Raw genomic sequence first — 57,671 nt, 5'->3', positions numbered from 1 at the left:
TTTTCGCAATTTATAGAGAGTAAATTCTATTTATTGTATTTCGCTCTTTAAAACCGTTAATTTATAACAATACAAATCAAAATTACGTATATTTGCATAAGTATTTATACTTAGTTTTAAAAATCAGTTTTTATGATTCAAGTAGCCGAAGCTTTAAATATTATAGCTGAGAATAGTTGTAAAATGCCAATTACAAAAATAAAAGTGAGTAAATCACTGGGATATGTTTTGGCAGAAGCTATTTATTCTCCAATAAATATGCCTCCTTTCCGTCAGTCGGCGATGGATGGATACGCTTTTACTCACGGCGAATTGACGCAGTTTGAAGTGGTTAAAATTGCTCAGGCGGGAGATTTTTTAGATGAAAAAGTTGCAGGAAATCAGGCGGTTCGAATTTTTACCGGTGCTTTTGTTCCTGATGATACTGATACTGTTGTGATGCAAGAGCATACAACAAGAACCGATAATTTGCTTCAAATTGAAAAAATGCCAGAGGCTTGTGCCAATGTAAGAGCAAAAGGAGAGCAGATTAAAAAAGGTGAATTGGTTTTTGATGTAAATGCAGTAATTACTCCGGCGGCTATTGGTTTTTTAGCTTGTTTGGGAATTACAAAAATCAAGGTGTATGAAAAACCAAAAGTAGCCATTTTGGTTACCGGAAACGAATTGGTTTCAGCAGGAAATAAATTGCCAAAAGGAAAGATTTATGAGAGTAATTCGCTGATGATAGAAGCCGCTTTAAAAACAATTGGGATTAAGAAAGCAACTGTCTTTAAGGTAAAAGATAGTTTAAAAAAGACAACAAAAGCTGTAGAAAGCTGTCTTGCTAATTTTGATGTGGTGTTGATTTCAGGCGGAATTTCGGTAGGTGATTATGATTATGTCAAAGAAGCTTTATTGAAAAATGGAGTGACTGAGTTGTTTTATAAGATTAATCAAAAACCGGGTAAGCCTTTGTTTTTTGGACGAAAAGAAAATAAAATTGTCTTTGCTTTACCGGGAAATCCTGCTTCGTCACTGACTTGCTTTTATGTATATGCTTTGCCTGCTTTGAAAAAAATGATGGGATTTGAAGCGATACATTTACCGGAAATGAAGCGAAAAATAAGTGCTGCTTTTAATAATACATCTGGAAAGACCTTGTTTTTAAAAGCCTTGTATGAAGATGAAAAGGTGACTGTTTTAGATAGTCAAAGCTCGGCGATGCTAAATACTTTTTCGATTGCAAATAGTTTTATTGTTGTACCACATGATATTACTCATGTTAAGGCGAATCAGGAAGTTGTAGTTTTGCCTTTTAATTGAAAGAAAAATGAAAAAAGTAAGCATATCAATTCTTTGTGGAGGCAAAAGTAGCCGAATGCAGTCGGAGAAAGGATTGGTGCTTTTTCAGGGAACGCCATTTATTGAGCATATTATTGAAGCGGCTTTGCCTATTAGTAATGAAATACAATTAGTGACAAATACATCCGATTACGATTATTTGCCTTATAAAAAAATAAAAGATATTGAATTAGACAAAGGACCTATTGGCGGAATTTATTCGGCATTGGTTCATTCAGAGTCTGAAATCAATTTAATATTAAGTTGTGATATTCCTTTAATTTCGACCGAATTATTATCGGAATTGATAACAAAACATACAACGGATTTTGAGGTTTCTGTTTTTTCAGATGCCAATAAAATCCATCCTTTGATAGGAATTTATTCGAAGAAAATAATTCCGATTTTGAAAAAGGCGATAGAAGAAAATGATTTAAAAATGATGCGCTTGTTAGAAAAAGTGAATCACCAAATAATTGAAGTTGCGGGAGAGAAAAGCAAGGAATTTAGAAATATCAATTCGCTTGCTGAATTAAATGAACTGAATACCAATTTATACTGAAGAATATGAGAAATGCTAACACACCAAAGTTGACAATTGTAGGGGCTGGTCCTGGCGATGTGGAATTAATTACCATAAAAGCCATAAAAGCCTTAGGAGATGCTGATGTAGTGCTTTATGATGCACTTGTGAATGAAGACTTATTGCAATATGCTGCTGCAGGAACAGAGATTGTTTTTGTAGGGAAGCGTTTTGGTTGTCACGCATATACTCAGGATCAAATAAACGAATTGATTGTGGTTATGGCTCAAAAATACGGTCATGTGGTGCGATTAAAAGGTGGAGATCCATTTGTTTTTGGTAGAGGAAGCGAAGAAATTGAATTTGCTCAACAACATGGTTTGCAAACGGCTATCGTTCCGGGAATATCTTCGGCTTTAGGAGTTCCGGCATCTAATGGAATCAGTTTAACACAACGCGGAATTTCAGAAAGTTTTTGGGTGATTACAGGAACCACTTCGGCTCATAAATTATCTACAGACGTTAGTTTGGCAGCACAATCATCTGCTACCGTAGTGATTTTGATGGGAATGAATAAGCTGGACGAAATTGTATCTATTTATCAAAACAATAGAACCGATGATTTACCCGTTGCCATCATTCAAAATGGAACTAAGGATACGCAGAAAAAAGTAATAGGAACGGTAAGTTCTATCAGTAAATTAGTAGCTGAACACAAACTGGCTTCGCCGGCAATTATCGTGATAGGCGAGGTGGTGAATCATACTTCTGAACTTGCTGTTTTTACTAAAGCGGCTTATACTGAAGACGAATTTATTTTTCAAAATCTAAATGTAATCGAATAATGCTAAGTGTAAAATATTTTGGTGCTGTAGCCGAGAAAACAAAGGTACAAGGAGAAAATCTTCCTATTTCTAATCTATCTTTACAGGAATTAGTAGATGAATTAGAACAAAAATATGATTTGGCTTCGCTTTCTTATAGTATTGCGGTCAATCAAAAACTGGTACAAGACAAAAACAGTTACATGTTAATGACTAATGATGTTGTTGCTTTGTTGCCTCCATTTGCCGGAGGTTAAAAAAAAACAATTTCTTAATTGGTAGCAATTATGCGATACAATCGACAAATTATACTTCCTGAAGTTGGTGAAAAAGGCCAGGAAAAACTAGGCAAAGCTAAGGTATTGATTATTGGTGCCGGTGGTTTGGGTGCGGCAATTTTGCCGTATTTGGCAGCTGCCGGAATTGGAGAAATAGGAATTATTGATGATGATTCCATTGAAATCAGTAACCTACAACGCCAGGTAATCTATAAAAACGATGCGATAGGGAAATCCAAAGCATTAGAAGCTAAAGAAATGGCTTTGTCTTTGAATCCTTCGATACAAGTTAATGCTATTACGGATACTTTGAATGCTAAAAATGCCATTCCATTATTCGAATATTATGACATTATGGTTGATGCAACCGATAATTTACATACCAAATATTTGATTAACGATGCCTGTGTTGTAACCAATAAACCTTTTGTTTACGGTTCTATTTATAAATTCCAGGGTCAGGTTTCAGTGTTTAATTATCAAAACGGACCTACATACCGCTGTCTTTTTCCGGATGAATCTTCAAACAGTAAAAATTGTGTTGATGCTGGAGTAATGGGAATTTCGGTTGGAATTATTGGAATGTTTCAAGCCAATGAAGTTTTGAAAATGGTTTTAGGGATAGGCAATGTACTTTCGGGAGAATTGTTGATTTACAACATGCTCAATAACGACCAACAAAAATTTGATTTGGTTAAAACCAATACAATTGTATTAAGCCGATTGGATTTCGAAAAAAAATACAATGTTGTTGAAAATACAGTTTTAGAAATAACAGCTAATGAAGCTTTGGAACAAATGGAAAATCCAGATGTCCTTTTTCTGGATGTTAGAAATGAAGAAGAGTTACCAAAAATGAGTTTACCAAATGCAATCCAAATTCCGCTTTCTGAGTTAGAAGAGAATTTAGATCAATTGGATTCGAATAAAACGATATTGGTGTATTGCCAATCGGGAATGAGAAGTAAAAAAGCAGTTGAAATACTTAAAAAACATCAATTTTTAAAAGTACAAAGTATTGCAGGTGGTGCTTTAAAACTACAAGGAATTATAGCTACTGATGCTGTTTCTGTTTCTTAAAAATAAAAATCATGAGTAAAAAAGTTTTTATAGAAGGAGCAATTTCTCCTGAATTCATAGCCGAATCGATAGCTAAACATCAAGGGAAGCACACGATTGGGGCACACAATATTTTTTTAGGTCAGGTTCGTGCCGATGTTCATGAAGAAAATGTTGTAAAAGCGATAGAATATACCGCTTATGAAGAAATGGCAAACGAAGCTTTAACGGCAGTTAGAGAAAAGGCTTTCGCTGAATTTGATTTGGTTTGTATGCATATTTACCACAGTTTAGGCGAGGTTAAAGCAGGTGAAATTTGTTTGTTTGTCTTTGTTTCGGCAGGACATAGAACTCAGGTTTATGAAGCTACCGAGGCTATTGTGAATTGGATTAAGACGGATGTGCCTATCTTTGGTAAAGAAATATTTGAGAATGAAGATTTCATTTGGAAGCAAAATAAATAAAAATGGTTGATATTACCCATAAAATAAGTACGTTACGTTCGGCAACTGCCATGGCAACTGTAAAAGTTAGTTTGCCGGAAACGATTGAAGCTATTGAGAAAAATTTGGTTCCCAAAGGCAATGTGCTTGAAATGGCTAAAACTGCGGGTTTATTTGCTGTAAAAAATACACATTTATCTATTCCAGATTGTCATCCATTGCCGATTGAATATACAGCAGTTGCTTATGAAATTAAGGATTTAACGATTGATATTCTTTTTACGGTGAAAACCGTTTATAAAACAGGAGTAGAGGTGGAAGCCATGCACGGCGCGTCTATTGTGGCGTTGACGATGTATGATATGTTGAAACCAATTGACAAAAACATCGAAATTTCGACTATTAAATTAGTGGAGAAAAAAGGAGGGAAATCGTCTTATAAAAACAGATTCCGTGATGTTTTAAAAGCGGCTGTTTTTGTTTGTTCGGACTCTATTTATGCGGGAGATAAAGAAGATAGTTCAGGAAAAGTTATTGTTGAAAAACTGGAATCTTACGGTGTTGAAACAACACATTACGAAATCATTCCTGATGAAGTTGATTTTATTCAGGACAGAACTAAAAAATACGTTCAGGATAACCAATTGGTGATTTTTACCGGGGGAACAGGGCTTTCGCCAAGAGATGTTACTCCTGAAGCATTAGAACCATTATTGGAAAACAGAATTCCAGGAATCGAAGAAGCTATTCGCAATTATGGACAGGACAGAATGCCGTATGCGATGCTTTCGCGTTCTGTTGTTGGAACTATAGGTGATAGCTTAGTTTTGGCTTTGCCAGGTTCTGTTAATGGAGCAAGAGAATCTATGGATGCTGTTTTTCCACATGTTTTACATGTTTTTCACATCCTAAAAGGGAGTAATCATGATACCAAATAACACCATATTGACGGATGATTTTGGTCGTAAACACAACTATTTACGCATTTCTTTAATTGAGAAATGCAATTTACGTTGTACTTATTGCATGCCGGCAGAGGGAATTGCATTGACTCCTAAAAAAGAGTTGATGACTGCCGATGAGGTTTTTGCTATCGCCCAAACATTCGTAAATAATGGAGTTAACAAAATAAGATTAACAGGAGGAGAACCGCTTTTGCGAAAAGATTTTCCTGACATCATTGAAAAACTATCTCAATTAGAAACAGAAATTTCGATTACTACAAACGGAATTTTAATTGACCGACATATTGAAGTTTTAAAGCAATTTAAAGTCAAAAAAATCAATTTGAGTTTGGATACTTTAGTTGCTGCCAAATTCAATACTATTACACTTCGCAATCAGTTTGAAAAAGTAATTGATAATTTGCATTTGCTATTGAATAATGATTTTAAGGTCAAAGTAAATGTGGTTTTGATTAAAGGTTTTAATGATAACGAAATTATTGATTTTATTAATCTAACAGAGTCTTTACCTATTTCGATTCGTTTTATCGAATTTATGCCTTTTGCCGGAAATCAGTGGGACAGAAGTAAAATGGTTTCTCAAAAGGAAATTTTAGACCAACTTTCAGCTCATTTTTCTGAATCCAATTTGGAGAAACTACAAGATGAAAAAAACTTCACTGCCCGAGAATTTAAGATAAAAGACTATTTGGGAAGCTTCGGAATCATTAGTTCCATTACGAATCCGTTTTGTGATGGCTGTAATAGAATTCGCCTTACGGCAAATGGAAAAATCAAGAATTGCTTGTTTTCCAATTCAGAAACTGATTTATTGACTCCTTATAGAAATGGTGAAGACATTGAAAGTATTATTGCCTCAGCGATTAAAAATAAAAAGAAGGTAAGAGCAGGAATGACAACTCTTGAAGATGTTGATAATCCTCTTTTAAATCAAGACAATCGTTCTATGATTGCGATTGGTGGATAGGTTTATTGTTGTTTAAAATCAAATCATGTTCACTAAAATGATTTCCTTCTCCAAGCCATAGAGGAACTCCGTAGAGCAGCGTGAAAACCCCTAATGCAAATTGTACAAAGACAAGAAACACCAATGCTTGGATTCCTGTTCTCTGGTTGTGATTCAAATTGAATTTTTTACTTTTAAAGTATAAAAACAACATTATGGCTACAATTACATAAGTTAAGGTTCGGTGAATAAATTGTATGTCACTTTTGTATGTTGTATTTCTTTGATTGGAGGGTAAATATTCTAAAAATAGTCATGAGTTTATGAGTCATTATTATCATAACTAGGGAAGTTTCGGTTACATAAAAGGTTTAAAAGCAATAAAAATACTTGTTAATTTTGTGTTAATTTAGTATTGATTTACTTCTGATTTAATATTTTTATTTAAAATATTAAGTAACTATGAGGAAACAAAATAACCTAAAGAAACTTTCCTTAGACCAACTAAAAGTTATGAACTCGGTTATAAGTCCAGAACAACAAATAATGTATATGGGAGGAATTGACAATCCTATTGCATAGCAACTTATTTTTTTTTTTTCACTATATTCCTATTTTGTAAAATGCGTTTTAATTATATATTGGTTTTTCTTTTTAGTATTTCCTTTGGTTTTTGTAAAGAAGCAGATAGTGTTCCCATTATCGAAAAAATAGCATTCGAAAAAGATACATTGCATTCTTTAAAAGGAACAATGTATTTGCCTGCTAATCGTAAGCCTGGCAAAATAATCATATGTTTAACTTCCATATGGGAAGAAGATTCTCACCCCGACTTTACTGCTACCAGAGATACGCTTTTATTGATGCGGAAATATATTCAACACTTTACTGATAATCATATTGGAGTGTTGCTTTTGACCCGAGGCGTTAAGTGGAATGAGCATTCTAATCGGCCATTAACATCAATAAAGACTTTGGTTTCTGATACAGAAAAAGTTTTTATTTATTTGAAATCTGATGAAAAATATCAAAAAATCCCGATTGGGATTATGGGGTCAAGTGAGGCTGGTTGTGCTGCTGCTATAGTGGTTTCACAGCATAAAGATATTGCTTTTTCAATTTTACTATCCACCCCTGGAGTAACTGGCTATGATGAATTTGATTATGATGTTGAAAAAAGAAATCAACCTTTCCTAATTCCAGGCGGCTTTCTAACTACCCTCAATGATTCAGTTTATATATTTAATAAAAAAAGATATGTATATAATGCTGAAAAACAGGTCTCAGTAGAGGTTTTTTATGATAACTTTTACAAAGGAATTTCTGCAATTAGGAGACAAATTATTCCCCAATATTCAAATTACGATACCATTAGAACACAGGCAGTTAAACTGTTTATTAAAAAATGGCAAGGGACTAAATTTAAGCTGTATTACAATGATCGAAAAGAAGGAAAAATACCTGCTGAAAAATTTATCAATGACTTGATATCGTTAGGAATGTTTACTCCAAGAAACATAGAATTATTAAAATGGGATCCCAAATTGTATTTTCCTGAAATTAAACAGCCGGTATTAATGCTTTATGGCGAGAAAGATATAAATATTAGTTTGAAACCCGGGGTTGACTCTGTTAGACGAATTATTAAGGACTATAAATTAACTAATTTTAGTTTGAAATATTACGACGGATTAGATCATAGTTTACGTCCTTATCGTGAAAAAAAAGAGAAACGCCCCGCAGGAGAAACTACCCCGGATTTTGTGTTTAATGATATTGTGAATTGGTTAGTTGAAATAAACATCAAATAATGGAAGTAGTACTTGAGTTGATTAACGAAAGGATAGCCAAACATGATAGCGTAAATTATAAAATAATCATGTAATGAAAAAGCGTTTTACACTTTTTAACAAAGTTTGTAATCTGAATTTGTAAAAAAAAACTCAATTTCAATTTGTTGTAAATACAAAAAGCACAGTATTACACTGTGCTTTTCGCGTTTTTAGATGTTGTTTATAGATTCGGCCGTTTTAGCAAACGGTCGAGTTTATAGCAACATTTATTTTTCAAAATCTACTTTTACTTTATAATTATTCGATTTTAGAATGTTTTCGATAGATCCAAAAGAAGCAATTGTTTTTTGGTATTCTTTTTCTTTTTTCAATGCAATTTGGCGTAAGCAGTTTTGAAAACGACTTACTTCCTTAAGTGTAGTTAAAATTAGACCTGGAACAGCAACATTTTGTCCTGATTTGTCTTTGGCAACCATTGTGAAATAGGATGAGTTACAATGTTTGATAACTCCTGTTTGAATGTTTTCGGCTTCTACTCGGATACCTACAATCATCGAACTGTTTCCTACATAATTTACGCTGGCTTTCATAGTTACCAGCTCGCCTACTTCAATAGGTTTTAGGAAGTTTACTGTGTCAACAGAAGCTGTAACGCAATAGTTTCCTGAAAATTTAGAACCACAGGCAAAGGCAATTTGGTCCATTAACGATAAAATATAACCACCATGAATTTTTCCACTGAAATTAGTGTGCGAAGGCAGCATTAATTCAGAGATTGTTATTTTTGAAGAATCGACAGTTTTATATTCAGTACTCATAAGTGTTGTTTTTAGGGTAATTTAGGTTTTAATGGTCTTGTTTTTCGGCCGTTAAAAGTACAAAATTAGATTTTGGTGCTTCGCATAATGGACAGCAATAATCAACAGGTAAATCATTAAACAAAACTCCTTTTTCGATACCTTGCACAGTATCACCATATTCAGAATTATAAATGGTAAGACATTCTGAACATTGGTAAACGTCTTGTTCCTGTTTTTCTTTCTTAGTTGTGGCAGCATCATTATTTTCACTTGTAGTAATGCTTCCTAGTTCATTAAAATATTTTTTACTCAATTCAATCAAAATACTAGGTAATTCCAGTTTGTCGATGTCTTGGGTGTGAACGATGTATTCACGCGTATTTGGATCAAAATGTTTGGCGTACAGTACATTGTAAGTATCCCTGATTTTTATGGATTCCAAATCTTTTGGTAATTTGTTTTTTTCTATTACAATCGAGGTAAAATAATGTCCTTCACGGTTGTAATCGGAAATACCAAAAGTGAGTCCGTAGGTACTGATATCAAATTGATCTAAGGTTCTAACTAAAAATGTTTTCAGGTTTAAAGACCAATCGGTTGCTACAGGGAGATGCCAGTTTAATTCTAAAAGAGAATGACGTACATTAATTCCTTTTTTTCCAAGGAATTTTTCCCAATCCAATTTTCGGTCTTTTGGAATTCCTTTTACAATAAAGGATTTCCAAGGCGTGATACATATTTTTCCAATTTTGCAGTCAAAACACAAATCACACATTTCTTTTAGAAACTCTAAATCGTAAAGGTTATTTCTCCAGTACAATCCAAGCCAGTACTGATCGATTCCTAAACGGTTCATTCCTTCGTAATAAGGAAATGGATAAAAAGGAACATTCAGGGCTTTGTCTATTGTTCGGTTATTGGTATCTAAATTTTCGCTTACGAGATTGAAAATCATGTCGATGCCAATTGACTCTTCGCTAACAACGCGTTCGATTTCGTAATAAATTTTAGAAATATCCCAGCTGTAAATTAGTACAGGATATACTTCCATGCGTTGCCAGTTTGGTAAACGAATGTATAAATACCAATAATCTTCGTGCTCAGAAGCTATAAAATTAAGGTGCCCTGTAAATAAAGGAACCAATTGCTGTTTTGGGTCGGTAATGTTGACTTTCAAAACAGGCTGTTCTTTAAATTGCTCTAAAATATACAGGAATTTATTCCCTGTAAGCCAAGGTGTATTTCTGAAAATATCGGTTGAAACATAAGAAGAAACAATATTGTTTCCACTTTGTTCATTGGGATAAACGATGTGTAGTTTGCCATTATTTTCCGTTTCTGAATATTGAAATCCATTAGGGAAAATAATATCCTGTCTGGAACCAAAGGAAATGTCTTTTAGTCCTTGCGCTAAACTCATGTTAACAATGTTGCGTAGTTCACCTGGCGAAATAACGCCTCCTTTGACTATTAATCGAGTTAATTCCATGTTTTTAAAGTTTAAGGTTTGTAGTTTGGTGTTTATAGTTTTTGAACAATAAACTATAAGCGATTGACAACAAACTTATTTGCATTTAGCTAAAATCTCTTTTACTTCGGTTTTACAACTTCCGCAGCCTAAACCGGCTCCGGTAGATTTACACAATTCAGTGAAATTAGTTGTTCCTGCTTTGACTGCTTCTTCGATGTTACCGCTTCCTACCTGACTGCATGAGCAAACTAATTTACCCACAACAGGTTTGGCGGCAGCACCGTTTCCTCTTAAGAGTTGGTTACGTTTGTCTGATAATTCGATTTTGCTTTCAATCATGGTTTTGAATTCGGCAAATTCATTTTTATCTCCCATCAAAATAGCTCCTACTAACAAATCGTCTTTAACGATACATTTTTTGTAATAGCGTTTTTTCAAATCGGCAAAGACAATTTCTTCATAACTATCGTCATTTTCCGGAATACTAAGTTCACCAATACTGCAAAGATTAATGTCTTCCAGTTTTAGGATGTTCATTAGTACTGAACCTTTGTAAAAACTGCTGATGTCCCCGGCAAAATAGTTGGCTAAAATATCGGCTTGTTCTTCAGCGGCAGAAGTAATTCCGAATAATTTACCATCAAATTCAGCAATTTCACCAATGGCAAAAACATCAGGATTTGAAGATTGTAAATATTGATTCACTTTAACTCCACGTCCGCAGGCAATTCCTGATTCTTTGGCTATTTCTATGTTTGGTACAGTTCCAATGGCGTAAACAACGGCATTGGCAGTAAGGATTCTACCACTCTTAAGTGCAATTTCCAATTCATTATCATTATCAGATTCGAAAACAGTACTTACTTCATTATCAAAATAAATTTGAATATCACGAAGCTGAACTTCTTCGGCTAATAATTTACAGGAAATACGATCTAATTGACGTTCCATTAATCGGGAAGCCCTTTGGATAATGGTAATTTTTACTTTTTTATGCTTTAGGGCTGCTGCTAATTCGAGACCTAATAGACCACCACCAACAATAACCACATGTTGATCTTCGGGGGCTAAATTAGTATTGTCTAAATAGTTTTTTAATTTATCAGCATCTTCTTTTCTACGCATAGTAAAACGTCCCGGAAGATGTAATTGTGCATTTTCTGGAATAAAAGGGCGACTTCCGGTAGCAAGAATCAAGCGGTCAAAAGTGTGTGTTTCACCACGGCTGTCTTTGATTGTTTTATTGGTAGTATCGATGTTTTCAATACCCACCGATGATCTCAAAGTAATATTCAATTTGCTTAAACCTTCTTCGTCTCTTATTTTTAATAGGTTTTCCCAAGACAATTCTTCGGTAACATATTCTGGTAATAAAACGCGATTATAAAATGGATTGGCTTCATTAGAGAAAACAATAATTTCATCGGTAGTATTAAGTTCTCTGTAATTTTGTATGAATCTGAAAGAAGCTGCTCCAGCACCAACAATAGCAATTTTTTGAAAAGGTTTTTCATATTTTGCTATGGCAACAGCGGTATATTTAAAATCAGGTTCTTTAGAAATTGGATCAATAACCGTATTAGTTAGATTATTGGTTCTGTTCAGGTCGTTATCTAATTGTTTTCCCCAATGCATTGGCAGGAAAACAACTCCTTCTTTGATGGAATCAGTCACAGTGGCTTTGACACGGACTTCACCATTTTTGGATGTTACCACTACGATATCTCCGTTTTCTATTCCTGATTTAAAAGCATCGATAGGATTGATTTCTAAAAACGGATTAGGGATGTGCGAGAGTAATCGGGATACTTTTCCTGTTTTGGTCATCGTATGCCATTGGTCTCTAATACGTCCTGTGGTAAGTATAAGTGGATATTTATCACTAGGTTGTTCAGATGTATTTTCGATTGCTACCGGCAGATTGAAAATGGCTTTTTGCGAAGGCGTATAAAATTTTCTATCTGTAAAAAGACGAGGCGTACCCGGATGTCCGTAATCAGGTACAGGCCATTGGAAAGTTCCTTCGTGTTTTAAACGGTTGTAATTGAGGTAAGAAATATCAATATTGGTATTTTTTGTCATCTGGCAATATTCCTTATAAACTTCTTCAGAAGTATTGAAATTAAAGCCAGTGAATCCCATTTTTTTTGCAAATCGGGTTAGGATTTCAACGTCGGGCAGGGCTTCTCCGGGAGCGTTAATTCCTTTAGGCAAATAGGAAATTCGTCGTTCAGAATTGGTCATCGTCCCTTCTTTTTCTAACCAACCGGCTGCAGGTAACAATAAGTCGGCAAATTTTGCGGTATCAGATTTATGTGATATTTCCTGAACTACAACAAATTTAGCATTTTGCAGGGCTTTTTCCACTTTTCTGGAATCGGGTAAGCTCACCATTGGATTGGTACAGATAATCCAAACGGCTTTCATTTTTCCTGATTCTAAGGCTTCAAACATTTCTGTAGCGGTAAGACCCGGTTTTTCAGAAACACTGTCTACTCCCCAAAAATCGGCTACTTCCTGACGGTGTTCCGGGTTGTTCAGTTCTCTGTGAACGGCTAATAAACTGGCCATTCCACCTACTTCTCGTCCGCCCATAGCGTTAGGTTGCCCTGTTAGAGAAAAAGGTCCTGAACCTGGTTTTCCAACATGTCCGGTTAACAATGAAAGATTAAGTAAAGCGGTATTTTTATCAACACCCACAGCACTTTGATTCAATCCCATAGCCCAAAGGGAAATAAATCCTTGAGCCTTACCAATTAAATCAGCTGCCAAATCAATTTCTTTGATGGAAATCCCACAAAGTTGTGAGGCTCTTTCTAATGAGGTAGATAGTACTAACTCCTTGTAAGCTTCGTAATTTTCAGTATGTTTTTTAACAAAATTGGTATCGGCATAGCCTTTTTCGATAATTCTTTTGGCTAAAGCATGGTATAATATGATATCACTTCCAGGCAGAATTTGTAAATGCAAATCGGCGGTTAAAGCTGTATCTGTTTTTCGTGGATCGATTACAATTACTTTTACTTTTGGATTTTTCTCGCGGTGTTGTTCTAAACGTCTGAATAGAATAGGGTGGCACCATGCCGGATTAGCTCCTGTTATTAGGAAAGTATCTGCTAATTCGATGTCATCATAAGCAATAGGAACAGAGTCTTCTCCGAAGGTTTTTTTATAACCTACCACGGCAGAACTCATGCAAAGACGCGAATTAGTGTCTATATTATTTGTTTTTAGAAAACCTTTTACGAGTTTGTTAACCAAATAATATTCCTCAGTAAGACATTGTCCTGAGATATAAAAGCCCACACTATCGGGGCCATATTTTTTTATTATCGAAGAAAATACTGCTGCAGCACGATCTAAACCATCGTCCCAGCTTACACGCTCCATAGGGTGCGATTTACTCCAACGCATTTCAGGATAAAGAATTCTATCAGAAGTGTCGTTAGCTACATAATGCAGATTCATTCCTTTAGAACAAAGCATTCCTCTGTTTACTGGATGATCTATATCTCCTTTTACTGTAACTCCATTACTGGAATCTTTGCTTACAATGATTCCGCATCCTACTCCACAATACGAACACGTAGTTTTGATTTCTGAATTTTGCATTATCATTTGTATTTTTTAATTGCGAAATCTTTTTTCAAACGGTATAACTATACTTTTAAAATGTAAAAATACGTATTAATTAAGTATAAGTACGTATTTATTTTGATTTATTTTTCAAGTTTGTTAAAAAGATAAAAGAAGCCTAAAATAATGCTTTTTATCTTTTTTTTGCCTCCAAAAACAATTATTAATTCAAAAAAATAACATTTGAGTTGACATTAATTTTTGACTTTATAAGAGGAAATGTTGGATACGCAGAAGTTAAAAACAGTTATAGATTAAAAGAATACTACTTAATATAATGCAGTTTGTGTAAATCCTTATTGTTACTGTTTTTCAACTGTTTGGATTAGAGTAATATATAACATATTGGTATACATTATATTGTTGGATAGGATTGAACGAGATATTGTTGTTTTTTAGAATTGAGATATTTAGTTTCCCAACAGCGGTTTTTATTTTCTTATTTAATAAATATGAAAGACTGTGAAAATTTTGCTTAAGTAAAAAATGAGTTTTTAGATTTCCACTGTTTTTACTCATACATTATTATAGTATAGTGTCTGATTTTTTTCAAAGTTATTTATTGAAATGATATGCTATTGTATCTCTTTTTTTAAGGATAAGTATGTTTTTTATGTGTTGAAATTGACAACTTAGTTTTTTAAACTACGTATTGAGTTTTAAGTAATCCTTGTATTTACAAGGGTTTTGTGTTATTTTATGCGTTTTGGCAAGATTTAATAAGGCTTTTATTCTTTGATTTACTGTGATAAAAAGCTGTTTTAGACTGGTTTTTAGATGGTTTTTACGTATTAGTACTTACGTACATTTGCTATGTACAAAATCAATAAATAATTAAAATAATTAATATGAAAAAAGCAACTCAAAAAATGGCAAAACTCTTTTCAAAATTGATGCTAGCAGGTTTGGTGACAATAGTTTCACTAACATCAATTAAAGTTAGTGCACAAGGTGAACCAATTAAATTAGGATTTATTCCTCTAACGGATTGTTCTCCAATTGTAATGGCTAAGGAATTAGGATTATTCAAAAAATACGGAGTGGATGTAGTTGTAACTAAAGAATCTTCCTGGGCTAATGTTAGAGATAAAATCTTAACAGGAGAATTAGACGGAGCACACTGTTTGTACACAATGCCATTTTCAGTTTATACCGGAGTAGGTGGTAAGGCCGGTTCAGAAATGAAAATTGCTATGATGCTTAACTCAAACGGACAGGCAATTACATTATCAAATGATTTTTGTGGAAAAGTAGGTTTCAAAGATATGGCTAAAGTTGCTCCGGTAGTAGCAGCCAAGTTGAAAGCCGAAAAAGAAGTGACTTTTGCAATGACTTTCCCTGGAGGAACCCATGATTTATGGTTAAGAAACTGGATGGCTGCTGCAGGTTTAAATCAAAAAGCGGTTAAGATTATTACTATTCCACCTCCACAAATGGTTGCGAATATGAAAGTAGGTAACATGGATGGATACTGTGTTGGTGAGCCTTGGGGAGGAGTTGCAGCTATGCAGGGAATTGGATTTACACAAATCGCTACTCAGGATATCTGGAAAGATCACCCAGAAAAAGCATTGGTAGTAAACAAAGACTTTAGTGTAAAAAGAAGAGAAGATCTTAAAAAAGTAATGAAAGCGATTTTGGAGGCTTGTAAGTGGTTAGATGTACCTGCAAACCGTAAAAAAACGTCTGAAGTTATTGGTAGAGCTCCTTATGTAAATGCTAACGATGATGTTATTCAGGATAGATTGAATGGAGAATACAACTTGGGTTGTAAACTGGGACAAAAAATCTACAAAGGAGACCAAATGATTTTTCATAAAGGTGGTGCTGTAAACTTTCCTCGTAAATCTTACGCTATCTGGGCAATGGCACAATATGTAAGATTCGGATATTTGAAAGAAGCTCCAAATTATAAAGCAATTGCAGATAAATTAATTCTACAGGATTTATATAAAGAAGTAGCTGCAAGTATGAAAATAAAAGTACCTGCTGATGATATGAAACCATTTTCACTTACAATAGATAAAACGGTTTTTAACCCTGCAAATCCAGCAGCTTACCTTAAAGTAGTAAGAAAATAATAAAATAAAAATAAAGCAGTAAAAAGTCCCTCTCGAAAGGGAGGGATATTAAAATAAGTTTACCCGGAATAAACAAAAACAATTGAAACAAACAAAAAAGTTAAACTAAAACAGATTGAATCATGTCAGAGAGAGATACATTAACAATAGATACTCTTGAGGAGGTAAAAATAGCTTCAGTAGCAACTTCTCAAAGTGAAGAAAGTAAAAACGAAAAATTAAGCGTATTTACTGAAAAGCTGGTAACAAAATCAAAATCATTGCTTTTGGCAGCGTTAGGATTAGTGATATTTGGAGGAGTGTGGGAATTATTGAGTGCTGTTACTAAAGGTGCCTTACCTGGTCCCATAGCAACATTAACGGTTTTATTTGAAATGATTAGCGATCCTTTTTACGATTATGGTCCTAACGACAAAGGAATCGGATTGCAATTATTCAACTCTATAAAAACCGTATTATTAGGTTTCTTTTTAGGCTCATTAGTAGCCATTCCTGTAGGGATATTGATGGGAGCAAGTACTATTTGCAAACAAATTTTTTACCCTATCGTACAACTTTTAAAACCGGTTTCGCCATTAGCTTGGTTCCCAATTGGTTTAGTGGTATTCAAGGATACAGGTTTAGCAACAATTTTTATTGTGTTTATTACATCATTATGGTCTACATTGATTAATACCTCTTTTGGTATTGCATCTTTGCCTCAAGATCATAAAAATGTAGCCAAAGCATTTGGATTTTCTAAAACGAGATATTTAACTAAAATTTTAATTCCATTTAGTTTACCTCACATCATTACAGGTTTACGTTTAAGTATCAGTGTGGCTTGGTTGGTAATCGTAGCAGGCGAAATGTTGTCTGGAGGAGCAGGAATTGGATTCTTTGTTTGGGACAGCTGGAATGCATTAAGTCTTGAAAAAGTAATATCGGCAATTATTATCATTGGAGTAGTAGGATTACTTTTTGATAAATTATTTACTTACATAGAAAACAAAGTGGCTTACAAAGCATAATAAAGATGCTAAGGTTCTGAGTTGCTAAGAGACTAAGTCTAAAAACCAGAGCCAAGATCTAAAATCTAATATCAAAAGTCTACAATCTAAAATCAAAGTATCATGAGTTATTTAGAAATCAAAGATTTGGAAATTTCATTTCCAACACCAAAAGGAAAATATACAGCCGTAAGAGATATTAATTTATCAATCCAAAAAGGCGAAATCATATCTATAATCGGACATTCAGGTTGTGGAAAATCAACTATATTAAATGCTATTGCGGGAATGTTAACACCTTCAGCAGGTTCAGTAGTATTAAACAATCAAAGTATCAAAGGACCGGGTCCTGACAGAGGAATTGTTTTTCAAAACTATTCTCTTTTACCTTGGTTAACAGTATATCAAAACATATTTCAGGTAGTAGATTCAGTAATGGAAGGTACTGCTACAGAAAAGCATGATATTGTAGAGAAGAATCTTAAAATGGTAAATTTATTCGAACATAAAGATAAATTACCGGGACAACTTTCAGGAGGGATGAAACAAAGAGTTGCTATTGCTCGTGCTTTTGCAATCAATCCGGGAGTTTTATTGATGGATGAGCCTTTTGGAGCATTGGATGCTTTGACTAAAGGAACTATGCAATTAGAAGTGTTGAAATTATGGAATCTTGACAATCGTGAAAAAACTATTGTGATGATTACACACGATATCGAAGAAGCTTTATTCCTGTCGGATAGAATTATCGTTTTGAATAATGGTCCGTCTTCAACAATAAAAGAAATTGTTGAGGTGCATTTGCCAAGACCAAGAAACAAAATCGAAATTGTAAAAATGCCGGAATACATTGATTTGAGAGATAAATTACTACACTTGTTAACGGATCATTTCTCTATCGAGGATATGGGAATGGTTTATAAAGGATAATACACATCAAGGGCTGAAAAATTAAGTTTTAAAAACAGTAAGTTTTGGCATCAGAGACTTAATTTTTCACCCTTGGTTACTATAAATCAGTTTTTAGAAACACAAAAAAGTGTTTCTGTTAGAAGGAAATTATAAAAAATGGGAATCAATTTTAAAATAAACAAGGCTCAACTTTATGGAGCTGCTGGGGCGGCAATTGTTTTTTGTATTGATCTTTCCCTTCCGCTGGGTGTTGTTATTGGCGTTTTGTACATGTTTAATTTTTTATTAATCAGTAGAGAAACTAAAAAGACCATTATCACTTTTGCCATTGTTGTTTCTTTTTTGATTTTTTTAAAATTGGCTATTTTTTATACAAGTCAAACTAGTTGGATGGTAATTGCTAATCGCTGCATATCAATAGTTGCAGTAATTGTAAATGCCTGGTTGGTTATACAACGAAGAAATCTTTACGAAAAAAATAAACTAAGAAAGAGAAAGGCTGGGGAGAAAATCCTTTATGAAAAAAATCAGCTTAAAACTTTTATCGAATATACACCCGTAGCCATTGCTATGCTGGACATGAATATGAGGTATATTTCAGTAAGCAAGGTTTGGAAAACCACTTATAAGTTAGAAGAAGAGGATGTTATTGGAAAAAGCCATGATGAATTATTTCCTGAAATTACACAGGATTATTGGAAAGCGCATTATCAGCGATGTTTTGCTGGAGAAATAGTCCGGAATGATGAAGATTCTTTTATACGTGCAGACGGAAGTGTCGAATGGCTGAAATGGGAAATCAGACCCTGGTACCAAGATAAAGAAACCATTGGTGGTCTGGTTATGTTTACGGAGATCATCACTGAACAAAAATTAGTTAAGGAGGAATTGATTCGCGCGGAACAAGCCGCTATTGCAAAAGCCAATTTCCTTTCGACCATGAGTCATGAAATCAGGACTCCTATGAATGCAGTACTTGGTTTTACTACGATTTTGCTTCAAAATGCAAGGGAAGACCAGATTGAACATTTAAAATTGATTAAATATTCAGGGGATAATCTGCTGGTATTAATAAACGATATTTTAGATTTCAGTAAAATTGAAGCAGGCAAAATTGACTTTGAAAAAGTAGATTTTAATATAAAAGAATTGATATATAATATTCAGGGAGCATTACTTGAAAAAGCCCGAAAAAAAGGGATTTTGTTAAAGGTACGTTTAGATGATAAACTTCCGGAAAAGCTTATGGGAGATCCTGTACGTTTGGGGCAAATTTTAACGAACCTTGCCAGCAATGCCGTTAAATTTACTGAGACCGGTAAAGTTATTATCAGTGCTTCAGTTGTTTCTCAAAGCAAAGAATCAAAGAGTGTGGATATTGTTTTTGAAGTGAAAGATACCGGTATTGGTATTGCCAAAGACAAACAGGAATTAATTTTTGAATCTTTCACACAGGCAAGTTCAGAGACCAGCCGAAAATATGGTGGCACAGGATTAGGACTGGCAATATCGAAACGCTTAATAGAATTTCAGGGAAGTAGTATTCAGCTGGATAGTAAACCGGGAAAAGGAAGCCGCTTTTCTTTCCATTTAAATATGGATATCAGCGCCCCTTATTTAGTTACTCCTCCTTATGTTGATGCTAATGAACCTAAGGAACTAAATGTTCAGGAAAATACACTCAAAGGATTACGTATTCTGATAGTTGATGATAATAAGATTAATATATTATTGGTCAAACAGTTTTTCAAATTATGGGATATTGAAAGCGATAAGGCCGAAAATGGATTAATTGCTGTAGAAAAAGTCAAAAAAACGGATTACGATTTAGTTTTGATGGATTTGCAAATGCCTGTAATGGATGGTTATGATGCTACAAGAGCAATCAGAAAACTAAAAGGGAAATACAAGGAACTTCCCATTATTGCCCTTACAGCTTCGGCGGTAGGCGATGTGAAGGCAGAAGTATTAAAATCAGGTATGAATGATTATATCAGTAAACCATTTAGTCCTGAGATTCTTTTTAATAAAATTGATTTTTATACAAAGGCGTCTTATCTGTACAATGCCAATAAAGGTTTGAAAAAAACGGGATAAAAAAATGTTTTCCAAATTCCCAATCGGGAATATGGAACGGAAATACAAAAGTTAGTTTAATTTGTTTTGTTTGTTTTTAAATCCCTATCGTAGTCTTGCGATAGGGATTTTTCAGTACTGTTTAAATATTTAATTTCCAATTTATAACTTAAAATAAATACCTAATGAGCAATACAATTTTTGACTTCGTTGGCGGGACAACAGGAGAATGGAAAGTAATAAAAATGAATACCTTAAAAGGAGATGCTCTGGCTGAGATAACTCATATTGATAGAACATCTAGTTCACTTATTAAGGGCAATGAAGGCATTTGGACTTTAAAAGGTATTGTCAGTAACCTTAGATATACGGAGAAAGCCGAAAAAGAAAAACTAATCGCTATTCAGGAAGATTTAGGCCGACCATCGGCAACCCAGGCCGCATTTATTCCTTTGCGAAAATCGGCTGATTGGTGGAATCTCGCTCAGGATGAAAGAAGGAAAATTATGGAAGAGAGTTCTAAACATACCCAAACAGGACTGAAATATTTACCGGCCATAGCCCGAAAACTATTTCATAGCAGGGATATTGGTGAAGCTTTTGATTTTTTAACATGGTTTGAATACGCCCCAGCAGACGAAGAAGCTTTCGAGGAATTATTGTATTCTTTGCGAAAAACAGAAGAATGGAATTATGTGGATAGGGAAGTAGATATTCGATTGTTGAGGGGTTAAAAGCTGTTTAATTTATCCTTTTGCTAGTGTGAGCTAAAGGACTTTTACCGCAAGCTTGTCATCCTGACGAGGAAGACACGAGCGATAGCGAATTGGCGAAGCAATCTCGACAAAGTTGCTCATCTTTGTAGGCACGGATTATAAATCCGCGCTATCGGGTATTCTATACTCGAAAAATAACCAACATATAACCCTCTCAAAAGTTGTGAATAACTTTACGATGCTTTACATAGGAGTAGCTGTTGGCGGTAGTGTTTTTAGTTAGACTTTATTTCTATCGTGTCAACAACTATTGAAGTTTTATTTTCAATATTATAGTTTTCAACTTCGTGTTTAAATAGAATTTTTCCATTGTTTAACTTTAATTCGGTTTTATTAGGGTTGATTTCGGTTTCAATTTCTATAAATCCTAAGTGTTTTTCAAAAAAATATTGTTTAGGTTCTGTGACTTCATAAGAGCAACAATGCGATAAAAATCCTTGGAATCTATGATAAACTCTGATTGATTGATTTTCATATTCAACTTGTTTTGGATAAATTGGATATAAAAGGATGGAAGAAAAAACGGCTAACATAATTCCTCCAAACAAAAAAAACATTGCGACTACTATTCCAGAGATTGTATAAAAAGAAAAGTAAATTGATATTAGCTTAAATGGTTTTATGTTCATAAAAAACAGTACAATACCAGATGTGTATAATATTAATTTTACCACAAATACTGCACTTGGATTTAGACCATAACCTGTTAAGAATTGAAAACCAAAATGAAGCAAAATGAAGCTTAATAAATAAAGATGGATATTTAATATTTTAGATTTCGTCATTTCTAGATTTTACATCAGTTCGATTTATGTTTTGGTTGATCGCATTACCGCCAACGTTTTGCAGATTTGCGATGGGCGGGATTTTTACCACTAATGTTTATGCGGAGCACAAAACTTTCGGCTACCTCTAAACTGGCTGCGGAGCACGAAACCCCGCCTATTGCAAATGTGCTGTTATAGGTAGTGCTTTCTGTCCGTTTCATTTGTTGAGTCTAAATTTTTTGTCCTGATAAAATGTCAAGAGAAGTAATACAAAACCGCCTACTAATGTAATATAAAATGCAATTTGTTCTCTACCTTGAAAGTCTTGACTATTTAATATTCGTTGATTGTTCTTTTCAATTTTAAAAGTCTCAAGATTTAATTTGTCAACCAAATTGGAATGTTTGTAAAACACCTTAACTGTGTCGCCAACATATAGGTTGTTGTCAAGCGAACCATAATTCTGTTGTGGGTTGTAAACAGCGAGTGTCTGGTTAAGGTCTTTGAGTTTCAAGTAAAATGCTTGTTTAGTCAAAGTTGTCCGATAACGTCCGCTTGTAGAAGTCTGATAGGTTGTTATACCTTTTTCAGTAATTATTCCTTCAAATTTGTCGACTTTATCTAGGTCTGTCCAGCCATTTTGAAATGTCAAGTAGGCAACGAAAAAACAACAAGCAGTTAAAAAAAGTCCACCAACAAAATTGAAAACTCTTTTAACCGTTTTTGGAATTCTAAACTTTCGTAATGTCCTAAAAATGCTATTTGTCATTAGTCGTTATTCTTGTCGGGTTCTGTCGTCATAGCATTACCTATAACTTGTATATACTACTGACGTAGTCAGACTTATGCACCCGTATTTGGGTGGCTAAGTCTGACAAACGTCAGACTTAGTTATTATAGCGAAGATATAAAAAAATCTTACAAAAAAAGCTGTAGCTTTATTGTTTCCGTATTATTTCTCTTAAGGTTTCGAGCTGGATTTCCAGTTTCTGTATATAGTCGTTTTTTTCAGCCAGTTCTTTTTTTAGGGCTTTTTCCTGTATGGTTTCAAAACGGTAGGGGAGGTATTCGCCCAGTTGCGCCAAAAAATTGTGCTTAAGCACCAGGCTTAGTTTCCACAAAACGGCAAATGTAGTGTGTCTCTCTTAAAATAAGCTCTCAGTCCTTTAGGGCTTATGTCTAGTGCTTTGGCAATTTCGCTTTTGGTTTTGGTTTGCTGCGTAATGTGGTAATGGATAAAATTACCTATTACAGGGTATTGTTCGGCTTGGACCGGACTAGTGCTATCGGATATAATGCTCTGTTTTTTAGATTGATAGAGCCAAATATAAGCGAAATTATGTTGTTGTTTTGCTACTATAGACCCTAAAAAGGATGTATAGGGACTAAAAAACACCCTATAGGGTACTAAAAAAGGGTATTTTGGTACTTAAAAATGCCCCTTATAGTACCTATAAAGGTCTATTTGATACTAAAAATAGTCTATTATGGTACTTAAAAAAGACTTTTTAGGACTTTTATAGTCCCTATAGGGGACATTTTAGCCCAAACTATTTACTAAAAACTGCTTTCTGCCGACTGAATACTAATTAACAACCTCATTAATCCTAAAACCGCGTTCTTTCCCCAAATACATTGGGTTGCCATGTTTTTCAGACCAAAAACCATCTAATAGATCTTTAGACAAACAACGATAAACCGCCACTCCTTTATAGGTTTGAGAATCTTCTCCCTGGTATTTAAAATTGATAACCAGAATATTATCTCTAAAAAATCCCGTTCCTGTTTGCAGTTGGTCATTATTAATAAGCCATTTTGCCTTGATTCTGTTGTTGGGGTCAAGACTTAAAGAAAGTGTTCCTTTATAGTTGTTTTCTTCGGCATCTTGATTGCTTCCTATAATTTGAAAGTTGCCTATCAGGTCTTCGATATTCATTTGTATCTGATTTTAGAATTCCTGCAAGATTACTATTTTATATGGAAAAGGCACAAAAAAAAGAACCGAAGTTTTAAGGCTTCGGTTCTTTTGTAAAAATAGTTAATTACCAAAAAAAAATTATAATTGAATTCAAATAGTCCTGATGGAAAGTTAGATTTTGGGGCTTTATTTAATTAGGACTATTAATGATTTAATTTCTTTGAAATTGTCTCAATTGATTGCTAATTACTTTTTAACAGAGAATATTTGTGGGTTGATGTTAACCATTAAATACGCCCAGTTGTTAGTGTTATCGTTCAAACCGGTTCCACCTTTTAAGGCTACCATAGAATCTGAACCAAACATTTGAGAGTATCCTGCAATAAGTGTGATGTCTTTGCTGGCTTTGTAAACCGCTGTCAAATCAACCTCTGTACCTAAGTAAGAATCTTGCTCAACACTAGCTACAACAATTTTGTTAGGAGCATAGAATAAATGTGGAGCTACAGAAAGGTTTACTTTTTTGATAGGGAAGTCTAATTTTAAAGACACATCTTGTAATCCTACTGAACCCGCGTGGTTTCCTACGTAGAAATAATCCATAAAACCATTGAAAGCGTGGTTTGTACCAAAAACAGGGTTGAATGATTTAGTCATTGTAGAAGAAGAACTCTGATCTTTACCAGATAAAAATTCATATCCTAAAGTAGCTTTGAATTTAGGAGAAAAAGCATATCCTAAGTTAGCTGCTGTTTCCCAAGCCGAAACTTCACTAGTAGCCACTTTTCCGGTTTGTCCGTAGAAACTAAAGTCAAAAGTTACTTTTTTACCTGCATAATTAGCATAAGTTCCAAAAGTTTGCATATAATTAGTTTCTATTACTGAAGGTGCTTTTAAGTATTCTCTTCCAAGATTTAAGGCTAAGAAGCTAACTCCTAATTTTTTAATACTTGTATGATACCAGGCATATTGCATATCTTTAAAATCAGTTGCGAATGGAGTAGAAGGAGCCACTTTTGCTTCATTATCAGCATTTAGAGCAAAACCTAAATCCAATTGAGATTTAGCTCCTTTGTATTTGATTAAAGCTGCATCAAAGCTACGTCCTTGATTTGACCAGTCTAATCCTCCAATGATACGTTGATTGTCATAAGAAATAAGTTGACGACCTATTTTAGTACTCCATTTATCAGTGAAATTGTATTGAGCCCATCCTTCGTATAGTGCCACTCCGTTTTTATCGGTAGTGTTGTTTACAGTAGTTGGAGCACTTGTAACAACGTTACCCCAGGTACGTACATTTTGCAACGCTACTTTTACAGTTAATTTTTCGTCTTTGTAATTTAAGTTCAATCTGGTACGTTGCCCTACAAATGAAGTGTGATGAGTGGTAGGGGTTAATAAAGTTCCAAAACCATTGGTGTATTCATACCTTGGTCTGATTTGAATATCAGAATTGAATTCCTGTGCCATTGCCCCAGTACCTACTAATCCTATTATTGATAAAGAAAGTGTTTTGAGTAATTTCATAATCGTCGATTTTTAAGTGTTTTTATTAAATTATTACACTGCAAACATACTTACGTAATTGTACTTATGCACAACGTCTTGCGCAATAAAAAACAGCTTTTTAAACCAATTTTATATGTTTTATATAACAATAAAAAATATGCGGAAAAACATAAAACTGATTTAATGTATTGATTTTATTGGTTTTAAATACGTAGGTGTTTACTAAGTAGAATTTAAAACTTTTGAAAAATCTAGTAATTGTACGTAGAATTAGGGGATGTTGTGTTGAAATAAAAGTGTAGAATTTGTTGAAAGGAATTTGTTTTTTTGAAACATACCAACAAAAAAGCCCGATATAAATACCGGGCTTCCCAATAATTAACTAATAAAACAATTAATCGCAGCTATATTAAACTACTTATTTTAAATCTTTATTTAGACATTTTAAAATAATAATCGGCAGAATTTTTTCCGCTTCCATAAACTAAGAAAAATAAACAAACTGCCAAAGTTGCTAAGGCAAGAAATAAATTATCTGAGTGCATTTTGCCCATAAAATTGACTAAAATAGCTCCAATTAAAATAGGTAATTGTGCAATAATAGCCCATCGGGTAAGTAAACCGAAAGCAATTAATATTCCTCCAATCATGTGGGCAGGAGTAATGTAATGAACCAAAAACATTCCTCCTCCAATTTTGTCAATAGGAGAAATCAACTCGACAAGATATGGGATGTTAGTTATAAATTTAACTCCTTTTACGAATAAAAACACTCCAAGTGCAATTCGTACTAAATCTAAGGTAAAATAAGTGTGCGCATTGGCCCATTTATTTAATTCTTTCACATTGTTCATATTGCTGTATGTTTAAAATTGGTTACTACTAAGGTAGTGATTTTTAAAATAATAGCGAACAGTTAGGGTGTTAAAATCAATGGCAATGGCAATTTCAAAAATCAATTATAATAGTTTAAACAGGGGTAAAATTCAAATTAGATTTTGGTAATTGAATAAAAAAGAATTTATTATTGATTTTGGTTTGTTATCCAATCCAGTTCAGGGTCTTCTCCCTGGATTTGGTCTTCGAGAGAAGGAGTTATGGGAATATCCGGAAAAACACCATGTCCAAATGCTTTGGTTTGATAATAAGGTGCAATATTCATAATCCCGATTCGGACTTTTAGTTTAGAATGTGGCATGCATACAACAGGCATAAATCCAGCCACGGTGCCGTTATAATCGCCTCCTGTTTCTTCGCCTACAAATGTGGCTCTTTTGGATCCTTTTAAATTAGACGAAATGATACTCGAAGCCGAAAAGCTCGCTCCGTTAATCAACACATAGATTTTGCCCTTGAATGCTCTTTTGTTGATTTGCTGTGGCTGTGTGTCGGTATCAAAATAGTTTTTGCCGTCTTTGTCCTTATGTACATTTAGCAGCAAATAACTGTAAATAAGAGGCGAGAAAAGCGCTTTTACGGCTTTTACTGGAACACTACCTTTGTTAAAATAGACTCCATTAAATAAACTCGCTCTGGAAACTACTTCTGATTTTTTTAAGAACACAAAAGTTGAATCGGCTAGGTAGCTGTAGAGTTTGATAATTTCGTTCAATCGCCCGCCACCGTTATTTCTTAAATCGATAATCAGGGTTTTGGTATTTCGTTTTCGAATTTCGGCAAAGCTTTCTTTGTAAAACTTTCTGAAGTTTCCGCTTTTAAAACCTCTGATTTTTAGTATGGCTACGCTGCTGTCTTTTGGAAAAAAATCAAGGTTTCTGATAAAATTATTGGACGATTTATCGTAGCCGTTAATTCGTTTTTTTCTTTTTAAAGCCTGTTGTTTTGCTTTGTCAACCGGAACGGTTTTTTTAATTTTCTTTTTTTCTTTTTTATCAATGCTATCCAGCTTAAATCTCTTTATGGTGATATTTTCGATGCTGTCATTGGATTTAAAAACATATTGAAGACTGTCTTTGATACCATATTGGGTGGTGAAAGCCGAAACAAAACGTTTGGCTGCAATTCGGTCTTTTAAGGTGGTATTAAAACCATCTGAACTGTAAAACCGATTGTATTCCCGGATGAGTTTTTGCGGTTGGATGCCGTTTACCGAAAGCACTTCGGTTCCTGGCTGTATCGTTTTGTTGTATGATTTATTTTTGATAACATACAATTTATCGTTGTAAAAAGAAAAATCAAATTGCGAAAAAGGACCAACTCCTTTTTTGATAAGAGCCTTAGTTTCTTTTTTCGAAAATTGTTTCTCCGGTGTTAAAACATAGCTGTGTCCCTGTCTTATTGAAGCAACAACAATACTGATTTTTTTATAAAATTCGAGCGGAGTTAAGGGTTTGTCAATAGTAGTTTTGAGACTGTCAAACTGATAATCCAGACTTTCCTTGCTAATGTAATAATCCAGTTTAGGATGCAGTTTTTGGAATTTTTTATGTGTAAAATCAATGTCTTCTTTGAGTTGGTTCACCCCAATTAATTGTTGTAAATGGGCATTATCTTTTTTTACAGTGCTGCACTGCGCAAAGAAAAATACAATAAAAAGAAACAGCAGTATTCTTTTTTCAAAAATTGGGTGGTGAATCATTTATTTCTCTTTTTTTCGAACATTTTATTAAATGCCTCTGCTGATATTATTTGAAGTTCATTGGTTTTACAATTCCAAATAGAAGCATAATTTTTAGATAACACAATATGATTTTTCTAATTTGTAAATTTTTCATAAAGCATCAATGTGCAAATATCTGTTGCTGTGATAAAATCACCAGTTTCAGCTTGATGATTATGCATGGTTTCTACATCGGTTTGATCTTTTTTGAATTGTAGAGGAATTAAGTTTTTATGCAATGCTTTTCGGCTTATGAAATTATTGTTTTTATCAAAATTCAATAAATAATCATTTCCTAATAATACGACTCCATTTACATTGGGGCCTGTTAAAATGTACACTTTTTTCTCCCCATTTGAAATCAAAGGAATTAGATTTAGTTTACTATTATTGTAATTTTTGATTAGAGTGTCGTTTTGTAGTGCTTTTTTTGAGTTTTCTCTTAAGGTATAATAATCGAGTTCATTTTTGGTAAATGTTCGTTCTTCTAATAAGGTTGTTGCTTTATTGACATCAAAAGTAGCATCAAAAGTAATGGTTCCAATGACTTTTGGGTTTTCTTCTTTTGAAAAGAAAATACATTTTGATTTATCATTTTCAGAATACGAAAAGTAACCTCCAATTTTTTCCTTGTTTGGGTATTTTGCCAAAAAAATATCCGTTCCATACCAGGAAGCCATTTCCGATTGGTATAATTTTTTCCCTTCTTCAATAATAGGTTTGCTTAGTTTGTCAGTGTTTGATTGACTAATACAATTTAAAGTAGCAAAAAATGAAAGTAATAGTTGTAGTTTTTTCATGGTTTATTTGGGTTGGTTAAATGTTGGTCTTTTGATGAATTTATCTTTTTAAAGTAAAGTGTCCAGAAAAGGACTTTCCGTTTCCAAAATCTATTTTAAACCAGTAATCATCCGGATTTATCTCTTTGCCATTATATAAGCCATCCCATCCTGAGCTGTTAGCAGTGAGATGTTTTAAAAATTTTCCATATCTGTCAAATATGAATATTTTAGAGTTTGGAAATTTGTTAATTCCTTTAACTTGCCAAAAGTCGTTAAAGCCATCATTGTTTGGAGTAAAGAATTTTGGATAATCTATGATTGTTACTTCCGAAGAGTCTTCTCCACAACCTTTTTTGTCTCTTACATGAACCGTATAATTTCCTCCTGCAATTTCTGAAAAATAATTGCTGTCTTGGTAGGTTATTCCATCTATTGAATATTCAAAATCACCATTTCCTGTAGCTATTATTTCAATAAAATTATTACCTAATTCCCCATTATTTACTTGTTGAATTTTTGGTAGATTAGAGCGTATCAATTTAAATGAAAATGAATTTTCACAAGATATTCCATTACTTGTTTTAGATACACGAAGTGTATATTGTCCTGCTTCTATTAGATTTGCTTCAAAGGAATTAGAAATTATTGTATTGTCTTTATATTTCCATTCCCAAGTGTCAAAATCTGGATTTGTAGCAATAGATAAGGACGGTTCTAAATCGCATAAATAATAGTTGCTTTCTAAATTAATTTGTGGCAACTCATTTACAATCAATTTAAAACTAGTTTCAGAATAACATAATGGATTCAGTTGATTTTCAACTTTTACATTAATAGTTTGAGACCAAGCAGTTGTATTTTGATAATTTGGTGATGATGGATTTAATAGATTATTTCCATTTTCATCTGAATAGGATATAATTAAACCGGTTTGATTACCAATAATTTGATTTTTGATAGTTGAAGTGTCAAAATGAGAAAATCCATTTCCTTCATCACAAGCATATAAATTTTGCGGCTGATTAATTTGTGGTTTGGTTGATGTAGCTAAATTCAACGATGTTTCCGAATAACAATTGGTTACCGAATTTGTTACTCTAACAATTATAGTTTCTTGATTAGGGACTAAATTTGTATAAGGATTGGGTAGTGGACTAGGTAGTTGATTTCCATTGCTATCAAAATAAGATACTTGCATTCCTGTTTGATTGCCTAATACTGTACTTTCAATATTTGAGGTGTCAAAATATTCTGAAATTCCATCGTTATTGTCATCACAACCAGTTAAGTTATTCAAAGTATTTGCAACAGGTAAATAGCTTACAATTAGTTTAAAAGTAGTTGTTGAAAAGCAATTAGTATCAAGATTTGTAGCTTTTACGGTTATAACTTCTAGATTTTTAACTGAATTGGTAACAGAACCTAATTCAGAATCAACTATTAATTGACCATTTTCATGGTAAAATTCAATTTGTAAATTGGTTTGAATGCCTAATATGTCTAATTTAACTTGATTAAGATTAAATGTAGAATATCCATTATTGGTGTTATCACATACTTTTAAGTCTTTGACCAATGTAATATCTGGTAAAGGATTTACAATTAAATCAAAAGTAGTTTCAGAATAACAGCATAAATTATCTTTATGGGATACTCTGACTGTAATGGTTTCTCTATTTTTTACAGTATTAGTAAAGGGATTTGGTAACGAATTGTATTTATTCCCTTTTCCGTCAATAAAAGTAATGACTTTGTTTATTTGCCCACCTAGAACTTGTAGGTTAATCGTAGAAGTATCAAAAGAGGTTGAAAAGCCAGTATTGAAGCTGTTTTCACAAGCGGAAATATTGTTAATTCCGTATGCTTTTGGAGGTTCTTTTACATCAATGGTTTCGCTTAAATTTTCAACTGTTCCATCTTTAGCAGTAACTCTTGCAGTAATTGTATAGGTTCCATCTGATGAAAAATCATGATAAGGAGATAAATCAGTTGAGGTATTATCGATTCCTGAAGTTGGATCTCCAAAATCCCAAACTACCGATGCCATTTTTGTTTCATCATCAATGCTGAATTCTTTCAAAAAATCAGAGCAATTATTAGTGTAATTCATTTCGAAATGATTGGAAATGTTGTTTACTTTTCCTGTCACATTGATGTAATAATTGGCGTTTGGGACTCCAAAAACAGTAGTAGAGAAATATTCGTTATTTGGAATACCTGCCGTACGAGCGCAGCCTTTAAACCAAGAAATACCATTGTCTTGTGTTGAACCTGCTATAAAAGCAGCTTGTGATCCACCACCTAATATAGGGTTACCCCCTTTTTGAACTTCAACTAGTATTTTTTCTACACCTGCTGGTATAATAATTGGGTTGTTAAAATCTAGCTGAATGATTTGAGATTCATGACCTATGCTTGGAGGAAGATCTATGGTTTGGCTACTACCAATTAAATTGGTTTCCGAAAAAGAAGCTGGGAAATTATTATCTATTTTATAGAAATTAAAACGAACAGTGGCACCCCATGCAGTGTTATTAACCCCAACCTGTCCAGAATTAATTACAAATTCTTCATTAGGAGATATACCAAAATCTTTTAAGTTAAAATCTCTAGCCCAATAATATGTAGTTCCATAACAGCCATACATATCTGTTCTCAATAGATCATCACAAATGTTATGAGATAATCTAGTAACAGGCCCCGAGCTTTTTACATTGGATACGTCCCCAGTTACAGTGATGTAAAAATTGGCATTAGGAACTGGAATATTCATTTCTGTTGTTGGTTTCAAAAGTTGGTTGTTGTTACAACCTACATACCACGAATCTCCATTGTCTTCTTGTGTGCCAGCAACAAAAACTTTTGCTTGGGTATAATTAGTGTAGTCTCTTCCTTTTCCAACTAATACGATGATTTTTTCAACTCCTGCAGGAACAATGATGGGACTATCAAAGTCTATTTGCATAATTTCGGGATTACTATCAATTGTTTTTGTAGATATCACTCCCCGAGTTCCAAGTAATGGCTTTTCAAAATAAGAATTGTAAGTACCTGGAAAATTTTCATCATAAATATATACCGAAAAATATAATTTTGAACCAATATCAGATTTTGAAATTCCAATCTGTCCTGATTTAATAATAAATTGTTCATTTGGAGCTATACCAAAATCGGATAATTTAAATACTCTACCCCAATTTTCATCTTCTAAACAAGAGTACATATCGGTCTTAATAAGAGTTGTCCCTATGTTGTTAGTCAATGTTATTTGCGCATTTATAAATTGAAAAGATAGAACAAGCAGAAGCAGTACTATTTTTTTAAACATGTTTTTTAAAAGTCTGATTATTGTTTTTAGTTTTTCTTTCAAATATATTAAAATATTCTTACAAAAAGTGCTTTAAAAATAAATCGTTCTTTATAGCCCTGATGGAGCCGATATCCTCGAAGAGATAAAGGCGAGAGCAGGAGGGATGGATGTTTAGTGCTGAATGTTTCTGCTTCTGAAAAAAGAAAAAGTTATATTTTACTCTACAATAATACCATGCTTATAAAGCAAGCCTTTTAAACCTTCAAGCGCGAATTGTGCTTTTTTTAATTTGGTTTTCGAGGGATCGATAGTGTAGTTGTAGCTGCTTCTAAAATCGACTTTGTTGGCGATGGCTTTTTCAAATTCGGAGCGGTACAAATTACAGTTGTAGAATTGTGCTCCGGTTAAATCGGTTGCCATAAAATCAACAGCAATCAGGCTTGAATTGTTAAACGAGATACCTTTTAATTTCAAGGCGTAGAATTTAGAGAAATCTAAGGTGCAGTTGTTAAAGTGAATTTCGAAGATGAGTTTGTCGCTCATGGCAAAATTGACTTCTTTGATTTGGCAATTATTAAAGAATACGGTTCTAAAAGCGGTGTGATTGATTTTTGAAGTATTGAAATTGCAGTTATTGAACTGGCAATCTATAAAAGTGACGCCTATAAGATTACAATCAGAAAAATTGCAATTGGTAAATGTGCAGCTTTCAAATTCTTTGAGGTTGAGCGTTTCCAGACCATAGTGGATGTTGTTGTAGTGCTGGTCAAAGAAATACTCGGTCATTTTTTACTTTAGATTTCAGATTTTAGAAGGCAGAAATCTAAAATCTAAATTCTGCCTTCTGCAATCTAAGTTTTATTCCTCTTCTTTTTGTCCCATCATCATCAGATAGGCTTTCAGGAATTCGTCGATTTCACCGTTCATTACGCCATCGACATTGCTGGTTTCATATCCTGTGCGGACGTCTTTGACTAATTTATAAGGTTGCATCACATAATTTCGAATTTGCGAACCCCATTCGATTTTCATCTTTCCGGCTTCGATATCGGCGCGTTGTGCCTGTTTCTTTTTCAATTCGATTTCGTACAATTGAGAGCGAAGCATTTGCATGGCGCGCTGTCTGTTGTCCTGTTGCGAACGGGTTTCAGAACACTGAATCTGGATTCCTGTAGGTTTGTGATACAGCTGTACTTTGGTTTCTACCTTATTTACGTTCTGTCCTCCGGCACCACTGGAGCGGGAAGTTGTAATTTCGATATCGGCAGGATTAATGTCGATTTCGATACTGTCATCCACCAATGGATAAACATAAACAGAAGCAAATGAGGTATGACGTTTAGCATTACTGTCAAATGGAGAAATACGCACCAATCGATGCACACCATTTTCGCCTTTTAGATAACCAAAAGAATAATCGCCTTCAAATTCCAGGGTCACGGTTTTTATTCCCGCAACGTCGCCTTCCTGATAGTTCAGTTCTTTTATTTTGAAACCGTATTTTTCACCCCACATCATGTACATACGCATCAGCATTGAAGCCCAATCGCAACTTTCGGTTCCACCAGCTCCGGCTGTAATTTGCAAAACAGCGCTTAGGGTGTCTCCTTCATCCGAAAGCATATTTTTAAATTCAATGCCTTCGATATGGTTTTGAGTCAGTTGGTATTGTTCGTCAAGTTCGTCTGATGTGAGTTCGCCTTCTTTGTAAAATTCGTAGGCGAGCTGCAATTCCTCTGTTAAGGCAACGGCTTTGTCGTAGTCTTCAATCCACTTTTTTTTGTTTCGAAGATTCTTTACAATAAGTTCGGCTTCTTTGGCGTTGTTCCAAAAATCCGGAGCAAAGGTTTTCTCTTCTTCGTTAGAAATTTCGATAAGTTTAGCATCGACGTCAAAGATACCTCCTCAACGCACCAAGGCGCTCCACAATACCTTTAATTTGTTCGGTAGTTGTCATAAAATGTGTAATTTTGTTGCGCAAAAATAGTAAAAAAAATCACGTAGGGACTACAGACACTGTATCTCTATTAAAAATATAAAAATGCAAATAAATTTAGTTAGTGATACGGTAACGAAACCGTCCTACGAAATGTTACAATATATGTTTAACGCCGATGTAGGGGATGATGTCTATAAACAAGACCCTAGCGTTGTTGAACTGGAAGAAAGAGTGGCGGCTATTTTTGGGATGGAAGCGGGCTTGTTTTTTCCTTCGGGGACTATGGCAAATCAAACGGCCATAAAACTGCATACTCAACCGGGTGAACAATTAATAGCCGATAAACATTCGCATATTTTTCATTTTGAAGCCGGTGGTGTTTCTTTTAATAGTGGTGTTTCCTGCTGCTTAGTTGAAGGAAATCGCGGAATGATTACCGCTGAGCAGGTTGCTGCTGCAATCAATGAGCCTGATTTTTACCACAGTCCGTTAACGAGTTTGGTTTGTCTTGAAAACACAACCAATATTGGCGGTGGTGCCTGTTATGAAATGGAGGATTTGCAAAAAATAAAATCCGTTTGCGAGGCTAACAATTTGAAATTACACCTGGATGGAGCCCGAATCTGGAATGCTTTGGTTGCCAAAAGACAGAGCCCGAAAGATTTCGGAAAACTATTCGATACTATTTCGGTTTGTTTTTCAAAAGGATTGGGAGCGCCAGTAGGTTCGGTTTTGTTAGGCGATAAAAAAACAATTCAGCGTGCTTTGAGAATCAGAAAAGTATTGGGAGGCGCTATGCGTCAATCGGGATATTTGGCGGCAGGAGCGATTTATGCTTTGGAAAATAATATCAAATTATTAACCGAAGATCACCGAAGAGCTAAGGAACTGGCTAATATTTTGAAGAAAAAAACTTGGGTAGCCTCGGTGGAGCCTGTAGAAACCAATATTTTGATTTTTTCTTTAGTTCCTGAATATAAAGACGAAGTTTTGATTGAGAAATTAAAGCAAAAAAACATCTCGATTAGTGCTGTTGGAAATAGAAAATTAAGAATGGTGACGCATTTAGATTATCGTGAAGTAATGCATACTTATGTAATTGAAACCTTGGCTAAGATGTAAAGTTTACTATAATAACAAAAAAGCATGAATTTAATTCATGCTTTTTTGTTAATTTACTATCACCATGTTTTTACTATAGCTGTTTGTAGGTATTGGTATAAATTCAGTTGTGTTTGAGGTAATATTATATTTTAATATTCCAAATTGGTTGTTTTTAGAAACTAAATTTAGATATTGATTGTTAGTCTTGTCAATAAATCCTTTTCGTTAACATTAAATACACCATAATCCTCATTAGGTAATATATCTAGATATGTTTTATTAGCTAAATCTAATTTTACCAAATTCACTCCGTTTATAGACGAATTTGCTTTTAAACCATAAACAATAGTATTTGAATAAATTGCAGTATGTGTTAATGGAATTTTTGTGTTATTTAATAATGTTGATGTAGCTGTTTTTCCGTCAGGATTAATTTCAAAAAGATTGTCCGTATAACTTGTACTGTAGAATTTAGAATCATTCATAAAAGTTGAATACAATCTTTTTTGTGAAAAAGAAATATCTGAGTATTGGACTTCGTAAGTTGATGGATTTATAGTAACAAAATAATTTACATTGTTAGTTTCGCTATAGGGATTAGAAATTATTATACCGTATAACAAACTTTTAGATTCGTTCCATTCTAAAGCAATCAGCATTGGTTCAAAACCAATTATTTTATCAGGATAAGAAAGTATTTTTGATGTAGTTGTTTTTGAGTTTTTATCAAAAATGTAAAGTTTGTCTAAAGGCGGGTAATGTCCAACTAAAAAGATACTATTGTTATTAGAACAAACAGTATTCAGGTTTATAGTCGTGGTCGTTAATCCGTTAAACTTAGTTGATAAAGTAATTTTTCCTGATTTGTTTCCAACAGTATGAATTTCTCCTAAATCATTTACAGTGGTGTAGTTGAAATCATCTGTTATGGTTTCTGTGTCGGTTGAGCTATCGTTGCTACAAGAAAAAAAGAAACATGCAGCAACGATACTTAAGCCTAAAATTGATTTATTGAATTTCATCAAACTTATTTAAATAAATTATCCATTCCGGGAATCATTGGCATATCCATTTTGGCAACTGCATCCAGTTCGGCTTCGTTTACTTTAGTTGCTTTTTCGATAGCTTTATTGATAACTAAAATCATATAATCTTCCAGTTGTTCTTTGTCTTCCAATAATTCATCGGCAATAGTAATGGATTTTATTTTTCTATTGGCAGTAATAGTTACTTTTAATAAACCATCTGTGCTTTGCTCGTCAACAAGAACAGTATCCAGACGTTTTTTAGTCTCTTCAATTTTATTTTGGGTTTCTTTTAATTTACCCATCATTCCCATTAAATCCATTTTTATTTTTTTTAATAATTAGTTTACGAAATTAGTATTTTTACGCTGATTACAATGTTAAAATTGATGAAAAAGGTGCTCGTATTAGAAGTTGTTTCAGCTATTTTTGTGCGAGCTTTTACATAAATGTGAAGATTTACTACATGATAGAAAAAATACTACCGCCTGTTGCCAAAGTTATACCTACAGAATTTGAGAAGTTTAGAGATGTTAGAATTGATAATTATTTCTGGTTAAAAGACCGGGAAAATCCGGAAGTTATTGATTATCTGAACAAGGAAAATGAGTATTACCAACAAATGACTGCTCACACGAAGGATTTCCAAAACCAATTGTTTGAGGAAATGAAAGCGAGAATTAAAGAAGACGATGAGTCGGTTCCGTATTTATACAATGGCTATTACTACATCACCCGATATGAAACGGCCAAAAACTATCCTATCTATTCCCGAAAAAAAGGCAGCCTTACGGCAAAAGAAGAAATTCTTTTTGACTGTAATATATTGGCCGAAGGTCAGGCTTATTTCAAATTGGGAGGTATGAGTATTAGTCCCGATAATAAGTTGGCTATTTTTAGTACAGACGTTGTTGGCAGAAGAATTTATACTATTCAGGTTAAGAATTTAGAGACTGATGAAATTCTGGAAGATAAAATCGAAAAAGTTACGGGTTCAGCAGTTTGGGCAAATGATAATAAGACTATTTTTTATTCGAGTCAGGACGAAGTTACTCTGCGTTCGGATAAGATTTTCAAGCATAAACTGGGAACAAAGCAGGAAGATGATGTGTTAGTTTATTTTGAAAAAGACGACACTTTTAGTGTTGATATTAATAAATCAAAATCCAGAAAATATTTAGCAATTGAATCAGGAAGTACGTTGACTTCTGAGTATCGTATTTTAAATGCGGATACTCCTGATGGGAAATTTAAGATTTTTCAAAAACGAAAAAGAGGCGTAGAATACAGTATTAATCATTATAAAGATAGTTTTTACATTCTTACCAATAAAGATGATGCTGATAATTTTAAACTGATGAAAACCCATGAGGATTCAACTTCAGTTGAAAATTGGGTCGAAATCATTGGGCATCGCGAGGATGTTTTATTGGAAGATATTGAAATTTTTGCCAATTATTTAGTCCTCGATGAACGTGAAGGAGGATTGAATAAAATCCGAATTATGTCCTGGGACGGAAGTGAAGAATATTATTTACCTTTTGGCAGCGAAACTTATACTGCTTACACATCGACGAATGTTGATTTTGAAACTGAAATTTTGCGTTACAGTTACCAGTCGATGGCAACACCATCATCGGTGATTGATTTTAATATGCGTACCAAAGAAAAGGAAGTCAAAAAAGAGCAAGAGGTCTTAGGAGGGAAATTCGATAAAAATAATTATACCGAAGAACGTGTTTGGGCAACAGCCAAAGATGGGACTAAGATTCCTATTTCGATGGTGTACCGTAAAGAGTTGAAGAAAGACGGGAAAAATCCATTATTACTTTATGCTTATGGTTCTTATGGACATTCTATGGACGCTTATTTTTCATCGACACGTTTGTCATTGTTAGACAGAGGATTTGTTTATGCTATTGCTCACATTCGCGGTGGGGAAGATTTAGGAAGACAATGGTATGAAGATGGAAAATTACTTCATAAGAAAAATACTTTCACTGATTTTATAGATTGTTCTAAGCATCTGATTGAGCAAAAATACACTTCAACAGCGCATTTATATGCCGAGGGTGGTTCGGCAGGAGGCTTGCTGATGGGAGTAATTATCAATGAAGCACCCGAATTGTATCATGGGGTTATTGCTCAGGTTCCTTTTGTCGATGTAATGACTACTATGTTGGATGATAGCATACCATTAACTACGGGTGAATATGACGAATGGGGAAATCCAAATGTTAAAAAATACTATCAATACATGAGATCTTATTCTCCTTACGATAATGTTAAAAAACAAGATTACCCTAATATGTATGTTTCTACAGGCTTGCATGATTCTCAGGTACAGTACTGGGAGCCAGCTAAATGGGTGGCTAAACTAAGAGAGTATAAAACAGATGAAAATGTTTTGTATTTGGATACTAACATGGATGCAGGTCATGGAGGAGCTTCAGGAAGGTTTGAAGCGCTAAAAGAATTAGCTAAAGAATTCAGTTTTTTACTAGATTTGGAAAAAATTAAAATCTAATTAGTTTTTTTTTGTTAAATTTGCTGCGTATCCAGGTTAAATAAAACTTAATCTTGATTAACTATTTTTTTATGAAAGAAGAAATAAATGCTTATAATAATGTTTTAGAATTGATAGGAAATACGCCTCTTATCAAGATAAACAAAGTAACCGAAAATTTAGAAGGTAATTTCTATGCTAAGGTAGAAGCTTTTAATCCGGGACATTCCTCAAAAGATAGGATCGCTTTGTACATTATTGAAGAAGCAGAAAAAAAAGGAATATTATCTCCTGGAGACACCATAATCGAAACTACATCTGGTAATACAGGTTTTAGTTTGGCTATGGTAAGTATCATAAAAGGATATAATTGCATATTAGCGGTAAGCTCTAAATCATCAAGAGATAAGATAGACATGCTTCGTAGTTTAGGGGCAAAGGTTTATGTTTGTCCGGCTCACGTTTCGGCAGATGATGAACGTTCTTACTACAGTGTGGCTAAGAGATTGCACGAAGAAACAAAAGGTTCCGTTTATATCAATCAGTATTTTAACCAATTGAATATAGACGCCCATTACAATACTACCGGACCGGAAATTTGGAAACAAACTAACGGTAAAATTACCCACCTTGTTGCCTGCAGTGGAACAGGAGGGACTATCTCAGGAACTGCTAAATTCTTAAAAGAGCAAAATCCAAATATTAAAGTTTTAGGTGTTGATGCTTTTGGTTCTGTATTGAAAAAATACCACGAAACAAGAGAATTTGATACTGAAGAAATTTATCCTTACCGTATTGAAGGATTAGGTAAAAACCTGATTCCATCGGCTACTGATTTTGATGTTATCGATAAGTTTATGAAGGTAACAGATGAGGAAAGTGCGCATTCAGCAAGAGAAATCACCAGAAAAGAGGGAATGTTTGTAGGTTATACATCAGGAGCTGTTTTACAGGCTATAAAACAATATGCCGAAGAAGGAGAGTTTGATGCTAATAGTAATGTAATTGCTATTTTCCCAGATCACGGTTCCCGTTACATGAGTAAAGTTTTCAGTGATGATTGGATGAATGAACAAGGGTTCTTCGATAGTATTAACGAAGAAGAAGTACAAAAAATTGAAATGATAAAATAGATTTCTCTATTTTCGATTATAGTAAACTCCAGAGCAATCTGGAGTTTTTTTTTGTTAAGAACTTATTATGTTGTATTAAACAAAAATATCGATATAGGTAACTTCGTTTGATATAGGGATAATCCCGTGTTTTTGAAGCGCATTAAAATACAGGCTGTCTCCAGTTTTAAGTACGTATTCTGTATCGCCTATTTGCATTTTCATACTGCCTTCTACTACAAAAACAAATTCTTCGCCTTCATGCGACAGTTGATGAGGTATAACTTCACCCTTGCGGGCTACAAACAAAAAAGGCTGCATTTTTTTATCATGATACTCCGATGCATATGGAAAAATCATATACCCTTTTTCAGTCTTAACCAATTTTTCTATTGCGGTATTCCTGCTTGTAACAATAGCTTTGTTCCATCCTTCCTGTTCCAGAAGACTTGAAACGCTAGTGCCTAATACTGCCGCAATTTTTACCAGTGTTGCAACCGAAGGAATTGTTTTGTCGTTCTCTATTTTGGAAATCATACTTTTAGATAAACCACAACTGTCGGCAACTTCCTGTAGCGTGCGTTTTTGGTTTGTTCTCAATAATTTTATTCTTGCGCCAACCTCAAGTGTATTTGCTGGTGTAATGGTATTATTTTCTTTTTCCAAAATACGATGTTCAATTGTTTAAATTATTTTTTTGCTTCATATTAGATAATTATTGCAAATATTTAGCTAATCAATGTTCTGAAATTAAAATCGAAATAAAGATACTGATTTTAATAATATATAATTATATTTGTCAACAATGTTGAATAAAAGTAAACATTATTTTTAAGTATAACTAACTATTGCGGTAATTCCGTCATAAAAACCAACCAAACTATGCTAAAACTATTCAATTATTGCCTGGCTGTCTTCATGTTTCAATTTTTAACTCAAGCCCTCTATGCTCAAAGTCCTGAAATTACAGTGGATCTTAAACAAGAGATTGCTCCTATGACTCCAGTATGGGCATGGTTTGGTTATGATGAACCCAATTATACCTATATGAAAGACGGTAAAAAGCTGCTTAGCGAAATTGCAGCTTTGAGTCCGGTTCCTGTATATGTTCGTACGCATAGTATGCTTGTAAGCGGTGATGGTGTTGCTGCCCTGAAATGGGGTTCAACTAATGCTTATACAGAAGATGCTAATGGAAATCCGGTGTATAATTGGAAAATTGTAGATAGTATTTTTGATACCTATGTTTCGCGTGGTATGAAACCCTTGGCACAAATTGGTTTTATGCCTGAAGCTTTATCAACACATCCTACGCCTTATAGACATTATTGGAAACCTGGTGATCCTTACACTGATATTATTACCGGTTGGGCTTATCCACCAAAAGATTATGATAAATGGAGAAAATTGGTGTACGAGTGGGTTAAACATTCGGTGGAGCGTTATGGGAAAAAGGAAGTGGAAAGTTGGTATTGGGAAGTTTGGAACGAACCAAATGGTCACTATTGGAAAGGTACAAGGGAAGAATTTTTTAAGATGTATGATTATGCAGCCGATGGGCTTAAGCAAGCCTTGCCTACAGCAAAAATTGGAGGGATTAATATTGCTGGTACAAAAGGGAAGGGTGCTCAGGAGTGGACAAATGATTTTATTAAACATTGTATTAGTGGTACCAATTATGCCACAGGAAAAATAGGTTCGCCTATGGATGCAATTCTTTTTCATGCTAAAGGCAGTCCTAAATTAGTAGATGGTTCTGTTAGAATGAATATGGCACCACAGTTAAACGATATAGAAACAGGTTTTAAGCTTACTATGTCGTATCCAGAAACAAAAAATCTACCTATCATAATTGGTGAATCAGATCCTGAAGGCTGTGCAGCCTGCGGTATGGCTACTAATCCGGAGAATGCTTACCGAAACGGTACAATGTATTCCAGTTATACAGCTGCATCTTTTGCCCGTAAATATATACTAGCAGATCAGACGAAGGCAAACTTTCTGGGAGCGGTATCCTGGTCTTTTGAGTTTGAAGACCAACCATGGTTTTATGGTTTTCGCGATCTTGCAACCAATGGAGTTGATAAACCGGTGCTTAATGTTTTCAGGATGTTTGGCATGATGTCAGGAAAACGTTTAGCTGTTAAAAGTAATCGGATGTATCCTATAGCCGAAGTACTCAAATCAAGTGTTCGCGGTACTCAGTCAGATATTGGAGCATTGGCAACAAAGGATTTAAAGTCTGCGGCAGTTATGGTGTGGAACTATCATGATGATGATAAATCTGGACCTGTTGAAACAGTAAATATAACTATCGAAAATATTCCGGCTAAAAAGCTTGCTCTGAATATTTACCTTATCGACAAGGAAAATAGTAACTCTTATGAAGTATGGAAAAAAATGGGTTCACCACAAAATCCTACACAACAACAAATAGATACACTCGAAAAATCGGGAAAACTAAAATGTGTCTTAACAAAAAAACTAAAAATTAATTCAGCCAAAGCTGTATTGCCTTTAAAATTAGAACGTCAAGGTGTGGCTCTGGTAAAATTGGATTGGTAATCGTTATTAATTTTAAAAACAAACAATGATATTTTATAAGTACTTAACATTAGGCTGTACAATAGCAGTTATATCAATATCTAATATTTCAGTACAGGCACAAGAGTACAAAGATCATGTAGTATTACCTGAGCCGTATGCAACAAAATCGAGTAAGGTGTTTTCTAAAGTAATAGGCTGGAAGGGGAATCAGGCACCTGTTGCGCCAAAAGGTTTCACTGTAAGTAAATTTGCCGGTGGTTTGGAAAATCCAAGGTGGTTGTATGTTACAAAAAATGGCGATGTGTTTGTAGCAGAAGCAGGGACAAGAATACCAAAAAAGAAACGCAGCGATGAAAAAGACGAATTTTTTGCATCTAAGTCGCAAAATTTTGGTAGCGCTAACCGTATTACTATGTTTAGGGATAAGGATAAAGATGGGGTTTATGAAAGTAAATATTCTTATTTAAATAACCTTAATCAACCTTTTGGTATGTTAGTACTTAATAATTATTTTTATGTGGCTAATACCGATGAGGTTTTACGTTTCCCGTATCATGAGAAAGACAGCATCAATCGTGGAAAATATGAAAAAGTTATAGACCTTCCCTCTGGGGGATATAACAATCACTGGACAAGAAATATAATTTCTAATCCGAAAGGTTCTAAAATATACATTACTGTAGGATCAGAAAGCAATGTGGCAGAACATGGTATTGAATCGGAATATAAAAGAGCTAATATTCTTGAAATCAATCCAGATGGAAGCGGGGAGCGTATTTATGCCAGTGGTCTCCGTAATCCTAACGGAATGGACTGGGCGCCGGGAACAAAAACATTATGGACGGCAGTAAACGAGCGTGATGATCTTGGTGATGATCTTGTGCCGGATTATGTTACAAGTGTCAAGGATGGTGGATTTTATGGCTGGCCTTATTCTTACTTTGGACAAAATGTAGACCCACGTCATAAAAATGAACGACCTGATTTGGTAAGTAAGGCTATTGTACCCGATATTGCTCTTGGATCTCATACAGCATCACTTGGTCTTACTTTTTACCAAGGTAAATCTTTCCCTAAAAAATACCGTAACGGAATGTTCGTTGGTCAGCATGGATCATGGAACAGGGCTGTGTTATCAGGTTATAAAGTAGTTTTTGTACCGTTTAAAAACGGGCATCCTTCGGGTAAACCAGAAGATTTTTTAACAGGTTTTATAGCAAATGCCGAAAAGAATGAAGTACACGGACGTCCGGTTGCTGTTGCTGTATTACTGGATGGTTCATTGCTGGTAACCGATGATGCTGCAAAAACAATTTGGCGGGTAAAGGCAAATTAATTTAAGAATTAAGGTTATAATTACAGTCAAAAAAGGATAATTAAATTAATCCAGCCATCTTAATCCTTAGATTTGGTGTATAAGTCAAATAAGAAAATCCGTTGGCTGAAATTATTAGAAATGCCTGTCTGCTATAGGCAGGTATCGAGAGCAAGAAAAATTATCATCAAAAATTAATTTTACTAACAGCTTAAAATAATAAATTTGAAAACGCTCAATTTTAAATAATAGTAATGATACTAAATACAAAAACAGCTTTTAAATTAATTCTTCTTCTAATTTTATTTTCCTGCAGTGCTGTTTTTGGCCAGATAAAAAAAGATACCGTTTCTTTATCGGAATTGGTGTTGATGAATTCTCCTATTCGAAATTCAATACAGCATACTGCTGCTGCCGTTTCGATTATAACCGAAAAAGAAATCAATCAGGCTGATGGGGTTATTTTGACTCCTATTTTAAATAAAATCCCGGGTGTTTCTATGCAGCAAGGGGCTTTGAATACTAATAGAATTACGATTCGTGGGATTGGTGCGAGGACACAATATGGAACCAGCAGAATTAAGGCTTATTTTGAAGGGATTCCTCTTTCCAATGCTGAGGGAGAAACCGCGTTAGAGGATATTGATTTAGAGGTTTTAGGAGGAATCGAAATTATAAAAGGGCCTAATTCGACTAGTTTTGGCGCCGGATTGGGAGGTATCATCAGTTTGAGGGCAAAGCAATTGGATACAGCAACTTCTTTTGGAAAAACGGGGACTACTTTTGGTAGTTTTGGTTTGACAAAACAAATTTTATCTGCTGGGTATAGTGATTCGCAATCAAGTGTTTTTGCTAACTATAGTAATTTACAGCAAGATGGTTATCGGGCCAATAGTGATTATAACCGCCAATCGTTAAACCTATTTGGCAAACAGATACTTTCTAAAAAATCTACGCTTTCTTTTTTTGGAATTGCTACCCGATTGAAGGCTTTTATTCCGAGTTCGATAAGTGAAACTGCTTTTAATGTAAAACCTGAATCGGCAGCTGCTACCTGGCTGGCTTCCAAAGGATTTGAATCTTATGATAGATTGCTGGCAGGAATCGGATTTGAGCATCAGTTTTCAGAAAACTGGTCGGCCGATATTAGTCTTTTTACTAATTTAAAGAATGCTTACGAAGCCCGCCCTTTTGATATATTAGAAGAAAAAACAAATGCTTTGGGTTTTAGAGCCAAAGTGAATTATGCGGCTTTTTTATTTTCTTTACCTAATACAATAAGTGTTGGGACAGAATTTATGACTGAAAATTATGGCTTCTCGCTTTTTAAAAATCTATACCAATCTCATCCCGGACAAGGCAGTATTCAGGGAGATCGATTTAGTGAGATGGAGCAAAAAAGAGGTTATTGGAATGGATTTGTCCAAATGGAGACGAAGCTTTCAAATAAGTTTAATTTAGAGTCCGGTTTGGCTTTTAATTCAACTCATTATAGTCAGGAAGATATTTTTGTAAGTGATGTGAATACGAAGCAAAAATATACTTTCGGAACGGTTTGGTCTCCTAGATTAGGGCTTTCGTATAAGATTGATAATTCGAAAAATGTGTATGTTTCTTTGAGTAAAGGTTTCTCGATACCTTCAGTAGCCGAAACATTAACTGCAGAAGGGCAAATTAATACCGATTTGAAGTCCGAAAAAGGAATTAATTATGAAATAGGTTTTAAGGCTAATTTCTTAGAGAAGAAGCTTTATACCGAATTGATTTTGTATTCCACTCAAATCAATAATTTATTAGTGGCAAGACGCATTGCGGAAGACCAATATGTGGGAATCAATGCTGGTGAAAGTTCGCATAAGGGAATAGAGTTTTTATTGAATTATAAATTTGAACCTAATTCGAATATTCAGCTGAATCCTTATTTTTCGGCAACTGTCAATCGTTTTAAGTTTAAGGATTTTGTAGATAACGATAAAGATTTTTCGGGTAAATTTTTGCCGGCAGTGCCTAATACACAATTCAATTTTGGATTAGATGTTGTTAGTGCGATGGGATTGAATTTTAACGCTTCTTATCGATTAACGGATAAGATGTATCTTGATGATGCCAATTCGAAAGAAACGGATGGATACCAACTTTTAGATGTCAAAGCGGTATATGCCTTTTTGATTCTTAAAAAAGTAAAAATGGAAATCAATTTGGGAGTCCAAAATGTATTGAACGAGAAATATGCAGCCAGTGTTTTACCTAATGCAGTAGGTTTTGGAACTGCTCCGGCTCGTTATTATTATCCGGGGAATCCGGTAAATTATTACGGAGGTTTTAATGTGGTTTATGCGTTTAACTAAGCTTAACGGGCTATTTTATTTTTGTATTCTTTAGGAGTGTTTCCTGTATTTTTTTTAAATAATTTATTGAAATTAGAAACGGTTTTGTATCCGCATTCATAGGCTATTTCCGAAACACTCATGTCACTTTCTATAAGGTGTTTACAGGCATTGGAAATACGTATTTCGTTCAGATATTCAATGAAATTCTTTTTGGTTTTTGATTTGAACATTCTGCAAAAAGAGGTTGGGGTCAGATTGGCAATTTGAGCCACTTCATCCAGTGAAATTTCTTTTTTATAATTTTCTTTTACATATTGGTATACATCAGAAAGACGGTCTTTCTTGAAAGAATCATTGGTAGGAGTGTAGGTTTCGCTATTTATAAAATCAATATCTGTAGTAGCTGAGAGAATGGATAAAATTTCGAAAAGTCCGATGATTACCTCAAAATCCTGTTTGACAACTAATTGTTCTAGCTTTTTGGCTATTAGCTTATTGGTTTTCCCTGTAATCGAAAGCCCTTTTTTGGCTTTTTCAAAAAGGCTGTTTATTTTCTGGGCTTCCTTTAATTCGTAAAATGTAGGGCCGAAAATATCTTTGTTGAAATAAACTACAATGGCTTTCGCTTTTAGTTTATTGATATTCTGATAGTAAATTTCGTCATTTAACCAGACATGCGGAATGTCGGAACCCAAAAACACCAAGTCGCCCGATTCAAAAGTATCGACAGAGTTGCCGACAATTCGTTTGCCAAAACTTTCTTTTACATAAACCAGCTCTAATTCGGGATGGGAATGGAAAGGAGCCTGAAAGAAAGCTTCCTCTCTTGATAGCACAGAAATGGCACTATTGAGATAAGACGATATTTTTGTTTTTTCTAGTTTCATCAGTTTTCAAAGATAATTAATAATTAGATAAGGATAAAATCGAATTATTATATGGTCATACGGCACAGTACCTTTATTTTTTTATATTTTGGGATATAAAAAATAGTAATCGGTTGATAGCTAAAATAGTACCAAATTTAATTTTTGTAAATAATTAAATTCTTTTTTTCGAAGACTTTGATAAATTAAGACTATTTTATCTCTTGAAAACGAAGCGTTTATTTATAAATTTGTCCTTTTAAAATAAAATATCATTTTTAATAATTTAATACTACAATTTAAATGTTCTCATTAAAAGATAAAAAAGCAATCATAACAGGTGGTGGTAGCGGAATAGGAAAAGCCATTTCTGTTTTATTTGCAAAACAAGGAGCTGAGGTCCATATTATAGAATTAACTGCCGAAAGTGCACAATCTACCGTGGATGAAATCACTGCCGAAGGAGGTAAAGTTTTTGCTCATGCCTGTAACGTTGCCAAACATGATGAAGTGGTAGCTACTTTTGAAAAAATTGGTAACATTCATGTTTTAGTGAATAATGCCGGAATTGCCCATGTAGGTAAGGTTGATACCACTCCGGAAGCTGATTTTGACCGAATCATGGACGTGAATGTAAAAGGAGTTTATAACTGTTTGTTTGCATCTATTCCTCAATTCCGTAAGTCGGGTGGAGGATCGATTGTAAATATGGCTTCGATTGCTTCATGGGTTGGTATTCCGGATCGTTTTGCTTATTCAACAGCCAAAGGGGCGGTTATGTCTATGACCTTATCAGTTGCTAAAGATTATATCAATGAGAATATCCGTTGTAACTCGATTTCTCCTGCACGTGTACATACACCGTTTGTAGATGGATTTATTTCGAAAAATTATCCGGGAAATGAGGCTGAAATATTCGATAAATTATCAAAATCACAGCCTATAGGAAGAATGGGAAAACCGGAAGAAATTGCTACTTTAGCATTGTTTTTAGCAAGTGATGAAGCCGGATTTATTACAGGATCAGATTATCCAATTGACGGCGGATTTATCAAATTAAATAATTAAGTCTAAGCGACTTAGTTGCTAAATACCTAAAAGAAAAAAATAACAATAAAATATAGAGAAATGAAATTAATACGTTTTGGAGCAGCAGGCAGCGAAAAACCAGGAATTTTAGTTGGAGAAAAAAGATATGATGTTTCTTCAATTGTAACTGATTATAACGAATCTTTTTTTGAGAATAATGGCTTAGAAAAATTAAAAGCAGCTATCGAAAGCGGAACTTCTTTCCCTGAAGTTTCAAATGATGTTCGTTTGGGTTCTCCGGTTGCAAGACCTTCAAAAATTATTTGCATTGGTTTGAATTATGTGGACCACTGTCATGAAACTGGTGCACCAATCCCAACAGAGCCTATCATTTTCTTTAAATCGACTACTTCTTTGTGTGGACCAAATGATAATGTGATTATCCCTAAAGGAAGTGAAAAAACCGACTGGGAAGTAGAATTAGCCTTTGTAGTGGGTAAAAAAGCAAGTTATGTGGAAGAAGCTGAAGCTTTAGATTATGTTGCGGGATATGCTTTGTTAAACGATTATAGCGAGAGAGCTTTCCAAATTGAAATGGGAGGACAATGGGCTAAAGGTAAAGGTTGTGATACTTTCGCACCTCTTGGACCGGTTTTGGCTACACAAGATGAAATTACCGATGTGAACAATCTTCCAATGTGGTTGACTGTAAATGGTAAAAAATTCCAAAACAGTAACACTTCTAATTTAGTGTTTAAAATTCCATTTTTAGTACATTATTTAAGCCAGTTTATGACTTTACTTCCTGGTGATATCATCAGTACAGGAACGCCTCCGGGAGTTGGTTTAGGTATCAAACCAGATCCTATTTATGTAAAAGCAGGTGATGTGATTGAATTAGGAATCGAAGGTTTAGGTTCCAGTAAACAAGTTGCTGTAGCTTATTCTAAATAAGATATACCGAATATATTTTTTAAAAGGAGTATTGGATTTAAAGATTCAATGCTCCTTTTTTAATTAAGTGCTTTCTTAATCTGTTGGGTGTAATTAGTTTTTATGATAATTTTTTCGTTTGTCCTTAGCTTCCGCAGTCGAGTGTCAAATGTTTGAAGAATACGTAAAAAGAAAATCTGTTTGAGTCCCGAAAGCTTTCGGGGCGAGTTATTTTCTTTTAGTATTCGAAAACTAATTTGACCGACGAGGAAGTGCAAGACTTGATTTTTTTGTTTCTTTTTTGATCAAGCAAAAAAGAAAATTTATAATCTAATTTTCTCTTTCTTCTCTTTTTTCAAATTCTCATCTATATAAAAGCCAAGTTTGTCTATTTTTTCAGGCTCACTGTCTATTTGGTTATAATAAGGAATACTTTGTTCGGAGCTTTGATGCAAAATAAAGATATCAGAGTGAAAGCCTTTAAGTGAAACTGTTTTGCTTTTGATATCAAGAACATCATTTAACGTTTTTATTATGAAAAAGTATTTCGGCTTCTTATTGTTATTCCTGGGTTTTTCAATTAAGATAGTAGCACAAGGTCCAATTCAAAGTCCAACAGGGAAAATGCCATCCGCACCAACGGGAATAGCATACGGTAAAATAGTTGATACCGATGGGAAAGCCTTAAGTGGTGTCACGGTTACATTGATGCAATCTAAAATGGATCCGCAAACCAAAAAAGTCAAAGAAGTTTTAGTTTTTGTCAATACCACTAAATCAAATGGTGATTTTAGATTCGAATCTTTATCAATATTTAATAAATATACTTTAAAAATTACTGCTGTCGGATTTGAGGATTTTGACAATAAATTCAGTTTTATTGATTTACCACCCAATAGCGGAAGTGGAACGGGAGGACAAAATGCAGCCATGCCTTCTCCTTCTTTAGCAAAGGGAGGAATGCCTAATTTAAAATCTGCTGATTTGGATAAGGATTTAGGGAATATTGCATTGGTTGCCCGAATAGAGGAATTAAAATCAGTAGTTGTTACAGGGACTAAAAAAGGACTTACTATGGATATTGACAAGAAAGTTTTTAATGTAGAGAAAAATTTAGTCAGTGTTGGTGGGACAGCGGCAGATTTAATGAAAAATGTTCCTTCGGTTAATGTTGATATCGATGGTAATGTAACCTTAAGAAATGCCACGCCTCAAATTTATATTGATGGTCGCCCAACGACATTAACTTTAGATCAAATTCCTTCGGATGCCATTGAAAGTGTAGAGATTATAACCAATCCTTCGGCTAAGTATGATGCTTCGGGAGGAAATGCAGGGATATTAAATTTGGTTTTAAAGAAAAACAAAAAGAACGGTTACAACGGTAATTTAAATGCCGGTGTTGATAAAAGAGGCGGATTAAACGGGGGAGCAAGCTTCAATTTGAGAGAAGATAAGTTTAATGTCTCTGTTAGCACATTTGGCAATCAATCGAAAAATGTTAATACAGGAAACACCGAGATCAGGAATTTAGTAAGCTCACCTAATTTATTGGTGGATCAAAACAGCAATAGTAAAAATAACGGAGGTTTTCTATTTGGTAAGTTTGGGATTGACTACTTTTTAAGTAACCGATTGACTTTGTCATTAGGGGCTATCAAAGTACACGGAGACATGAGTCCGAATGATTTTCTAAAAACGGATAGTCTTTATGATGGCGGTGCTCATGTGAGTTATAGTGAAAGAACGACAAACAATAATAGAATTTTTAATGCCAATGGCCTAACCGGCGGATTTAAATATTTATTTCAAAAGGACGGGGAAGAGCTTACCGGAGATTTTAATCTATTTTCGGGAGTAAATGAAACAAATACCTTGTATACTACCAATATTTTTGATACCAATGGAGGTGTTCAAAAAGGGACTATTCTTCAAAACTTAGTAGGTAACGGAACAAATAAGTTCCAAACGATACAAACCGATTATGTAAATCCTATTGGAGAAAAAGGAAAAATTGAAGCGGGATTAAGGGTTCAAATAAAGAATATGAGCAATAGTCAGGGAAATTATATTTATAATAATTCAACTAATAGCTATGATATTGTGCCGTCGTCCAGTAGTAATTATAAAAATACGGATAACGTTTATGCGGCTTATGCCACTTTTTCTAATACAATCAACAACTTTGGATATAAAGTGGGTTTAAGAGCTGAAAGTTCCAATTACAAAGGAGAACTTACAGATACCAAACAAACCTTTACCAATAACTATCCAATCAGTTTGTTTCCATCGGTATTTTTAAGTCAGAAATTGAATGATAATGAGGATGTTCAATTTAATTTTTCGAGAAGAGTAAACCGACCTTTCTTTATGCAGGTAATTCCGTTTATTGATTCAACTGATCCGTTAAACTGGAGTAGAGGAAATGCAGGCTTAAAACCGGAATTCATTAATTCATTGGAAACGTCTTATTCTAAGAAATTCAAAGGAAATAATTCATTATTGGTTTCGGTTTATTACAAAGGGTCGAAAGATTTAATAACCAAATACATGGATACAATTACAGCCGATGGAGTTAAAAGACCATTGAGTACCTATGTTAACGCTAATTCAAGCAGAAGTATTGGAGCCGAATTTACCGCTCAAAATACATTTAATGCCTGGTGGGATTCAAATACTAATTTGAATATTTATAATTCAAAAATTGATACTGATAATATAACCGGAACTTCACAAGACGCCATTACCAGCTGGTTTTTAAAAATGAACAATAATTTTAAATTGCCTAAAAATTACAAAATACAGCTGTCAGGTACCTATCAGTCTAAAACCAACTTACCGGTGAATCAAGGCGGAGGAGGTATGGGCGGTCCACAAATGAGTGGTTCACAAAGTTCGTCCCAAGGGTATGTTAAATCGAATTATGGCGTGGATTTGGCACTACAAAAAAGCTTCTTAAAAAATAATGCTGCAACGCTAACTTTAAGTGTTAATGATATATTCAGAACCAGAAGTTACAGTCAATATTCAGAAAGTGACTTTTTTATACAAAATAGCTACAGGATTAATGACGCCCCAATGTTTAAATTGAATTTTAGTTATAAATTTGGACAAATGGATGCTTCAATAATGAAGAGAAAGAATATGAAAGGAGAATCAGAAGGAATGCAGGGAGCGATGCAAGGTGCTCAATAATAATGGTCTGGTAGTATAAAATAGAGAAAATGGATTTTTTAAAAAATAAGTTAGCGATAGTATTTTACCATTTGATGGTTTGGACGGTTTTATTTAGCTTTCCTTATTTACTGTCATCAGGGCAAAATCAGGCTATTCAGGCTGTTATTGTTTTCTCCTGGATTCCATTGTCTTTTTATGTACTTATTTTTTACACCAATTATTTTGTATTTATTGAGCGGTTTCTTTTTACAAAAAAGACAATTTTATTTCTGGTTTCCAATGCTATTTTGATTGCCTTTTTTATTCTGATTAACAACCAGATAAAAGAGTATTTCTTTCAGCATATCTTTATTCATAAAGACAAACAAGGGCAGTTTAAGCCATCCAGAAATTTATTTATTTACATTGATATTCTTTTTTTCACTGTTCCGTTGGTTTTTTCAGTTGCGTTAAAAACCACGGAACGTTGGATAAAAACCGAGGGAGAACGCAAAGAAGCGATGACTATTAAATTGGAATCAGAATTGCAGCATTTAAAATACCAGTTGCAACCGCATTTCTTTTTTAACTCCTTAAATAATATTTATTCTCTTGTGGATGTTTCGCCGGAGCAGGCCAAACAAACCATTCATAGTCTAAGCAAACTGATGCGTTATTTATTGTATCAAACCAATAATGACAAGGTAAGTCTGAGCAATGAAATTCAATTTATTACCAATTATATTGAGTTAATGAAGTTGCGATTTACGGAAAATACTAAAATAGAATATGATTTTCCGGTTTTAAAAACCGACCTTCAGGTTGCTCCTTTGTTGTTTATTTCGTTGATAGAAAATGCTTTTAAACACGGGGTTTCGGCCAGTCAGGAAACCGAAATTGTTTTTAAGATGAGCGTCGATGGAAACCGAATTTCATTTAGCATAAAAAACCATAATTTCCCTAAAACCGATAGTGACAAAAGTGGTTCCGGTATTGGTTTACAAAATATGGAGAAAAGATTACAATTGTTGTATCCCGGAAAACATCAGTTTTCCACCGCTGTAAATGATGGTTTTTTCACAGTTAACCTTGCCTTAGAAATTTAACTTTTGTATTGAATTAAAATAGAAATCAATGTCAGATAAAATAACCTGTTTAATAGTAGATGACGAACCGATGGCTTTGAATTTAGTCGAAAGCTATGTGGAAAAGACGCCATTTTTACAACTATTAAAAAAATGCAATAGCGCCATTGAGGCTTTGGACTTTTTAACTGAAGAGCGTGTTGATTTGATTTTTTTAGACATTCAGATGCCTGATTTAACAGGTTTGGAATTGGCAAAATTACTTCCTAAATATACCCGGGTTATTTTCACCACTGCTTTTGATCAGTATGCCTTGGAAGGTTTGAAGGCCGAAGCCATTGATTATTTGCTAAAACCATTTGATTATACCGAGTTTTTTACCGCAGTCAATAAAGCCAGAGATTGGTTTTCGATGACTAAAAAAGCGAAAAAAGAAAAGACCGACCAAATGGAATTTATATTTGTGAAATCAGGACACAAGCAACTCAAAATAGAGTTGGATTCGGTTTTATACTTTGAAGGACTCAAAGATTATATCAAAATTTGGCTTAAAAATGAGCCGCAGCCCATTCTCACTTTGATGAGTTTAAAAACGATGGAAGAAGAATTATCTGCCGAGAAATTCATGAGAGTTCATCGTTCGTTTATTGTTTCGCTTAAAAATGTTGAGGTGGTGGAACGAAGTCAAATTGTGATTAACAAACAACGCATCACCGTTTCTGAACAGTACAAGCCACAGTTTATGAATTATTTGTCTCAGAATTCTTTGGAATAAAAAAATGAATAAAAAATGCTTCTCAATCGGGAAGCATTTTTTATTTAATTGAGCCGTTTGCTGGTGCGAGCGTCACGCTCGTACCTATGAGTTGATATATCCGAACGATCGGGGGCACTTTTACCGCAAACTTGTCATCCTGACGAAGGAAGACCCGAGCGATAGCGAATTGGCGAAGCAATCTCATCAAGTAACTCGACAAAGTTGCTCCTCTTTGTGGGCACGGAAAACATTTCCGCGCTGTCGGGTGTTAGCGGTAGGCCTACTTTCGTAATTGAAATTATTTAATAGCAAAAGACTCTCTAGTCTAATTAATAGCAAAGGCACGAATTTGAGAAATAAGCCAAGTATCACCTTTTCGAACGAGAACATCAATAAACTTGTGGTGTGTGACTGCGGCAGATAAATTTTCAGCCCCTTCTATAAATGCTTCCCCATCAACAATGGCTACATCATTGGTTACAAAAGTTATTCGAATAATTCGACCAGTATGCTTTGTGCTTTTGCCTTCTTTCCCTAAAAACTCAGTAAATAAATTTCGAATTTGCCCCGTACCGAAAGCCTCATCCCCACGAGGACTAATAAGTGTCGGATCATCCGTAAAGCAAGCCATTAAACTTTCTATATTTCCTTGGCGCCATGCGGAGTCATAGGATGCCTCTGTTTTTCGAATTAGCTGCTCATCAAGTTTTCTAGACCCTTTATTGATCTCTGACATAGCTTCAATATTTTGCTTTTGCATTAAAGTTTTAACTGCAACACCCGCCAAGAATGCTCCAATTACTGAGATTAAAAAAGTTGCATTTTTCATTTTTTGTCTTTGCTTTTGTCATATTCACTATTATTCATACGCTTACCGCTAACGTTCTCGCTCTACAAGCAGTTTGGGTTGTGGCACGAGCGTGACGCTCGCGCGAGCAGGGGGCGGCAGCGTGGGATTTAACTTCCTTTAACACTTGGTTCCTTTTTGAATTTTCTATATTTAAGAAAGAATGCTATTCCACCGAAAATAAATACTTGAGGAATATTTTCAATAAGTTTTAGACTGAAAAGTAGAGGTGTAACAGAATATGAAGCCAAATAAATAATATCAAAAATAACTGTCACAACGGTAATTATTAACCAAACAGGTAAAAATACTGCAATTAATATTTTACCTGTACTTTTAGTTTTTTTTGAAAAAATTGAAAAAAAATAATTTGTCAAAATAACAATTAAAAACCAAATAAAATAGGGCAAAAATCTTTGAGTTAAGTCAGGTGTAGTCATCGTTTAAATTATTTAATTATGGGATATACGAATATAACGAAGTTATAGAAAAAATGGGAGACAATAGGATAAAATAAATTATTATATCTATTTCTTAAATAACCGTAGAAAATTCCAAGTGGTAATATATATATGAACGATAGAAAAGAACCAAAAACCAAATGAGTTAAATAAAATAAAATACTACTTATTATTATTGAATTTTTTATTGAATAAATAAGTTTTAATTTATCAAAAATTAATCCTCTAAAAAATATTTCCTCGAAAATGGCGGGGAGAGTTGCATAAAAAATAAATCCAATCAATATCTTGTAATCTGATAAATAGACGCCATTTTCTATCGGAAATTTACGATTGACCAAATCAAATAAATATTCTTGTAAATTTAAAATCAGAAATGCAAAAACTGATGAAATAAGTGCTATAATTAATAGTTTTTGTAAATCTACTTTGTTCATAAATAAACTATTAAAATAGTTTTTGGATATAAGAAAAACATATAGACTAGTTATAAATGACCTAACAGCTGGACTATAAATAGTATAATAACCATTATTTGTAAAATAGTACTCAATCAAGAAAATTGAAGCAATAACTATGTATAATTTTAATTGTTGAATTGAAATACTATTAATAATTCTTTTACGATGTAAATCATCATTAAATTTTAAGATAAAAAATAATAACCAATTAACAATTACCAAAAAAGCCCAATTAGAATAATTCATGATTAACAGCATTTATAAAAACAAATATTTTCAAGATGCCGCACGAAAGGATTCGTGCGGCAGCGTGGGGGGGTACCAGAAGGAGTTATAATTGTGTTCTTGTTAGTTCAAATTTAAACGGAACTTTTTTTAATTGATATGTTTTTATATTCCGTTGTCTAGTTATTTCTAAAATTTCATTTCTATCTTTTTCTGAAATGCTTATTCCAAGATTTATTTCAACAATACATTCTTCAGGAACAGTTATAGTTCTATCTTCTTCACTTGGAATTACTGGATAATAAAGTTTTCCTAATCTATATTCCGCTTCATATTCCCATTCTTTTGCTTTGTAGTGCGTTTGCAAAAATGATGTTTCCATTGAAAATTCAGTAAAAGGGTCGATAACAGGAAAACTTTCTGAATATATAACTTGGCCACCTTTCCCAAACAGTCCAGATTTTCTCATTTTATCTTCACTAAAACCTATATTAAAGCCTTTGTGAAAATCTCCATAATGTGACCACATTAAAATTGAATCCCATTTTGCTGATAAAGATAAAACACCTTGAGACTTATCTGTTTCTTCGTTTTCTAAAACTTCATATTCTGTTTGATATTGTTCTAAATTTTGTAATCTTTCCATGAGCAGGGCTCTTTCATAGTCAATATTTTTACCGTTATGGATAAGCCATTCTTTATGTTCCTTTAATCCGTCATCAACAAATTTTTTAATTTTTTCTTGAGAATCTAATAATAAATAATTTTTTGAAATCCTAAAATCAAATGGATCATTAAAATGTTTAGGTGCTGATAAATAAACTTGGTTTTTGTGAAGGATATTTTGGTGATATTGATTTGACCAACAACGATATTTGTAAATTATTTCAGGGTAATTTTCGGGCTTCATAATATTTTAGGTTTGTAATTTAATTCAATTTTCAAATAATTACGCACAACGTTCCCCTCGCTTCTATATGTTGTGGACTTGTGAAAAAGTATATTTTCGGCTAAACGAAAACACTGTTTAAACAACGAAAATTCCACTAAAGTCCACAATAGATAGAAACGAGTGTTGTTATATCGGTTTTCTTTCCATTTCGGATTCAGAATCGGTGCTAAAACACACAGAATAATGATGAATCTTATTTCTTGGATTGTATATGGAGTTCCTTTTTTAAAGAATCCTTTAATGGCTGATAATGATGACGTAATATGGTATTTGTTTCTTGCACTTCTAGTTCTAATGTTTTGGTTAATGTTGGTTCTGTGTCTATTTTTACTATGGAGGGCTGAGTTTGGAGAAATGTCTGTAATCCTAAAATAAACATTGTAATTATAGAAACACCCACAGTTATATATGTAGCTTGTTTATTTATTTCTAAATTTTTACTGAACTTTTCGTTTATATTTAATTCCGAATTGGTTTGAAGATTTATAGATGTAAACCCTCCATTTTCTGAAATAAATTTACCTAGACTTGTAAGTAAAAATAGTTTGTCTTTTTTATGTTCTGTAAGAGTATTGTTTAATAGCATTTCTTTTAATGCTAATTTAAAACGAGCTTTTCCAATTTCGTCTAAACTATTTATAAAATCAGAATGTTTGGAAATATCAAAAACAAAGTTTTTATTATCAACACCATAGAATAATATCCAATCTCGATAATCATTATTTGGAATTTCAGTGTTCATGTTTATTGTATAAGGTTGAAAATTAAATTACTAATCATCGGTTCTTTGGAACCGTACTAAAACTATTTATCTTTTAATTCAGTAAGAACTGAATTTACCCTTCCTGCATATAAGTCTATTTCAGAAAAATTTTTGGAATTTATAGCGAGTATATCACTAATCATTTTGTGAATATCGATTATGTAACTCATCAAGATGTTGAAAATTAAACTAACACAAATTATTATGAATAAAGCAATGTTTTTAAAAGTCGGCTGGTTTGTTTTATCGACAATCATTAAAGTTATTGTCCCAAGCGGTAAAGCATATCGAAGTATAAATCCTAAATATTTTATGATTTTTATATTCATTAACGTGAGTTCGATATAATCACGTAATAAATACGTAAAAATAATTGTACAAAAAAGCAAAAGTTAGTATATTTAAAGTGCTTAATTTCAAACAAATACTAAACTTTTGCTTATGCTTTCGCTAG

At 33.8% G+C, this 57,671-nt stretch carries 47 protein-coding genes and 1 pseudogene; 25 read left to right on the top strand and 23 right to left on the bottom strand.

Annotation, left to right across the window (positions count from 1 at the left end; translation table 11 throughout):
• Positions 1–132: 132 nt before the first annotated feature.
• Genes EOD40_RS08240 through moaA form a run of 8 tightly spaced genes read left to right on the top strand, consistent with a single transcriptional unit; the run spans position 133 to position 6,382 of the window.
• On the top strand, positions 133–1,305 hold the full coding sequence (locus EOD40_RS08240) for a molybdopterin molybdotransferase MoeA (protein WP_128194489.1): 1,173 nt from the start codon (positions 133–135) through the stop codon (positions 1,303–1,305).
• A gap of 7 nt (positions 1,306–1,312) precedes the next feature.
• On the top strand, positions 1,313–1,885 hold the full coding sequence (locus EOD40_RS08235; RefSeq protein ID WP_128194487.1) for a molybdenum cofactor guanylyltransferase: 573 nt from the start codon (positions 1,313–1,315) through the stop codon (positions 1,883–1,885).
• 5 nt (positions 1,886–1,890) lie between these two features.
• The gene (cobA, locus tag EOD40_RS08230; RefSeq protein WP_128194485.1) at positions 1,891–2,691 is read left to right on the top strand and encodes a uroporphyrinogen-III C-methyltransferase; all 801 of its coding nucleotides are present in this window, start codon (positions 1,891–1,893) and stop codon (positions 2,689–2,691) included.
• Positions 2,691–2,927: a MoaD/ThiS family protein gene (locus EOD40_RS08225; protein ID WP_128194483.1), complete on the top strand. Its 237-nt coding sequence runs from the start codon at positions 2,691–2,693 to the stop codon at positions 2,925–2,927. Before cobA ends, EOD40_RS08225 begins: the two co-directional genes overlap by 1 nt.
• 30 nt (positions 2,928–2,957) lie before the next feature.
• Positions 2,958–4,028, top strand: coding sequence for a HesA/MoeB/ThiF family protein (locus tag EOD40_RS08220; protein ID WP_128194481.1), 1,071 nt, complete (start codon positions 2,958–2,960; stop codon positions 4,026–4,028).
• Positions 4,029–4,039: 11 nt separating this feature from the next.
• Positions 4,040–4,471: a molybdenum cofactor biosynthesis protein MoaE gene (locus EOD40_RS08215; protein WP_128194479.1), complete on the top strand. Its 432-nt coding sequence runs from the start codon at positions 4,040–4,042 to the stop codon at positions 4,469–4,471.
• 2 nt (positions 4,472–4,473) lie between these two features.
• Positions 4,474–5,388, top strand: a complete 915-nt coding sequence (gene moaCB, locus EOD40_RS08210; RefSeq protein WP_128194477.1) for a bifunctional molybdenum cofactor biosynthesis protein MoaC/MoaB — start codon at positions 4,474–4,476, stop codon at positions 5,386–5,388.
• Entirely contained in the window at positions 5,375–6,382 is a 1,008-nt protein-coding gene (gene moaA / locus EOD40_RS08205; protein ID WP_128194475.1) for a GTP 3',8-cyclase MoaA, read from the top strand. Before moaCB ends, moaA begins: the two co-directional genes overlap by 14 nt.
• Before the next feature lie 49 nt (positions 6,383–6,431).
• Here the strand turns inward: moaA and EOD40_RS08200 are convergent.
• Positions 6,432–6,629 (bottom strand): annotated as a pseudogene (locus tag EOD40_RS08200) (COX15/CtaA family protein); the annotation flags it as partial.
• Between the two features lie 355 nt (positions 6,630–6,984).
• Between EOD40_RS08200 and EOD40_RS08195 the strand changes: the two are divergent.
• Entirely contained in the window at positions 6,985–8,172 is a 1,188-nt protein-coding gene (locus EOD40_RS08195) for an alpha/beta fold hydrolase (protein ID WP_128194447.1), read from the top strand.
• A gap of 248 nt (positions 8,173–8,420) precedes the next feature.
• Here EOD40_RS08195 and EOD40_RS08190 read toward each other — a convergent pair whose 3' ends face one another.
• The 3 genes from EOD40_RS08190 to EOD40_RS08180 form a co-directional block, all read right to left on the bottom strand.
• Positions 8,421–8,972: an acyl-CoA thioesterase gene (locus tag EOD40_RS08190; RefSeq protein WP_128194445.1), complete on the bottom strand. Its 552-nt coding sequence runs from the start codon at positions 8,970–8,972 to the stop codon at positions 8,421–8,423.
• 28 nt (positions 8,973–9,000) lie between these two features.
• Entirely contained in the window at positions 9,001–10,443 is a 1,443-nt protein-coding gene (locus EOD40_RS08185; RefSeq protein WP_128194443.1) for a rubredoxin, read from the bottom strand.
• A gap of 75 nt (positions 10,444–10,518) precedes the next feature.
• A complete protein-coding gene (locus EOD40_RS08180) occupies positions 10,519–14,037 on the bottom strand; it encodes a nitrate reductase (RefSeq protein ID WP_128194441.1) in 3,519 nt (1,172 codons plus the stop codon).
• An 872-nt stretch (positions 14,038–14,909) separates the two neighbouring features.
• Here EOD40_RS08180 and EOD40_RS08175 point away from each other — a divergent pair.
• The 5 genes from EOD40_RS08175 (at position 14,910) to EOD40_RS08155 (ending at position 20,853) form a co-directional block, all read left to right on the top strand.
• Positions 14,910–16,142, top strand: a complete 1,233-nt coding sequence (locus tag EOD40_RS08175) for a CmpA/NrtA family ABC transporter substrate-binding protein (RefSeq protein ID WP_128194439.1) — start codon at positions 14,910–14,912, stop codon at positions 16,140–16,142.
• A gap of 122 nt (positions 16,143–16,264) precedes the next feature.
• Positions 16,265–17,152 (top strand): nitrate ABC transporter permease, encoded by an 888-nt coding sequence (gene ntrB, locus EOD40_RS08170; RefSeq protein ID WP_128194437.1) that lies wholly within the window; start codon positions 16,265–16,267, stop codon positions 17,150–17,152.
• Between the two features lie 102 nt (positions 17,153–17,254).
• Positions 17,255–18,061 carry an ABC transporter ATP-binding protein gene (locus EOD40_RS08165; protein ID WP_128194435.1) on the top strand — a complete coding sequence of 269 codons (807 nt, stop codon included), beginning with the start codon at positions 17,255–17,257 and terminating at the stop codon, positions 18,059–18,061.
• A gap of 138 nt (positions 18,062–18,199) precedes the next feature.
• Positions 18,200–20,140 (top strand): PAS domain-containing hybrid sensor histidine kinase/response regulator, encoded by a 1,941-nt coding sequence (locus EOD40_RS08160; protein ID WP_128194433.1) that lies wholly within the window; start codon positions 18,200–18,202, stop codon positions 20,138–20,140.
• 164 nt (positions 20,141–20,304) lie between these two features.
• The gene (locus tag EOD40_RS08155) at positions 20,305–20,853 is read left to right on the top strand and encodes a chlorite dismutase family protein (RefSeq protein WP_128194432.1); all 549 of its coding nucleotides are present in this window, start codon (positions 20,305–20,307) and stop codon (positions 20,851–20,853) included.
• A 257-nt stretch (positions 20,854–21,110) separates the two neighbouring features.
• On the opposite strand, the gene EOD40_RS08150 is transcribed toward EOD40_RS08155, so the two are convergent.
• The 10 genes from EOD40_RS08150 to prfB all read right to left on the bottom strand — a co-directional run bounded on the left by EOD40_RS08150 (position 21,111) and on the right by prfB (position 33,761).
• Positions 21,111–21,680: a hypothetical protein gene (locus tag EOD40_RS08150; protein ID WP_128194430.1), complete on the bottom strand. Its 570-nt coding sequence runs from the start codon at positions 21,678–21,680 to the stop codon at positions 21,111–21,113.
• 199 nt (positions 21,681–21,879) lie between these two features.
• Positions 21,880–22,431 carry a hypothetical protein gene (locus tag EOD40_RS08145; RefSeq protein ID WP_128194428.1) on the bottom strand — a complete coding sequence of 184 codons (552 nt, stop codon included), beginning with the start codon at positions 22,429–22,431 and terminating at the stop codon, positions 21,880–21,882.
• Positions 22,432–23,247: 816 nt separating this feature from the next.
• Positions 23,248–23,598, bottom strand: coding sequence for a hypothetical protein (locus EOD40_RS08140; RefSeq protein ID WP_128194426.1), 351 nt, complete (start codon positions 23,596–23,598; stop codon positions 23,248–23,250).
• Between the two features lie 228 nt (positions 23,599–23,826).
• Complete coding sequence (locus tag EOD40_RS08135; protein ID WP_128194424.1) at positions 23,827–25,110, bottom strand: alginate export family protein; 1,284 nt, start codon at positions 25,108–25,110, stop codon at positions 23,827–23,829.
• A 413-nt stretch (positions 25,111–25,523) separates the two neighbouring features.
• Positions 25,524–25,946 carry a DoxX family protein gene (locus tag EOD40_RS08130; RefSeq protein ID WP_128194422.1) on the bottom strand — a complete coding sequence of 141 codons (423 nt, stop codon included), beginning with the start codon at positions 25,944–25,946 and terminating at the stop codon, positions 25,524–25,526.
• 170 nt (positions 25,947–26,116) lie between these two features.
• Positions 26,117–27,691 carry a S41 family peptidase gene (locus tag EOD40_RS08125; protein WP_128194420.1) on the bottom strand — a complete coding sequence of 525 codons (1,575 nt, stop codon included), beginning with the start codon at positions 27,689–27,691 and terminating at the stop codon, positions 26,117–26,119.
• A 116-nt stretch (positions 27,692–27,807) separates the two neighbouring features.
• Positions 27,808–28,512: a hypothetical protein gene (locus EOD40_RS08120; RefSeq protein ID WP_128194419.1), complete on the bottom strand. Its 705-nt coding sequence runs from the start codon at positions 28,510–28,512 to the stop codon at positions 27,808–27,810.
• 40 nt (positions 28,513–28,552) lie between these two features.
• Positions 28,553–31,822 carry a T9SS type B sorting domain-containing protein gene (locus EOD40_RS08115; protein ID WP_128194417.1) on the bottom strand — a complete coding sequence of 1,090 codons (3,270 nt, stop codon included), beginning with the start codon at positions 31,820–31,822 and terminating at the stop codon, positions 28,553–28,555.
• A 198-nt stretch (positions 31,823–32,020) separates the two neighbouring features.
• Positions 32,021–32,590 carry a pentapeptide repeat-containing protein gene (locus EOD40_RS08110; protein WP_128194415.1) on the bottom strand — a complete coding sequence of 190 codons (570 nt, stop codon included), beginning with the start codon at positions 32,588–32,590 and terminating at the stop codon, positions 32,021–32,023.
• A 72-nt stretch (positions 32,591–32,662) separates the two neighbouring features.
• Positions 32,663–33,761 (bottom strand): peptide chain release factor 2 gene (prfB, locus tag EOD40_RS08105; RefSeq protein WP_128194413.1). Its coding sequence is split into 2 segments (ribosomal slippage): positions 32,663–33,697 and positions 33,699–33,761, totalling 1,098 coding nucleotides; the frame shifts between segments, so codons are not numbered across the junction.
• An 84-nt stretch (positions 33,762–33,845) separates the two neighbouring features.
• Between prfB and EOD40_RS08100 the strand changes: the two genes are divergently transcribed.
• Complete coding sequence (locus EOD40_RS08100; protein WP_128194411.1) at positions 33,846–34,865, top strand: threonine aldolase family protein; 1,020 nt, start codon at positions 33,846–33,848, stop codon at positions 34,863–34,865.
• A 167-nt stretch (positions 34,866–35,032) separates the two neighbouring features.
• Here the strand turns inward: EOD40_RS08100 and EOD40_RS08095 are convergent, their stop codons facing one another.
• Positions 35,033–35,869 carry a hypothetical protein gene (locus EOD40_RS08095; protein WP_128194409.1) on the bottom strand — a complete coding sequence of 279 codons (837 nt, stop codon included), beginning with the start codon at positions 35,867–35,869 and terminating at the stop codon, positions 35,033–35,035.
• Positions 35,870–35,874: 5 nt separating this feature from the next.
• Positions 35,875–36,195: a YbaB/EbfC family nucleoid-associated protein gene (locus tag EOD40_RS08090; RefSeq protein WP_071185440.1), complete on the bottom strand. Its 321-nt coding sequence runs from the start codon at positions 36,193–36,195 to the stop codon at positions 35,875–35,877.
• Between the two features lie 143 nt (positions 36,196–36,338).
• Here EOD40_RS08090 and EOD40_RS08085 point away from each other — a divergent pair, with 143 nt between their 5' ends.
• The gene (locus EOD40_RS08085; protein WP_128194407.1) at positions 36,339–38,399 is read left to right on the top strand and encodes a S9 family peptidase; all 2,061 of its coding nucleotides are present in this window, start codon (positions 36,339–36,341) and stop codon (positions 38,397–38,399) included.
• A gap of 71 nt (positions 38,400–38,470) precedes the next feature.
• Positions 38,471–39,511: a PLP-dependent cysteine synthase family protein gene (locus EOD40_RS08080; protein ID WP_071185442.1), complete on the top strand. Its 1,041-nt coding sequence runs from the start codon at positions 38,471–38,473 to the stop codon at positions 39,509–39,511.
• A 75-nt stretch (positions 39,512–39,586) separates the two neighbouring features.
• Here the strand turns inward: EOD40_RS08080 and EOD40_RS08075 are convergent, their stop codons facing one another.
• Positions 39,587–40,156, bottom strand: a complete 570-nt coding sequence (locus EOD40_RS08075) for a helix-turn-helix domain-containing protein (RefSeq protein ID WP_231129597.1) — start codon at positions 40,154–40,156, stop codon at positions 39,587–39,589.
• A 216-nt stretch (positions 40,157–40,372) separates the two neighbouring features.
• Here EOD40_RS08075 and EOD40_RS08070 point away from each other — a divergent pair, with 216 nt between their 5' ends.
• The 3 genes from EOD40_RS08070 to EOD40_RS08060 all read left to right on the top strand — a co-directional run bounded on the left by EOD40_RS08070 (position 40,373) and on the right by EOD40_RS08060 (position 45,700).
• Entirely contained in the window at positions 40,373–42,055 is a 1,683-nt protein-coding gene (locus EOD40_RS08070; RefSeq protein WP_128194405.1) for a GH39 family glycosyl hydrolase, read from the top strand.
• Positions 42,056–42,080: 25 nt separating this feature from the next.
• A complete protein-coding gene (locus EOD40_RS08065; RefSeq protein ID WP_128194404.1) occupies positions 42,081–43,373 on the top strand; it encodes a PQQ-dependent sugar dehydrogenase in 1,293 nt (430 codons plus the stop codon).
• A gap of 233 nt (positions 43,374–43,606) precedes the next feature.
• Entirely contained in the window at positions 43,607–45,700 is a 2,094-nt protein-coding gene (locus tag EOD40_RS08060; protein WP_128194402.1) for a TonB-dependent receptor family protein, read from the top strand.
• Between the two features lie 2 nt (positions 45,701–45,702).
• Here the strand turns inward: EOD40_RS08060 and EOD40_RS08055 are convergent, their stop codons facing one another.
• Positions 45,703–46,569, bottom strand: a complete 867-nt coding sequence (locus tag EOD40_RS08055; protein WP_128194400.1) for an AraC family transcriptional regulator — start codon at positions 46,567–46,569, stop codon at positions 45,703–45,705.
• A 282-nt stretch (positions 46,570–46,851) separates the two neighbouring features.
• Between EOD40_RS08055 and EOD40_RS08050 the strand changes: the two genes are divergently transcribed.
• From EOD40_RS08050 to EOD40_RS08030, 5 genes are all read left to right on the top strand, one after another.
• Entirely contained in the window at positions 46,852–47,616 is a 765-nt protein-coding gene (locus tag EOD40_RS08050; protein ID WP_128194399.1) for an SDR family NAD(P)-dependent oxidoreductase, read from the top strand.
• A gap of 60 nt (positions 47,617–47,676) precedes the next feature.
• The gene (locus EOD40_RS08045) at positions 47,677–48,531 is read left to right on the top strand and encodes a fumarylacetoacetate hydrolase family protein (protein WP_128194397.1); all 855 of its coding nucleotides are present in this window, start codon (positions 47,677–47,679) and stop codon (positions 48,529–48,531) included.
• Between the two features lie 513 nt (positions 48,532–49,044).
• Positions 49,045–51,705 (top strand): TonB-dependent receptor, encoded by a 2,661-nt coding sequence (locus EOD40_RS08040; protein ID WP_128194395.1) that lies wholly within the window; start codon positions 49,045–49,047, stop codon positions 51,703–51,705.
• 29 nt (positions 51,706–51,734) lie between these two features.
• Positions 51,735–52,772: a sensor histidine kinase gene (locus EOD40_RS08035; RefSeq protein ID WP_128194393.1), complete on the top strand. Its 1,038-nt coding sequence runs from the start codon at positions 51,735–51,737 to the stop codon at positions 52,770–52,772.
• A gap of 28 nt (positions 52,773–52,800) precedes the next feature.
• Positions 52,801–53,526 carry a LytR/AlgR family response regulator transcription factor gene (locus tag EOD40_RS08030; protein WP_128194391.1) on the top strand — a complete coding sequence of 242 codons (726 nt, stop codon included), beginning with the start codon at positions 52,801–52,803 and terminating at the stop codon, positions 53,524–53,526.
• Positions 53,527–53,833: 307 nt separating this feature from the next.
• On the opposite strand, the gene EOD40_RS08025 is transcribed toward EOD40_RS08030, so the two are convergent.
• The 5 genes from EOD40_RS08025 to EOD40_RS08005 form a co-directional block, all read right to left on the bottom strand.
• Positions 53,834–54,337, bottom strand: coding sequence for a YybH family protein (locus EOD40_RS08025; RefSeq protein WP_128194389.1), 504 nt, complete (start codon positions 54,335–54,337; stop codon positions 53,834–53,836).
• 128 nt (positions 54,338–54,465) lie between these two features.
• The gene (locus tag EOD40_RS08020; RefSeq protein WP_128194387.1) at positions 54,466–54,795 is read right to left on the bottom strand and encodes a hypothetical protein; all 330 of its coding nucleotides are present in this window, start codon (positions 54,793–54,795) and stop codon (positions 54,466–54,468) included.
• A gap of 8 nt (positions 54,796–54,803) precedes the next feature.
• A complete protein-coding gene (locus tag EOD40_RS18325) occupies positions 54,804–55,253 on the bottom strand; it encodes a CPBP family intramembrane glutamic endopeptidase (protein ID WP_164905463.1) in 450 nt (149 codons plus the stop codon).
• A gap of 355 nt (positions 55,254–55,608) precedes the next feature.
• Positions 55,609–56,412, bottom strand: a complete 804-nt coding sequence (locus EOD40_RS08010; protein ID WP_128194383.1) for a DUF2971 domain-containing protein — start codon at positions 56,410–56,412, stop codon at positions 55,609–55,611.
• Between the two features lie 235 nt (positions 56,413–56,647).
• The gene (locus tag EOD40_RS08005; protein ID WP_128194381.1) at positions 56,648–57,196 is read right to left on the bottom strand and encodes a hypothetical protein; all 549 of its coding nucleotides are present in this window, start codon (positions 57,194–57,196) and stop codon (positions 56,648–56,650) included.
• Positions 57,197–57,671: the final 475 nt, after the last annotated feature.

The organism is Flavobacterium sufflavum (genome assembly GCF_004016525.1).
GTDB classification, from domain to species: Bacteria; Bacteroidota; Bacteroidia; order Flavobacteriales; family Flavobacteriaceae; genus Flavobacterium; species Flavobacterium sufflavum.
Note: the sequence above shows the minus strand (reverse complement) of the source record. Positions and strands in the feature narration are given on the sequence as shown.

Coding starts and splice junctions, on each gene's coding strand:
- EOD40_RS08240 (WP_128194489.1), top strand. CDS start 133: ATGATTCAAGTAGCCGAAGCTTTAAATATTATAGCTGAGAATAGTTGT.
- EOD40_RS08235 (WP_128194487.1), top strand. CDS start 1,313: ATGAAAAAAGTAAGCATATCAATTCTTTGTGGAGGCAAAAGTAGCCGA.
- cobA (WP_128194485.1), top strand. CDS start 1,891: ATGAGAAATGCTAACACACCAAAGTTGACAATTGTAGGGGCTGGTCCT.
- EOD40_RS08225 (WP_128194483.1), top strand. CDS start 2,691: ATGCTAAGTGTAAAATATTTTGGTGCTGTAGCCGAGAAAACAAAGGTA.
- EOD40_RS08220 (WP_128194481.1), top strand. CDS start 2,958: ATGCGATACAATCGACAAATTATACTTCCTGAAGTTGGTGAAAAAGGC.
- EOD40_RS08215 (WP_128194479.1), top strand. CDS start 4,040: ATGAGTAAAAAAGTTTTTATAGAAGGAGCAATTTCTCCTGAATTCATA.
- moaCB (WP_128194477.1), top strand. CDS start 4,474: ATGGTTGATATTACCCATAAAATAAGTACGTTACGTTCGGCAACTGCC.
- moaA (WP_128194475.1), top strand. CDS start 5,375: ATGATACCAAATAACACCATATTGACGGATGATTTTGGTCGTAAACAC.
- EOD40_RS08195 (WP_128194447.1), top strand. CDS start 6,985: ATGCGTTTTAATTATATATTGGTTTTTCTTTTTAGTATTTCCTTTGGT.
- EOD40_RS08190 (WP_128194445.1), bottom strand. CDS start 8,972: ATGAGTACTGAATATAAAACTGTCGATTCTTCAAAAATAACAATCTCT.
- EOD40_RS08185 (WP_128194443.1), bottom strand. CDS start 10,443: ATGGAATTAACTCGATTAATAGTCAAAGGAGGCGTTATTTCGCCAGGT.
- EOD40_RS08180 (WP_128194441.1), bottom strand. CDS start 14,037: ATGCAAAATTCAGAAATCAAAACTACGTGTTCGTATTGTGGAGTAGGA.
- EOD40_RS08175 (WP_128194439.1), top strand. CDS start 14,910: ATGAAAAAAGCAACTCAAAAAATGGCAAAACTCTTTTCAAAATTGATG.
- ntrB (WP_128194437.1), top strand. CDS start 16,265: ATGTCAGAGAGAGATACATTAACAATAGATACTCTTGAGGAGGTAAAA.
- EOD40_RS08165 (WP_128194435.1), top strand. CDS start 17,255: ATGAGTTATTTAGAAATCAAAGATTTGGAAATTTCATTTCCAACACCA.
- EOD40_RS08160 (WP_128194433.1), top strand. CDS start 18,200: ATGGGAATCAATTTTAAAATAAACAAGGCTCAACTTTATGGAGCTGCT.
- EOD40_RS08155 (WP_128194432.1), top strand. CDS start 20,305: ATGAGCAATACAATTTTTGACTTCGTTGGCGGGACAACAGGAGAATGG.
- EOD40_RS08150 (WP_128194430.1), bottom strand. CDS start 21,680: ATGACGAAATCTAAAATATTAAATATCCATCTTTATTTATTAAGCTTC.
- EOD40_RS08145 (WP_128194428.1), bottom strand. CDS start 22,431: ATGACAAATAGCATTTTTAGGACATTACGAAAGTTTAGAATTCCAAAA.
- EOD40_RS08140 (WP_128194426.1), bottom strand. CDS start 23,598: ATGAATATCGAAGACCTGATAGGCAACTTTCAAATTATAGGAAGCAAT.
- EOD40_RS08135 (WP_128194424.1), bottom strand. CDS start 25,110: ATGAAATTACTCAAAACACTTTCTTTATCAATAATAGGATTAGTAGGT.
- EOD40_RS08130 (WP_128194422.1), bottom strand. CDS start 25,946: ATGAACAATGTGAAAGAATTAAATAAATGGGCCAATGCGCACACTTAT.
- EOD40_RS08125 (WP_128194420.1), bottom strand. CDS start 27,691: ATGATTCACCACCCAATTTTTGAAAAAAGAATACTGCTGTTTCTTTTT.
- EOD40_RS08120 (WP_128194419.1), bottom strand. CDS start 28,512: ATGAAAAAACTACAACTATTACTTTCATTTTTTGCTACTTTAAATTGT.
- EOD40_RS08115 (WP_128194417.1), bottom strand. CDS start 31,822: ATGTTTAAAAAAATAGTACTGCTTCTGCTTGTTCTATCTTTTCAATTT.
- EOD40_RS08110 (WP_128194415.1), bottom strand. CDS start 32,590: ATGACCGAGTATTTCTTTGACCAGCACTACAACAACATCCACTATGGT.
- EOD40_RS08100 (WP_128194411.1), top strand. CDS start 33,846: ATGCAAATAAATTTAGTTAGTGATACGGTAACGAAACCGTCCTACGAA.
- EOD40_RS08095 (WP_128194409.1), bottom strand. CDS start 35,869: ATGAAATTCAATAAATCAATTTTAGGCTTAAGTATCGTTGCTGCATGT.
- EOD40_RS08090 (WP_071185440.1), bottom strand. CDS start 36,195: ATGGATTTAATGGGAATGATGGGTAAATTAAAAGAAACCCAAAATAAA.
- EOD40_RS08085 (WP_128194407.1), top strand. CDS start 36,339: ATGATAGAAAAAATACTACCGCCTGTTGCCAAAGTTATACCTACAGAA.
- EOD40_RS08080 (WP_071185442.1), top strand. CDS start 38,471: ATGAAAGAAGAAATAAATGCTTATAATAATGTTTTAGAATTGATAGGA.
- EOD40_RS08070 (WP_128194405.1), top strand. CDS start 40,373: ATGCTAAAACTATTCAATTATTGCCTGGCTGTCTTCATGTTTCAATTT.
- EOD40_RS08065 (WP_128194404.1), top strand. CDS start 42,081: ATGATATTTTATAAGTACTTAACATTAGGCTGTACAATAGCAGTTATA.
- EOD40_RS08060 (WP_128194402.1), top strand. CDS start 43,607: ATGATACTAAATACAAAAACAGCTTTTAAATTAATTCTTCTTCTAATT.
- EOD40_RS08055 (WP_128194400.1), bottom strand. CDS start 46,569: ATGAAACTAGAAAAAACAAAAATATCGTCTTATCTCAATAGTGCCATT.
- EOD40_RS08050 (WP_128194399.1), top strand. CDS start 46,852: ATGTTCTCATTAAAAGATAAAAAAGCAATCATAACAGGTGGTGGTAGC.
- EOD40_RS08045 (WP_128194397.1), top strand. CDS start 47,677: ATGAAATTAATACGTTTTGGAGCAGCAGGCAGCGAAAAACCAGGAATT.
- EOD40_RS08040 (WP_128194395.1), top strand. CDS start 49,045: ATGAAAAAGTATTTCGGCTTCTTATTGTTATTCCTGGGTTTTTCAATT.
- EOD40_RS08035 (WP_128194393.1), top strand. CDS start 51,735: ATGGATTTTTTAAAAAATAAGTTAGCGATAGTATTTTACCATTTGATG.
- EOD40_RS08030 (WP_128194391.1), top strand. CDS start 52,801: ATGTCAGATAAAATAACCTGTTTAATAGTAGATGACGAACCGATGGCT.
- EOD40_RS08025 (WP_128194389.1), bottom strand. CDS start 54,337: ATGAAAAATGCAACTTTTTTAATCTCAGTAATTGGAGCATTCTTGGCG.
- EOD40_RS08020 (WP_128194387.1), bottom strand. CDS start 54,795: ATGACTACACCTGACTTAACTCAAAGATTTTTGCCCTATTTTATTTGG.
- EOD40_RS18325 (WP_164905463.1), bottom strand. CDS start 55,253: ATGAACAAAGTAGATTTACAAAAACTATTAATTATAGCACTTATTTCA.
- EOD40_RS08010 (WP_128194383.1), bottom strand. CDS start 56,412: ATGAAGCCCGAAAATTACCCTGAAATAATTTACAAATATCGTTGTTGG.
- EOD40_RS08005 (WP_128194381.1), bottom strand. CDS start 57,196: ATGAACACTGAAATTCCAAATAATGATTATCGAGATTGGATATTATTC.